Origin of the sequence: Staphylococcus sp. HMSC071G07 (assembly GCF_001811435.1) — a bacterium.
GTDB classification, from domain to species: domain Bacteria; phylum Bacillota; class Bacilli; order Staphylococcales; family Staphylococcaceae; genus Staphylococcus; species Staphylococcus pettenkoferi.
On sequence record NZ_KV804768.1, the window covers coordinates 274724 to 318586 of the forward strand.

The following is a 43863-nucleotide window of genomic DNA, read 5'->3' on the forward strand; positions in this document are numbered from 1 at the left end:
AAATCATAGATTTCTGTCCATTATCTTATTATTGTAAAAAGAATGAACCTTTTACTGTCTGCCCTATCTTTACAATTTCGCGGTAGCTGTCTGACTTCATAATGGCTTTCGCTTTTATGAAGCCTAGTCAGCCTCGCGGGGGCAGGACAACGAAATTATTCTAATTTCTGTCCTGCTCCCCCAAAAAAGCACTACCACAACTCAAATGTGATAGTGCTTTGCGCATTAAATCATTCTTCTTTAATTGCTTTCTTGGACTGTTTAATCCAAACCGGCAAGCGTTCTTTAATTGTTTGAAACCCATACTTCTCGGTTTCTTTAATATCATCTAATACTGAACGTTTTTCTTTTTTACGCTCATAATTTTTAAAATATTTATTGTCCTTTAACGACAAGTTGAGCTTACCCTCTTCGTCGATAGAAATAATCTTCGCTCTCACAACTTGTCCAGGTGATAAAAATTTCTTCAAGTTATGCACATAATCGTCCATCACTTCGGATATGTGAATTAAACCTTCAGTATTATCAGGGGTTTCAACAAATGCGCCATACGGTTGAATTCCAGTCACACGAACTTTAATATGTTGACCTGCTTTATAGTATGCGTTCAACGTAATAACCCCTTATTCGATTTAGTACCATTTTTATAATAGCACAAAACCATATCAAGAAACTAATATTAGACTAAAAATATTGTGATTTTTTCAGAAATTTAAATACGTTTCCTTTTAATTCAAAATAATCGGGTAGCAGTCTCACTCTAAATTGAATTACACGCATAGAAAAAGCGCAGAAACACGCAACCGCTTCTGCACTTTTACAACTATTCAATTATTACGTCAAACGCTCTACAACTGAACGATTTACGCTTCTGTCACATCAATATGTTCAATCACTACGTCGTAAAGTGGCTTATCTTGCGGCCCTACTTTCGTCTGTGCGATGTCTTCTAATGTAGATTCACCTTCAATGATTTGACCAAATACTGTGTGTCGTTGATCTAGCCATGGTGTACCGCCGTTGTCACCGTATGCTTTCACGATAGGTTGAGGCCAGCCACCATCAGCTAATTGACTCAACATGGATTCAGGCACTTCTTTCGCTTGAACGATAAAGAATTGTGAGCCATTCGTATTTGGACCTGCGTTCGCCATTGAAAGTGCACCATATAAGTTGAACGCTTTGTCAGAGAACTCATCTTCAAACGGTCCACCGTAGATACTTTCACCACCCATGCCTGATGCAGTCGGGTCGCCACCTTGTACCATGAAGTCTTCAATCACGCGGTGGAAAGTAATCCCATCATAGTAACCATTTTTCGCGTGAGTTACAAAGTTCTCCACTGTCTTAGGTGCAATATTTGGGAAAAGTTTAAAGGTCATATCACCTTTATTCGTCTGCATAACAACTTTAATTTCGCCTTCATGAATTTCTTTATTTAATTGAGGATACTCAGTCATTTTAATTCTCCATTTCATGTTAAGATAATAACTGTATTTTATCATAAAACGAAAGGGAGTCGCATATGAAGTTATATCGCTTTGCACATAAAACGGGCGTGTACGGTGTCAGTGTCGTAGAAGAGAACGACAATCAAGTGCTCGTCCAAGTCGAACAAGTCATCAAACATCCGAAACAAGGAGACTTGCATAATCCGAAAGAAACGGAAGGTGTGTTCTTCCATGAACGTAAAGCGTTAAGTCACTTTGAAAAGCGCTACACTAGTCCTTCACAACTTAAACCATTCGACGAAGAACCGCTTCCTTACGAAGCGTCGTTACAACGAGCGATTACAGCTTTGGAAGATAAACTGAAAGCACGTGATACTGAGCACGCGCGCTTATCATTAGAGAAATTAGATAATTTAAAGGAAGATTATGCGATTCAATATAAGTGTGAATTTAAATAGCTTAGTGCACATGATGTGACGATATAATTCAATTATGTAATGAATTGAATGTTGATTTAGAGCCTGGTTTTTCTTAATTCAGGCATTATAGTATAATATATCTATAACACTTCATCGTCAGATTACTGTTGGCATTTATATTGCTTTACCATGAAGATTTCAAACTATTCATGAGTTTTAAACGCGTAATTTGATATGACAGAGATATTGAAGGAGGGAATAGAATGAGTTGGTTACATATAGCAGTCTTACTACCTTTGATATTTGCTGTTATCATACCAATCATTTACCGGTTTCATAAACGACTCCATCTCGGTTGGTTCGTCTTGCCAATACCGGTCGTCTTATTTATTTATTTCTTAACGTATATTTCGCGCACATCTTCAGGAGATAATGTGTTAGCACATTTAAACTGGATGCCGCGCTTCGGTATGAACTACGACTTGCATGTGGATGGGTTAGGACTGTTATTTAGTTTACTCATTACAGGAATCGGAAGCCTTGTTGTGCTTTACTCTATCGGCTATTTAGATAAAAGTGAACAACTCGGCAACTTCTATTGTTACTTGCTCTTGTTTATGGGAGCCATGCTCGGTGTAGTTCTCTCCGATAATGTGATTATTCTTTATCTATTCTGGGAGTTAACTTCATTCTCCAGTTTCTTACTGATTTCATTTTGGAGAACGAAGCAGAAATCGATTTATGGTGCTCAAAAATCATTAATCATTACTGTATTAGGTGGACTTGCCCTACTTGGTGGGCTCATCTTGATCTCGCTAGCAGGTAATACGACAAGTATACATAGTTTAGTGGAAAAAGCAGATGATATTCAGCAAAGTCCATTCTTTGTTCTAGCAATGGTACTCATCATCATCGGAGCAATCACGAAATCAGCGCAAGTACCATTCTATATTTGGTTACCTGATGCTATGGAAGCACCTACACCCGTTAGTGCTTACTTGCACTCCGCTACGATGGTTAAAGCAGGGCTCTATCTCATCGCACGAATGACACCGATCTTTGCAATATCTGAAGGGTGGATTTGGACCGTATCACTCATCGGATTAATTACATTGTTCTGGGCATCACTCAATGCCACAAAGCAACGTGATTTGAAAGGTATTCTCGCATTTTCAACCGTCTCTCAACTCGGTATGATCATGGCGATGCTCGGTATCGGTGCGGTAAGTTATCATTTCAACGGTTCAGATAGTACGTTGTACGTTGCGGCATACACAGCAGCTGTCTTCCACCTCATTAACCATGCGACATTTAAAGGTGCATTGTTCATGATTACAGGTGCTATCGATCACAGCACAGGTACACGTGATGTGAAGAAACTCGGCGGTCTCATGACAATTATGCCGATTTCATTTACTTTAACGATTATCACAGGTTTAAGTATGGCAGGTATTCCGCCGTTTAATGGTTTCTTATCTAAAGAAAGCTTTATTGAAAGCATGCTCCATGTGACACAAGCAAATATCTTTAGTCTCAATACTTTAGGCATACTCTTACCTATCATTGCGATCGTTGGTAGTATCTTTACGTTCGTTTACGCGGTACGTTTTATCGGCCAAATCTTCTTAGGCAAACATAAACCGGAAGCGTTACCTAAGAAAGCACATGAAGCATCACCATTGATGTTAATCTCGCCAATCATCTTGGCAGTGCTGGTCATCGTCTTCGGTTTCGCACCTAACTTGTTGACGTCATCATTGATTGAACCCGCTGCGAACGCAATTACACATTCAAGTGGTATTACTGCAGAATTCAAGTTCTTCCACGGCTTTACACCGGCGTTCTTCTCAACGCTTGTAATTTACATCGTAGGTATTCTGCTCATCTTGACATTTGCTTATTGGGTTAAAATACTACAAGCCCAACCTAAAGCATTGACGTTTAACCAATGGTACGACAGTTTAGGTAAATACATTCCGAACTACTCAGCTAACTTTACGAACAGCTATGTGACTGGCTATACGCGTACGAACCTCTTATGGATCTTAGGTTCACTCATAGTTATTGCAGCAGTGACGCTTTTCGTATCGCCATTTACACTGAACTTTAAAGATGTCAGTGCCGTACGTCCGTATGAGCTCGTCATCGTGGTCATTATCTTAACAGCGTCTACGATGATACTCTTTGCGCGTTCACGCTTGTTCAGTATCATCATGGCGAGTGCGGTGGGTTACTCAGTCGCGATATTCTTTATCTTCTTTAACGCGCCTGACTTAGCATTAACACAATTCGTAGTAGAAACGATTTCTACAGCCTTGTTCTTGCTCTGTTTCTACCACCTACCGAACTTAAACCGTCACAATGAGTCACGGACGTTCAAGTCAACCAATGCAATCATCTCAATTCTGACTGGTGCTGTAGTGACTATCCTGGGCTTGATTGCTTATGGTAACCGTCACTTTGACTCTATCGGTGCTTTCTACAAAGCACACGTTCACGATCTTGCTCATGGTAAAAATATCGTTAACGTCATCTTAGTCGACTTCCGTGGTACCGATACATTATTCGAATCTTCAGTGCTCGGTATTGCTGGGCTCGGTGTTTATACGATGATTAAGCTGAAGGCGAAACATCAACGTCAAACGAAAGGAGGTCATGAGAATGAATAAACAATCTCATAAACCTAAGAAGAATATTATCTTTCAATATTCTGCCATTCTCATCTTCTTCCTTATCGTGATGTTTGGGATTTCCCTCTTCCTCGCTGGTCACTATACTCCAGGAGGCGGCTTCGTTGGGGGTCTCATCCTATCGAGTGCGCTGGTGATTATCGCTGTCGCTTTCGATGTGAAGACGATGCGCAAGATTTATCCTTGGGATTTCAAGATTCTCATCGGTATCGGGTTGTGTTTCTGTGCTGCCACACCTATGGCAAGTTGGTTGTTCAATAAAAACTTCTTCACACACAAGCCTTTCGACATTCCATTAGGCGTATTAGAACCCATGGGCCTACACACTGCGACATTCTTTGACCTCGGCGTCATGTTAGCAGTCGTTGGAACAGTCATGACGATTATCTTAACGATTGGGGAGAATGAGTGATGGAAATATTAATGATCTTTGTTTGTGGCATCCTTACAGCCATGAGCGTGTACTTGATTCTATCTAAGAGCATCATACGCATCATTATCGGCACAACGTTACAAACACATACCGCAAACTTATTCTTAATTACCATGGGTGGTTTGAAAAAAGGTGGCGTGCCTATTTACGAACATGGTGCGAAAGCATACGTGGATCCGATTCCACAAGCACTCATCTTAACCGCTATCGTTATTTCGTTCGCCGTGACTGCATTCTTCCTAGTTCTAGCGTTTCGTAGCTATAAAGAACTCGGAACAGACAATCTTGAATCAATGAAAGGAGTGTACGATGATGATCACGAGTAACTTACTCGTCAGTTTACTAATCATACCGATATTCACCGCACTCCTACTCATATTTATTGGTAAACGACCCGTTGTCAAACGCTATGTCGCTTTTATTGGGACATTCATTACATTAATCTTTGCGATTATTAACTTTATCAATGTGTGGCGAAACGGTCCGATTAAGCTCGAGTTAGGTTCTTGGAAAGCACCCTACAGTATCGTATTCGTTCAAGACTTGTTCAGTGCCCTACTCGTCATTACAAGTTTAATCGTGACATTGCTTATCATTCTATATTCTTACAAATCTGTAGGGATTGAACGTGAAACATACTATTACTACTTCTCAATTATGTTTATGATCACAGGTGTCATTGGAGCCTTTATTACAGGCGATATCTTTAACTTATTCGTCTTCTTTGAAGTGTTCCTCATCGCATCTTACATCCTACTCGTCATTGGAGGTACCAAAGTTCAACTCAGCGAGACGATTAAATACGTCTTAATCAACGTCACAAGTTCAGCGTTCTTCGTCATCGCAGTTGGTATTCTTTACTCTGTAGTAGGAACGCTCAACCTGGCAGATATTAGTGAAAAGTTAAATCACCTATCCGCACAACAAAGCGGCTTGTTAAATATAGTCTACATCATGTTCATTTTCGTCTTTGCAACAAAAGCCGGAGCCTTCCCAATGTATGTTTGGTTACCTGGTGCTTATTATGCTCCACCTGTCGCAATCATTGCGTTCTTCGGTGCGTTGTTAACGAAAGTAGGTGTCTACGCAATCGCTCGAACAAGTAGTTTATTCTTCAACGATAATTCAAGCTTTGCGTACTACCTCATTCTATTCTTAGCATTATTGACGATTATCTTCGGTTGTGTCGGCGCAGTGAGCTTTTATGATACGAAGAAGATTATTCTCTACAACATCATGATTGCAGTCGGCGTCATTCTCGTTGGTGTAGCTATGATGAACCAATCCGGTATGATGGGAGCCATTTACTATACGATTCACGACATGCTTGTGAAAGCTTCCCTCTTCTTCCTGATTGGTATTATGGCTAAGATTACTAAGACACATGACTTGAAACGTTACGGTGGATTGATCAAACACTATCCCGTGCTAGGTTGGACATTCTTTATCGCTGCGTTAAGTCTCGCTGGTATTCCACCGCTCAGTGGTTTCTACGGTAAATATTACATCGTTCAAGCGACTTTCGAAAAAGGCTTCTACGTGAGCGGTATCGTCGTGTTACTTTCAAGTCTCGTCGTACTTTATTCAGTGATTCGCATTTTCCTAAAAGGATTCTTTGGTGAATCACACGGTTACGAGTACAATCCGAAATTAAGTTATAGAGGCTTATTAACGGTAGCCATTGTTGCCGTCGTTTGCACAGTCGTATTTGCGTTATCGGCTGATGTGCTCTATCCAGTGGTTAAAGAAGCGGCCTCATCATTCTATGATCCAAGCGTCTATATCGATAGTGTATTGGGGGATAAGTAATTATGGCAGTACAAGTGGTTATTAATTTATTACTCTCGTTATTCTGGTTGTTAGTCACAGGTAGTTACACAGTCAACAACTTCCTCCTAGGATTTATACTCGGTTTGTTACTCGTTTATCTATTACGCAGTGTCTTGCCTGGTCGTTTCTATATCATCACATTATATAAAGTGATTAAGCTCATATGGGTCTTTCTCATTGAGCTGATCAAAGCCAATATCGATGTGATACGCATCGTCTTGCAGCCGTCATTGAAGAACGAACCTGCATTTTTCACATATAACACGGATTTAAAAACAGATTGGCAAGTCGTGCTATTATCCAATCTCATCACATTGACACCAGGTACAATCGTGGTAGGTTTAAGTGATGATCGCACGAAAATTTATATTCACGCCATTGATTTTGGTGAGAAAGAAGAGGAAATTGAGGGAATTAAATCCTCACTTGAGAAAGTCGTTAGAGAGGTGGGTGAACGATGAGTTACAAAGTTATTATTATTATCGCATTAGTGATCGTCGTCTTGTCCATGCTCGCGATGCTCATTCGCGTCATCTTGGGCCCCTCTCTCGCTGACCGCGTCGTTGCAATTGACGCAGTAGGTCTACAACTCATGGCCGTCGTCGCATTATTTAGTATGTTAATCGGCGTTCAATACATGGTTGTCGTCATCCTACTCATAGGTATACTCGCGTTCTTAGGTACGGCTGTCTTTGCGAAATATATGGATAAAGGTAAGGTGATTGAGCATGATCAAGACGATACTCATTAGTGTTGCTTTAATCTTAGTCGTTCTTGGCGCGATTATTAGTGCCCTAGCCGCATTAGGTATCGTGCGACTCGATGACGTATACTCACGCGCTCATGCTGCAGGTAAAGCAGCGACATTAGGAGCCATGCTTATGCTTACTGGCGTGTTTATCTTCTTTATTGGAAAAGAAGGATCCGTCAACATGCAGTTGATTATCGGTATCCTATTTATCTTGATTACTGGCCCTTTATCAAGCCACTTGATTATCCAATCGGCTTATAAATTGAAGACACCGTACACAGATCGTACGAAACGTGACGAGATACGCAAAGGTATTGAAGGTCACGAAGATTAATAGTTGAAGCTCGTAGATGGATTGAGTCCGTCTGCGAGCTTTTTGTATTGTGATGGATTGTAGATCTTAGCCTTGCCTCACCATCCCCTTTTTAAATTGTGTAAAGTCTCAATTGCGCATTGACCCTATCTCCCCCATCTTTAGATATGCTGTTTCAATTTGTCCTTTTAAAAAATATGTGGTATATTTTACAAATCAAAATAATTACGATTTACAAAACAGGAGGTCTTCCTATGAAACAGTGGACGATTATCGGCGGCGGAATACAGGCGGTGACCATTGCGATTAAGTTACGTGAACTGGGACTAAGTGCTAAAGATTTAAGACTCATCGATCCTCATGACAATTTATGTGCGCAATTTCGTAAATTTACTGAGCGTTTAGAAATGCCTTTCTTACGCTCACCATGTGTTCACCACGTTCATCCTGACCCTTTCCACCTCAATCGCTATGCGAAAGAACACCAGTATACAGAATCTCATTATGGACGGTATCAGCGCCCTCAGCGTGCGATGTTCTTAGATCATACACACGACCTGATTCATAAATACGGATTGAACGAGAGTCATTTCAAAGGTGCCGTACAACACCTTGCACCTATGAAGAATGGATGGCAGCTTACACTAGAAGATCACCGGGTACTTGAATGCCACTTCGTCATCATCGCAAGCGGGAGTACGAATCAACCCTATATTCCGAAAGACTACCTCAATCAACCTGATGTTAACCACGTATTCGACCTCGATGACATCGATGCTGAATCTACTTCGCACATCATTGGTAGTGGTGTGAGTGCAACCCACCTTACACTGCGCTTGTTAAACGAAGCATCTCGGTCACCAATCCATCTGTGGCTAAACAAGCCCATCTCTGTGAATGATTTCGATGCAGATCCAGGTTGGCTTGGCCCTAAATACATGTCACGTTTCAAAAAGCTATCATTGAACGAACGTCACAGAGTAAATCAACGCGAACGTCATCGTGGGTCAATGCCACGTGAACTTTTTTTGAAGTTGAAGAAAGCAGAAAGCAAAGATCGATTACATATTCACATCAATGAACACTTAAGATTAGAAGACCATCACATTGTTACTCCGAATGGGAGATTACTCTATGATCACATTCTCTTAGCTACAGGATTCGAGAAGGCAGTACTCAACGCACCCTTTCTCCAACATCTCGTAATTGAGTATGGCGCGCCTGTTGCACAATGTGGTTTGCCACATACTTCAACTGACCTTGAGTGGCTGCCTGGCCTTTTCGTCAGCGGCGCGTTAGCGGATTTAGAGTTAGGTCCTTTCGCTCGCAATATTATGGGAGGACGCGAGGCTGCACAGCGTATTGGTCAAGCGTATCAACGCTATGTCGCTTTATCGTCGTAGCAATTATTTTGTATAAGGATGAGTAAAGCGGATGTGGTTTTCTAACCGTACATTAGAGATAAACGGAGTACTTTCTTTTTATTCAAATATCATTTTTTCACAACAAAGTTAATCAATACCACTAATTTAATTTAACTAAAGGACTCGTTTTTGATAATATAATGACATGCATATAGAAACTACACAAAGAGGAGCCTACAATGAAAAAATTATCGTTACTTATAATGGTATTTTTCTTATGTCATTTGAGTATTAATTTCAACTCTGTATCGGCAAAAACGCCTGTCGATGAGTCGAAAGAAGAACATGTACAACTCGATGAGACGTTTAATCCTAAAGGTATGGTTGTGACAACAGAGGATGGACAAATACTTTATGACTATAATAAAGATAAAAAAGTGGAGCCTGCCTCTACTACCAAATTAATGACCATGTTAGTGGTTTATGATGACATCAAAGATAAAAAAGTGAATTTGAACGATAAAGTCAATATCACTTCTAGATATCAAAAGATGTCTGAACTACCCAATCTCACTACTTTTCCACTCAAAAAAGGACAAACCTACACGGTGGAACAACTATTGAAACAGGCAGCTTTAAACTCAAGTAACGCAGCAACCTTAGTGTTAGCTGAACACATCGATGAGGATGTCTCTCAATTTACAGATAGAATGAATGCTAAAGCCAAAGCTCTGGGCATGAATCACACACATTTTACTAACCCTAGTGGTGCGGATAATCATTTAATTCAACCCTATGAGCCTAAAGGTTATAAAAATGAAAGTACATCTCATACTACTGCACATGACATGGCGTTACTCACAAATCATCTGTTGCGCGAACATCCGGAAGTATTGAATATCACAAAGTTAAAAGATGATACGCAATATCATCAGAAACTACATAATACGAATCTGTCTCTCCCCCATCAATCCCAACAAATGAAGGGTGTTGACGGACTGAAGACAGGTACAAGTAAAGAAGGATATAACTTAGTCTTGACGACGAAGCGTGATCATCTTCGTGTGAATGCCAATATCTTCAATGTGCAACCTTATCCGAGTGACCAATCAGAGCACGCGCGTCACAGAATCGCAAATGCCATTACACAAGAAGCTTTCCACAAGTATGCGTATCGCAAAGTCATCTCTAAAGGTGAGCATACTATTGATGGTAAGAAGTACGATGTAAAAAAAGATTTATACGATGTTGTACCTAAAGATAAAAGTAAATATCATTTGAAAGTATCCAAAGATCAACATGTATATGTGAAATACGACCGTCAATTTATCGGAAAAGAACATATTCCGAGCGTGAAAGTTGAGGAATCATCTCATTTTTTTAGCGGGAGCTTCAGAGTGATACTGGGGATTCTAGCTTGTATTCTAGTTGGAATAATCGCTTTGATAGCTGTAAAAGTGTATAAAAAATTATAATGAGTGTTCGTATTTGCTAAGTGATATTCGTTATTGAAAAAGCGCCATTCTATCTTGAATTCGATAGAATGGCGCTTGTTATATACGATTGATATTTGTTATTTTTTGCGTTGTTTAATCGCAATCGTTCCTCTCATCACACTGATTAAACGATCCGTATCATCTTTGATATCAATATTCCACACTTGCGTCGTTTTACCTTCATGAACGATAGTCGCTTCTGCATATACGACACCTTCCGTAGTAGAACTAATGTGATTTGCATTCATTTCTAAACCAAGCGGAATGTAACGTTCTGTATCCACAATATGCGCTGCACCGATTGAACATGCTGTTTCTCCTAAAGCAAGGTTCGCCCCTCCGTGTAAGTAGCCAAAGGGTTGTTTCACCTTGTCTGTCACAGGCATGGATACGATGATATGCCCGTGAGATTCTTTCTCTATCTTCATCCCTAAAGTTTCTAACATATTCGTCATCTTCAACGCCTCTTTTCTTAAAATTTATAGTACCATTGCTGCAATTGTACCAAAGATGATTAAAGGTACGTTATAGAATACAAAGTTAGGTATACATGTATCTCGAATGTGATCGTGCTGACCATCTACATCAAGCCCAGCTGTCGGTCCGAGTGTTGAGTCACTCGCAGGCGAACCAGAATCACCGAGCGCACTCGCTGTACCGATAACAGCAATCAACGCCATCGTACTCAAGCCTAATGACTCACCTAAAGGAATAAATAACGTTGCGATGATAGGAATCGTCGCGAAAGATGATCCAATACCTAATGTAACGACGAGTCCGATGATATACATCACAATAATACTCAATAATTTATTATCCCCAGCTATCGTACTTAAACTATGTACGAGTGACGAAATATCACCCGTTTTATTCATCACACCTGCAAAGCCGTTCGCACTGAGAATGACGACGCCAATATAGGCCATGATTTGAATCCCATCGACGAACTTTTTATCCAACTCAGACCATTTATAAGCACGTGAGATAAAGAAGATGAGTACCCCGGCTAAAGCGCCGAAGATCATTGAATCTGTGAAGGTTTGTACGAGAAAAGTCGCGAGAATCGCTACGATCGTCACACCTAGCACATACGGCTTGATCTCGATGTCATCTATTTCATCTAGATCTTTCTTCTGGATATATTTACGTGGTTTACGGTAATAGAATAAGCCGAGGATTAAACCTACGATATAACCTAGAGACGGGATAATCATCGCTTTCCAGACTAAGTTAATATCGATGGGGTGACCTGCTTTCGCAAACCCTTTCGTAATAATTTGGTGGAATATTTGACCGAAACCATACGGCAACAGAATATAAGGAAAACATAAACCGAAACCGATAATTAAAGCAATTTGACGTCGATCCATATTCAGTTCGTTAAACAAACTGATGAGTGGCGGAACCACGATAGGAATGAATGCAATATGGACGGGAATCAAGTTCTGACTCATGATACTGAGTGCTAAGAGCACCACTGTAATAATTAACTTGACTGTAACACGCGAGAATTTACTATTCTCTGCGCGTATCCCTTTAATAATCTTATTGACGAGATAGTCAGTAATACCGCTATATGAAATCAGAGCGGCAAATCCTCCGAGCAAGGCATAGCTCAAAGCGACCTCTGCACCATCGACAATATTTTTACCAAACACTGTGACGATGTCCTCAATTGACATACCCGCAACGAGTCCACCGACTAATGCACTGATAAATAAACTAATTACAACGTTCAACCTGCATAAACACAGGACAATCATTAGAATAACTGCAACAACTACAGCATTAACCATATTGACATTCACTCCCTTTAATACATTATCGAACTAAAGCGTTATAGGTGTAATACTATCAATTCGCTTCTCGTATGTCAACATTATTTCAGAATATTTGCGAGAATGCGTGGTGATATACAGTTTGCCTTATCCGTACGGGCACACTAAAAAGCCCGCTTCATCGACATCGCGTTCAGATATAACGTCGACCATGATGAGCGAGCTTTCAGCCTTAAAATTAAACTACAATACGGGTTAATCATTCTACAACGACTATCTAGAAGCCCTTTTACGAGCACAAACCAACAACACTTAACCTTGTTGACGTAACCAATTCACAATCGTTGTCACAAGGAAACCTGTGGGACCAGCTGGACCGTTATAGTTCTTAGTGCTACGTGTGGCTGGCCCTGCAATATCGAAATGCATATGTGGCGTATTGCCTGCGAAATGTGAAATAAAGCTAGCCGCGAATAGCGCTTTACCGTGACCATTCGTATGATTGACGAGATCGGCTACAGCTGAACGACGTATCTTGTCCTTCTCAGCCTGAGTGATTGGCAATTCGAATGTAGGATCGCCGTCCTCTAAAGCGATTGCCAGAATTTCTTCTAGCGGTGCTGTACTCTGATTACGTAGGGCTGCTGCTTTGTCGTCCCCAAGTGCTGCCACTGCTGCACCTGTCAATGTTGCGAAATCGAGAATATAGCGCGGTTGGAACTGATTAGCGTAAAAGACTGCATCACCTAAGACGAGTCGCCCTTCTGCGTCACTGTTTAACACTTCGACAGTTTCGCCACTAAGCGCAGTAAAGACATCATCTGGTTTCATCGCTTGCTCACTAATCATATTCTCTGCGAGTGCGGCAACACCCACTAGATTGATAGGCAATTGTAGACGCTCAGCAATAGAAATCATCGCAACGACATTGGCTGATCCACACATATCAAATTTCATCGTCTGCATACCTAACTTCGATTTGATAGAGTAACCACCTGAGTCGTACGTGACACCTTTCCCAACGAGCGCGATAGGATCTTGATCTTGTGCGCCACCTTGATACGTCATCGTAACGAGATGTGGCGGGTTAACTGAACCTTTGCCGACCGCGTGAATGAGTCCGAAACCTTCTTGTTGCAGTTGTGATCCATCTTTGACGTCGACCTCCACACTTTTATCTGTAAAATGCTGGCTAATCTGTTCTGCGTAATAAGCAGGCGTCAATATATTTGGCGGCATATTACTGAAATCGCGAGCAACATTGATACCTTCCCCGATGATTTGACCTGTTTCAAGTTCGTTCGCAATATCTTGCTGTTCAGTATGGATGTTTAGCGTTAAATTGTATAGCGCCGATTTGTCCGATTTGTAATTATCAAAGCGATACGTCGCACGTTCACTTTGGAGACCGATGAGTTCCACGATGGAACGTGACTCGTAATATTTATTATCGAATGATTCTAGTAGCAGGGACGCTTGAGTAATACGTTCAGATTGTAAATACTGAAATAGATTACCGAATGCTTTCAAGTAATCTTGTGTTGTTAAATCTTTGAGATTACTGAGTCCAACTGTGATGAGACGATGAGGTTGACCATTAAATTGATAGAATGTTGAACCAATTTGGCCTGCAGTCGTTCCTACAATTTGTTGGTGCTTGAGCTCATCTAAATCAGACTTTATATCTTGCCCGTTGACTGCTATTTCATCTAATTGATTGAGATGTGCAGGTAAACCTACGATAAGAACTTGTTCCGCTTTGTCCTGTGTTGAGACGAATTGTGCTTCCATCTTGTACACTCCCCTTTAAACCTTTCTTGATAAAAATAAGGAGCCCATCATTATGACAGGCCCCTCTTGCGATTAAGCTTTGATTTATTAGAATTTACCTTTTTTGAATGCTAAGCCTACGCCACCTAATTTGAATACTGCACGTGTATCGATGACTTTCTTCATAAATGCAGCTTTTTTACCTTTAATGTCTCTGCCGTAAACGACACCTACACCGTCATGTGAACCAAGTGAGCAAACTGTACCACGGTCTACATAGTTGAATGGTACTGTTGGTTCACCGTGTAAGATGTTGTAAATGCTTTGAGCAACGTTTTCACCTTGTTGCATAGCGATTTGAGCTGTAGTTGGTAATGGACGTTCTTCACCTTCTGGGATAAATGCAGAGCAGTCACCGATAACGAAGATTTCGTCATGATCTTTGATTGTTAAGTCTTGGTTGTTTACGATACGACCACGTTTAACGCCTTCGAATGCGTCGTCCATGATGTGGTTACCGCGAACACCTGCTGCCCATACAACAGTGTTAGCTTCTAATTGTTCTTTCTTACCGTCAACTTCAACTACAAAACCTTTTTCGTTAGCAGCAACGATAGGTGTCGCAATCTTGAATTCAACGCCTTTGTCTTCTAAGAAGCTTACTGCGTGGTTCACTAATTCATCAGAGAATTGTGGAAGCATCTTAGGTGCAGCTTCAACACAAGTGATGTGAACACGGCTTTGTTCTACGCCGTATTTGTTACATAATTCAGGAATACGTTCAGTTAATTCACCTAAGAATTCGATACCAGTGAATCCTGCACCACCAACTAAGATAGCGATGTCTTTATCATCTTTCTCTTTAGAAGAAGCATAGTTAGCAAATTTATCTTCGATGTGACGAGATAATTTACGTGAAGTTAAGATATTCTCAATTTGGAAAGCATGTTCTTTCATGCCATCGATACCAAATGTTTCGCTTTCGAAACCTAAACCAACGACTAAGATGTCGTAGTCGAATACGCCAGCGTCAGTTTCAACTTTTTGCGCATTGCGATCGATTTTCTTAACTTCTGCTTTGACGAAGTTAACTTTGTCTTTGTCTAATACACTTTCAACTGGGTAAAGTGCATCTTCGTAGCTTAAAGTACCTGCTGAAGCTTCATGTAACCAAGTTGCTTCATAGTGGTAATCATTTTTGTTGATTAATGTAATTTCTGCGTCTTCTTTAGAGAGTTGCTTTTGTAATTTAGTTACAGTTTGTAAGCCTGCGTAACCAGCACCTAAAACTAATACTTTTTTACGAGATTGAGCCATTTTATTCACCTAAGCTTTCATAATTATTTTTTATTTATACGTCTTTTTAAATGACAGCATGAAGACGTTATACGTTAACTGTGACAAAGCAATTTACTGAGTTGCTATGCTACATAACACCTTTCATCTTACATCAAACTACGATGCCTTTGTCACAATTTATTAATCATCACACTGTATTTTACCCGAGTTTTCACAAACAATTCATAAAAAAGACATTTTTCATCCATATATAATCTTATAGTTTTTATAGTATCATTTCAAGCACTTATCGGGGATGTGTGCGAAATTTCACAAGATCAGTGATAAAATGAACCGATATACATGAAAAGGCTTTCTTCTTACACCTTAACACATATATCGGTCCTCTACTATTTAGCACTCTTCAGGTGTGCCTGAAACTTTCGCAGTCTTGAATGAACTGCCGCAACCACATGAAGCGATGGCATTCGGATTGTCAATTTGGAATCCGCCACCCATCAAGGATTGTTTGAAATCAATAGTTGTGCCTTCAAGCACAGGTTTATCGTAATTATCAACGAGTACTTTCAAACCGTAGAATTCAAGTACTTCGTCATTCTCTCCAGGTTCCTCTTCTGCGGACATGCCGTATGTTAAGCCAGTGCAGCCACCGCCATCAACTTTGATTTTAAGGTAGCCATCTGGCATATCATTTTGTTGGAGCATGTCTTTGACTTCGTAGGCTGCTGATTTTGTCAATGTCACTGTACTCATATTTTCTCCTCCTTTGGCTGTTGTATAATAACCATCTCCATTGTCGACAAAGTACATCTCATTGCTCATTTACGTGTAGTAAAATCGCTGCTTCGATGTACTTGTCTCCTCGTAGATGACTGTTATACAATAGCCTTTAAATATTTCTTTTAAATTCTTTAATAATAATTCTTTGTTCATTTACGTGATAGTAAAATCGCTGCTTCAATAAAGTTAACTCCTCGCTCCTTATTGTTTCTTGTAGTTTATTTATTTTCATTAAATACTTAGTTACAAGACCTTCATTACTCACTTACGAGGTAATAAAATCGCGACTTCCTTGCACTTCACGTAGATGATGATTTAGTAAGCACTACACTTTGCAACTAGCTAATGACTGTTATTACACTTAAATCAATCTAAAGTACATTCGTATATGATTTATCTATATAAGAAGCATTAGAACATTGCCCAAGCTTCTTGTTGTTCTTCTATATGCTTGTAGATGTTTGAAAGTAATTCATCTGGCGTGTTCCCTTCGACAACTTCGCCATCGACTAAGGCATATAATCCACTCGAACAAATACCACAGTTTTGAAGGCAGCCATACTCTAGAACATCTACTTCAGGATCTTCTTCTAACTTGTTATAAACATAGTCTCCGCCTTTGGCCATGTTTGATACACAAAATTCTACAAGTGGAAACATATTTCACCTTCTTTATAGATTCAGTTCTTTTATTATAACAAACACACCCCTGGATTGCCCACAAGCTGATTTCTACTAAAAAATTTTTCAACAATTTCCTAAAAAGTGCTAAAGCCCTTTCACAATAGTTAAGAAAGCGATTGCAAAATTAAGTCATTGCCTATAAAGTTATTTGTAGTAGCACATTAAAAAGCATATAATAAACTATGTATGATTTCATATCGTTCCAACATGGTAAGAGCAAGCAAAGGGTCTCTTATCAACTACATATAACGCTTAGTACATCATGGATAGTGTGGGGCTACATTAAAGTCATTGTGCCGCTTCAACGACATATTTCCTAGAACGACCTGTCTCGTTTCACAACACTTATACTGTCGAACTGAGATAGCGTCTAGTGTGGAAGCAAATAGCGATAGACTTTGAACATGATGTATCTACAACAATCTAATTTCTTATTAAAGGGGTATTGAACATGAAAAATCTTGTACTACTCGGTGGTGGCTATGGGAATATGCGTATCATGTCGCATATCTTACCTAATGCCCTACCTAAGGACTATTCACTGACACTCGTTGACCGCATGCCGTATCATAGTCTGAAACCAGAGTTCTACGAGTTAGCAGCAGGTACGAAATCGGATAAGGATATTCGAATGAACTTCCCAGATTCTCCACGAATCAACACAGTTTATGGAGAAATCACGGAAATCGATTTAGACGATCAAATCGTTTCAGTCGGCAATACTAAGATTGACTATGACGAACTCGTTATTGGCTTGGGTTGTGAAGACAAATATCACAATGTACCCGGTGCAGAAGAGCATACATTTAGTATTCAAACGTTGTCTAAATCTAGAGAGACGTTCCACCACATCAGTGAGTTACCAAACGGCGCTAAAGTTGGTATCGTAGGTGCTGGCTTGAGCGGTATTGAACTCGCGAGTGAACTTCGTGAAAGTCGCAGTGATTTAGATATTTATCTCTACGATCGCGGTGAGCGTATCTTACCACGTTTCCCAGAGAAACTTAGTCGTTACATAGAGAAATGGTTCAAGAAGAATGATGTAACAGTCGTTCCAAATTCTAATATTAACCGTGTAGAAGATGGTCGTATTTTCAACAATGATATCCCTGAAGATGTGGATCTCGTCGTTTGGACAGCGGGTATTCAACCGGTGGACATCGTTCGTAACTTACCTGTTGATATTAGTAAAAGTGGTCGTGTTATTCTGAACCAATACCATCAGATTCCAACTTATAAAAATGTTTACGTCGTTGGTGATTGTGCGGAATTACCACATGCGCCAAGTGCACAGCTTGCTGAAGCACAAGGCGATCAAATCGCTGATGTCATGAAATTACAATGGCAAGGCAAACTATTACCTGAGAAGATGTCTGAGATTAAGATCCAAGGTTTCTTAGGTTCATTAGGCGAAAAACAAGGCTTCGCTTATATCATGGATCGCACTGTTACGGGTCGTCTCGCGTCTATTTTAAAATCAGGTGTGCTCTGGCTTTACAAATATCATAATGGTTAATGAATATAAAAGCGGTCTAGGATTTGCCCTAGGCCGCTTTAACTATCCAAATATTTATTTTAAAAGTGATAGTTACACATTAAACTACGAGAGGCATAACATTGAAAATGAAACACCCTCATATTTTACTTAGAGTTCCTAACACGCTTAACCTATGAAGTACTTAATCTTCTTGTGCTGCCTCTGGAAAGCGCGCTTTCATAAAACGCTTAATGTCTTTCAATTGAATATAACCATCCGCAACATATTCATCATTCATCGTCACTAGCGGATAGAATAATTCCTCATCTTGAATTTGCTCAATATAGTGCTGATCATGATCAGATAGATTCTCTGTATCGCGCTCAATATCAATATACGTAAATTCAAATTGAATATCAGGATATTTACGTTGTAATAATGGTTGTAACCAATCATACGTATTTTTAGAAGTTGGCGCATTTACACAGCTTGCACATACAACATCTGCGCCGTAAACAACTACACTAACTTTATTCATAAGCCTCTCCCTTTGTTTTCGATGATAGATTTTTTCGTCCATATCTATTATAATAAAGTAATAACGAGAAGATGAAATAATATACTTGAAAGGAGGCATTTCGCATGCCTACAGAAAACGCAACGATGTTCGATCAAGTCGCAGAAGTGATTGAGAAGTTACGTCCTTTCTTATTACGTGATGGCGGGGATTGTTCACTCGTCGATGTAGAAGATGGTATTGTCAAATTGCAATTACACGGTGCTTGCGGGACATGCCCAAGTTCAACAATTACGCTTAAAGCAGGTATTGAACGTGCTTTACACGAAGAAGTACCGGGCGTCGTTGAAGTAGAACAAGTATTTTAATATAAAGAGATGAAACCGGCACGTTACGCTACACGTGTCGGTTTCTTTGTGTTCTACCTTAACTTTTAACCTCAGTCACCGCACGGCCCTCAGTTAAGACACCTCGGATGTTATCGACACACAACTGGATCATGTCATTGCGCGTCTGTTCAGATGCGCTACCGATATGAGGTAAGACGACAGCTTGAGGCAGTTCAAGGATAGGATGATCCATGTTAATAGGCTCTTGGCGTAATACATCCAAACCACAGCCTCCAATTTCTCCATCTTTCAACGCTTTCACAAGCGCTTCTTCATCCACGATCGCGCCACGTCCAATATTGATAAAGACAGCGTCATTTTTCATTTTACTAAAAGCAGTGGCATCAAATTGATCTCGCGTCGCATCGGTCAGAGGTGCCGTACACACGACGAAATCTGATTCCTGTAATAACGTATCGAAATCGACGTATTGCGCATTCAACTCCGTTTCAGCATCTTTGTGACGAGAGCGATTATGATACAAGACAGTCGTGTTGAAACCTTGCAAACGTCGTGCGAACGCTTTACCTATAGCGCCCATACCAAAGATACCTACTGTCGATCCATGTAAGTCTTTGCCAGCTAATAGATATGGCCCCCAACTTTGCCATTCGCCATTTTGTACGTAGTGCTCAGCTTCTACCACACGTCTTGCTACAGTAAGTAATAACGTCAGACCAAGTTCAGCCGTCGTTTCAGTTAAAACGTCTGGTGTGTTCGTGATTGTCACACCATACTGACGTGCTAAATCTAAATCAATGTTGTCGTACCCTACTGCCATATTCGCGATGACTTGCAAGTGTGGCGCCGCTTCAAATACTTCCTGATCGATACGTTCACTTAAAGTTATGAAACATGCTGTGGCATCATTCAACTCTTGTAAAAAGCGCTCACGTGGCATAGGCTCATAACTTTCTTCCCACATGACTACTTCGCCTAATTGCTCAAGTTGACGGATAAATTGATTTGGAATTTGACGTGATACTACAATCTTAGTCAACTTAATCCACTCCTTCGAGTTCAGCAATCACTTCATTTAAATCAGCGAACGTATAAGTCGGTGGAATATCTTTCTCAGCAAGTTCTTCTTTCGTCGTCACGCCTGTTTGAACGTGAATCGTGTCAATATCAATATTGATACCAGATAGGATATCCGTATCGTATAAATCGCCAATCATTGCCACGTTCTTTTTATCTAAAGCAAGAATATCTAACGCTTTGTTCATAATTATGGGCTCAGGTTTACCGATGAAGATTGGGTCTACGCCTGTAGAGACAGAAACCACACTCGTGATCGCTCCGTTACCTGGCATGAAGCCACGTTCTTTCGGAATTGAGACATCTTTATTGGTTGAGATAAACTTCGCCCCATTTCTAACCGCTAACGTCGCTGTAGCTAACTTGTCATACGTCACTGCTTCGTCTAGTCCAATCACGACGTAATCGACGAACTCGTCATCTTTCAACTTTAATCCATGTTCAGTCAATGCAGTGCGAAGGCCACTTCCACCCAGCATATAGACTGTGGCACCTGGATCTTTGTCCGCGATAAATTCTGCAGTTGCAAGCGCAGAAGTCACCACTTCGTTACTGTTCGCCTCTACGCCCATCGTATGGAGTTTATCTGCTACTTGTTCAGGTTCTTTCGTAGAGTTGTTGGTCACGAATAGATGTGGAATCTCATGTTCATTGAGATAATGAATAAATTCTGCTGCACCATCAATTTTTTGGTTACCTTGGTACATCGTTCCATCTAAATCGATTAAATAACCTTGATATTGCTTCATCTTCTGTTCACTCCTTTATTTTCCAAAAGCAGTAATAGGTACATTCTCATTCTCTAAAAACTGTAGAACTTCTTTAACGAAAGTTTGATATACAGGTACTGCACGATCGAATAGTGGCACTAATGCTTCTGTATCAAGTTCATCGTAGCGGTGCACGAATTGCTTACGGTTAGCCACTGTTTCATTAACCACCTGTTGCGTATCTTTAGAAATGACACCTTCAAGCTCTAATATATCGATTACATCTTGATAATTTCCGGGATCTCGCAAGATAAAGCCGTCAATAATCATATTTCCGATATCCACTGCAGATTCAATTAACATTTGCGCTATACGTTCAAAGGCATAGCGATTCGCTTTATTCTCCGGATAATCTTCAGTAAGTTGTTGTAAATAATTTAATTTATCCTCAAGTTTCTGTTTATTTACAAAGTACATGGTATTCACCTCTTAAATAGTTTCGTAGTTTGAATCTACTACTTTATCTTCACACTTACATTCATGATACCATAATTTTGAACCCGCATTCATACACGCCAATTGTGAGTAATGATTTCTTATCAACAAGGCTTATAGCACGTGTTACAATAGATACCAAGTTCGCCATCTCTATTGATGGTCATGATTGTAAAATGAATGGATGTAAACACTTTTTACGAAAGTGAGGACGAAATAATGATAGATATGTATTTATATGATGATAACGAGCCCGCACAAGTCCAGTTTGTCGGCTTTGTGGGAGAAGAAAGTCGCTATGATTTAATGTTAATTCAAACTGACCGTCATTACGGTAAGACGATTGTGTTAAATATGCAGAATAATCGCTATGGACTCATCGGTTCGGATGATTTAGAAGAAGAAGGCTACGTCGCTTATGCATTAGGCGTCAATGAAGCAGAAGGCGAAGAAATTCAAAGTTATTTGAATGAAGTGATTCAGTAATTTTTTGTTATTCATGCAACATTTTTTAATTATATTTTTCTTAAAAACGGGGCAATGAAATTCATTTGATTCCATTGCCCCGCTTTTTTATGGGCTGAAAGATTTAAATGATATTTACAACCACCCTATCACTTCTCAGTATCTTGAATGGTAGGCTTAATCTTAACGTCTTTCAACTTATCATCCCATGCATCTACATCTTGTTCATGCGTCTCTTCTTGCTCTAACAAGCGTTTCAACTCCTGACGCGGAATACGTCGTAACACAAAGTAAGGACATCCGAAGTTACAATACTCCAACAAATAATCCTGAATTGTAGAGAAACGTTTACTCATATCTACTTTCTTATTGGCATCTTTATAGAAGCCTTTCAATCTCAGTTGTTCGTAACCGATATCCCCTACCACATAATCATATTTATCCAGAATTTCAGAATATCTTTTCGCAAATTGCTCCTCATTGAAAGCTTCACGATAATCTTCAATTAGTTCAAAGTATTTATCATCAATCTTAATCATAAACTTTGCTCAATCCTTTATGTATTTCCAGTTTCTCTTAAGTCCTTAAAGTTATAAAAAGAGGTAGAGACCTCACTGTGCTACTCGTAAATACTCATCGCTCACGAGTTTAAAGAACTCAATTCCATGTGGATGTGACGCAAGTAATTTAGAATGCCGTCTCGATCTCACATCAGTTCTCAACACGATTGTCTCAACCTCTTCCTCTTTATTATAATGATTGTCTATTTATCTCAAATAGTAATAAATCATTAATCATCTATATATAAACTGGTTGTAGTCATTATATGATACGCATTTAATTCTATGTCCTACACTTGATTTCTGTACGACTTATTGATTTGTTTCAGCACTTAGTTGTTCTTCACCCATACGTTGTTTTTCTTTAGCTGCTTCGTTAACTTGTTCGTCAGCGTGGTAAGAACTACGTACTAATGGACCTGCTTGGCAGTGTTTGAAGCCTTTTTCAAGAGCAACCTTTCTCAACTTACCAAACTCTAAAGGTGTGTAATATTTTTCAACTTTCAAGTGTTTACGTGAAGGTTGTAAGTATTGACCAATAGTTAAGATGTCTACATCATTGGCACGTAAGTCATCCATAGTTTCGTAGATTTCTTCGTATGTTTCACCTAAGCCAAGCATGAAACTAGATTTAGTAGGGATGTCTGGTTGTAATTCTTTAGAACGTCTTAAGAATTCTAACGTTCTGTCGTATGTCGCACGTGCACGAACTCTTGGAGTTAAGCGACGTACTGTTTCGATGTTGTGGTTAAGAATATCAGGTCTAGAAGCCATTAATGTTTCAAGTGCTTCGTAGTCCCCACCCATATCTGATGGAAGAATTTCAATCGTTGTATATGGATTACGCGCTCTTACTTTACGTACTGTTTCTGCATAAACGTTAGAACCTTGGTCGCGTAAGTCGTCACGAGCAACCGCTGTGATAACCACGTGTTTCAAGTTCATTAATTCAACAGATTCTGCCACACGTTCAGGCTCGTTTAAGTCTAACTCGTTAGGTAAACCTGTCTTAACCGCACAGAAACGACACGCACGTGTACATACCGCACCGAGAATCATAAATGTTGCTGTACGACGTGCACCCCAACATTCATGAATATTAGGACATTTCGCTTCTTCACACACTGTGTGTAAGTTTTTTTCGCGCATCATTTTTTTCAAACCAGTGTAGTTCTCGTTCGTGTTAAGTTTAATCTTTAACCAATCCGGCTTACGTAGGATTTCCTCATTTTTTGTAGCCATAGCAACGAACACCCTCCTGTATAGTTCTCCTATCTATTATAACGAAAATAAGTATAAATGAAAACGCATTAGCGACCTTGACTTTAACAATTTCTCGCTGTCGTTCAAATCTTATTCACTTTTACACTGCTCAGTCAAAGCCGCTCAAACCTCATATTACTCAACGTCTTCAGCTACTTCTGTCAATTTCATCTTAAAAATGTCTCGCAGAAATTCTGGCATAATATACTCAATCGCCTCGCCTTTCAACATCGGGAAGTAACGACCGAAAGTGTACATATCAACCGTGCCCAACGTATACGCTTCTTCATCATAAACCTCACGCTCTCCAATGAAATAACGTCTCTCCGATTCGATAAAGCCGATATTGTAGAGCACGTAGCCACCAAAGATATCTCCACGGAAACCGAGTCCTTGCGCATGTTCATTAAGATATTCTTGTTTCTGACTCTTATCAATAATGGCTTTCAATATGTCACCTTTCAAACGCACGCGAACTGCGTTAATAGGATGTGGAAGCATCTGATGAATGTCATATTCTGTCACTCGATCCTTATTAATGTCAGTGACAATTAATCCTGCGTTGATAATACTACCTTCTGTATGAGTGAATTCTTGCAGACTTTCCGCAAGCATATAAGCGGTCTTAGAAATACGATTTGTCGTACGTGGTAAATACATCGGACGGTCGAGTACGGATGTATCCATCAACTGTTGCCCTTCTTGAATGAAGTTCGTTTCGACTTCTGGCAAGGTATCGAGCGGATGCAAGATCGCACTTTTACCCACTACTTGACGTTGCTCAATATCAAGCGTCACTTCACCTAGGAAATGACCATACTTACCAGCAGCAGTCATTAATACACCATTCTGCTCTTCGCCTTGCTCAAAATAATGATGCGTATGACTGCCAAGAATTAAATCAATCTCAGGTAACTCTTGGCATAATTGCTCATCGAAGAAGATACCAACGTGACTCATCACGATTAAGATATCATACTGGCCTTCATGCGCATGAATTTCATCTTTAATCGCTTCAAGCGGATCTGTAACTACCCAGTCTAACGCACGATAGAATGGCGTGAATGGGGCCGTCGCTGCAACGAAGAGGATATCGACATCTTCCACAGTTTGGATATGCGAAGATACCATGTTACGAGGCAAATTCCCTTCTTCGTCAAACACGTTTGCACACGTCACAGGGAAATTCGCATCATCATATAGATGATTCAAGGCCTCATGAGAAATCGTCATGCCTTCATTGTTCCCTATCGTAGCAAGATCACATTGCGCATTATTCAGTAACTCCACGTTCTTCAAACCTGCCGTTGCTTCTGTTACAGGCAAGGAGAGATCGACGTGATCTCCTATATCTAAATAGAGAGAGGGATGCGTAAGCTGAGGCCGATGTTCTTTCATATAAGCATCAATACGCGCATACTCGTGAAGATGACTGTGAATATCATTCGTATGATAAATCGTTAGCTTCATCTCTCATTCCCTCCTTTTTATAAAAATGATTTGATAATTAAATAAACACCCATAATCAGTAATACCGTTCTAAGCAAGAGCACGACCGTATCAGATTTAATGGTACGGTTAATTCTCACACCTATTTGAGCCCCAATGATACTTGAAATGATCAAGACAAGTGAGTATCCCCAAGCGACATGGCCTTGTACCATGTGGCCTAGTGAGCTCATCAAGCTTGAGAAGAAGATCATTAACATACTCGTACCGACTGCCACGTGTGGTGGAAAACGGAAGACGATGAGCATTAACGGTGTCATCAAAGCGCCGCCACCAATACCAAATAAGCCAGTGAGAATTCCGATAAATAGCGTTGCTACAAAGGTGAAAAGGGGTGGCACGTTGTAATGATACGTTACACCTTCGTTATCCGTATACGAACGGCGATACTTCTCTTTATTAAACAATTGAATCGGCTTAATTTTATTTCTGATAATCAACAATACAGCAACTAATATTAGAAATATGCCGAAGTATAAATCGAATGAATTTAAAGTTAAGAAACAGCTTAATACTGAACCAATGAGCGACCCTGGTAAGAGTCCAAATAGAAAGATTGAACCATTTTTAAAATCAACTTGTTTCGATTTCATATAGCCAAAGGTCGATGACAAGCCTGTCACAATGAGTATGACAGAAGACGTCCCTATCGCAATCTGGGGTGTGATGCCATGCAGTAAGTCATGTTCTACCCCTAAATAGATTAAGGTTGGCACTATAATCAAACCACCACCGATACCGACTAACGAACCGAGTATCGCTGATAGAGCACCAATTAATATCAAACAAATAATCGTTAGCATCTAAATCGCTCCTCAGAAAAGTTTTAATTGTTGTGGTGCTAACCCTTCATATTCAATGCCGAGTATCTCTTGATAAGTCTGAGCATTCTGAGCAGCATGTCCACCCGAATTGTTGTTAAATACGACATAGACTTTAGATGTCTTCTGTTCTAAGATCTTCACTTTCTGTGCCAAATCTTCAAGCTCTTCCTGACTATAGTTATATAAATAACGCACGTCACGCCATGTTTGATCACTCATATCTTGTTTCGTCCAACCACTCGTATTACGGCCATGATAGCGTACGAGCGCGACATCACTCGTCACCCGATTGACGAGAGGCACGCTTGCTTGACCGACTTGTGGCTCGTCACAAACTGAATGGATGATGTGATTCTGAGTAAGAAACGACAACGTCTCTTCTTTAAATTGCGGGGTAAACCACGATTGATGACGAAACTCCACACACATCGGATAGTCTTTCAATTGTTCTCTGACATAGCGAATATATTGGATATTGCGCGCATTACAGTCAAACCATGGTGGAAATTGAACGAGTACCATTGCCAACTTCTGATGTTGCTGCAAAGGTTGAAGCATCTTCTTGAAATCATCAAATAACGCCTGTCTCGACTCTGCAAACTCTTGATAATCTGCATGTAGTGTCAGCGCTTGATGGCTTTTCACCACAAACTTAAACCGCTCAGGCGTTTCTTTAATCCATTTATTAATATTTCTTTCAGGTTGTATCGCGTAATATGTAGCATCTAATTCCACTACAGGAAAATGACTGGCATAAGTCTTTAATTTGTCCGTGGAACGTTGCACATCTTCATATAATGAATCATGATCGCCCCAACCTGTAAGTCCAATTTCAATCATAAACTATCACCACATTCATGATACCACATCTCGTATACCCCATTCATTGAATTCATTCGCTTTTACAAATTCTTAAAAGGTGGATTAAAGTAAATAAATAAGACCCTGAGTCTGCGTAGAAATACGCTCCATGCTTCTCAGGGTCCTCAATAATTAATATATTCTACTATGACTGAAGTAGTGTTTCCGCTTCTTGCACAATTTGACGAATTAACTCAGCTGCAGAAATGGTACGTGCTAAACGTGGAGATTGACCACTCCACAGATGCGTATACTCTGCATCGTCCTCTCGCGCAGCTGTCTTACGAATCGCAGTCGTCAATTGATTCTGAATTGGATATTCGGGTATTTCCCCTTGATAATCAGCGAAGTGAGAAATAAAGCGATTGCGAATACCTCGCGCAAACTTACCACTATAGACATTCGTAATCGTAGGTTGTGTTTCGTCGCTGTCGAGTATCGCTTGCTTTTTAAGTGCTGAAGCACCACTCTCTTCAGTAGTTAAAAAGCCGTACCGAATTGTGTCGCCTCTGCACCAAGAGCTAAACTTGCCACAAGACCGCGACCGTCCATCATACCACCCGCAGCAATTACGGGTACGTTGACTGCATCTGCGACTTGCGGAACTAATGACATCGTTCCAATTAGCGGAGGTTGGTCTGCTTCATCTACAGTAAACGAACCGCGGTGGCCACCTGCTTCACTTCCTTGCGCTACGATCGCATCCATACCTGCGCTTTCTAACGCTACCGCTTCTTCTACCGTCGTTGCAGTCCCTACTAGCGTCGCACCTGATTCTTTCAAACGTTGAATCGTGGACTGTGACGGAATACCGAACGTGAAAGCCACCACAGGCACCTGTTTCTCAATTATTAACTCAATTGCGCCATTGAAATTGCGTTCTTCTGCATCCATATCCACTTCAGGTTCACTCACTTGGTAACGTTCACGTAACGGTGCCAAATGTTCTTGCATCTCTTCAACTTCATCAGGATCATAAATCGCATCTGATGGCACAAATAAATTCACTGCGAACGGCAAATCCGTCAGTTCTTGAATTTCGATAATCTCTTGATTAAGCTGTTCCGGCGTCATATAACCTGCACCGATTATACCTAAACCACCACTATTGCTCACAGTGGCGACAAGCTCAGGTGTGGTACTCCCTGCCATACCGGCTTGAATAATCGGATATTTAATTCCACATCGTTCCGTGATACGTGTTTGAAGTTTCATCATTACGCCCTCTTTCTATTTCTTTTTTCTTTGATACGACTTAACGTTACGCTCTAATTTACGTTGTTCCTCTTCATCCATTTCATCTTCAATTTCCATACCGAGCATATCTTCTATTAAATCTTCATGTGACAAGATGGCTTCAGTTCCACCGTATTCATCGAGAACGATTGCTAGATGCTTGCGCGTGATTGTCATTTTACGCAAAGCCCATTCAGCTCGGTTATGTTCATTCACAAATAGGGGTTGAGATGTATAGTCTAGCAACTGCTTATCTAAATTACGGCTCCAAGCGAGCAAATACTTCGAGTGAAAGATGCCGACAATATTGTCGATATCGCCATCATACACCGGATAGCGTGTATAAGGATGTGAAATGACCGTGTCGTAAACTTCTTCGTAACTCGCCTCTTTGGAAAAAGCTGTCACATTAATTCGCGGTGTCGTATTGATATCCGTGATCTTTAGTTTGCCAAAGTCCATCACACCTTGAATACGATTTCTTTCCATCTCGTTAAAAGCACCTTCACTACCTGCAATGGTCACCATCTGACGAATTTCTTCCTTAGAATAATGTTGAGACGTTGTTTCGCCTCTTGAAAGCAAGCGATTGATACCATCTGTTAACGCGTTCAAGATCTTCGTTATGGGTTTAAAAATAATGACAAAAAACTGAATTGGTGTGAAGACCAAGCGCGCAATGCGATCAGGATATGTCGCCGCGACAGACTTCGGAATTACTTCAGAAATGATGATAATCGCTACCGTCGTCACTGCTGTCGCAATACCTACATTGAGGCCAAGTCGCACAGCAAGAATCGTTACCAAAGTAGGAAGTATGATATTCGCGATATTATTTCCGATGAGAATCGTCGTTATAAATTCACTCGGCTTATTCAGCAGATTGACGAGTTTCTGAGCTTTAGAGTCACCCTCATTAGCAGCCGTCTGAATCTTCATGCGATTCGCTGCCGTTAATGCCGTTTCACTCCCCGAGAAGAAGAACGAGGCAAATAACAAGATGATAATCGATATAACCATAGATCTACAACCCCTTTATGTATGTCTAATTTGTTGAATCATCTTACGTTAATACTATAGGATAAATCATCTTCAAGTAAAATACCTTGAACTGCAAGGTAGCCATATTTTTAGTTTACCCTTTTACAAATAACGCTAGTCTCAAAAACCGAATGCTTAATGATACGCTTCGTTAAAATATGAGGTAATTTATAATAAATTTACTATTTCATTCATGAATAAGGTGCGATATCGTAACTTATGTCAGTGTGAATTGTGTGATGCATTGTGATAGTGGAGTCATTACATATACATACAAGTGATTTTACTGAAAATCCATATCTTATAATATTAAAAGTGCATGCGAACACATCTCGTCTTAGCATAATTCTGCAAGCATTGCACAGCACATCGAAGATTCTACAGGAGGTTATATTATGAAGAAGTTACAGTTACTCGGTTCAACATTACTTTGCTCAACTCTATTACTCACAGGTTGTCAAAGTCACGAAGACAAAGTGAAGGAGGAGAAGAAACAAGAGGCGAAGAAGAAAGCTGATAAGAAGAAACAACAAAAAATCGAAAAAGACTATCGTGAGCATGCTAAAACATTCTTTGAAGACATGTATAAAGGTGCGCATGCAAGTAATATTAAAATCGATGATCCTGATGGTGATAACAAGGACTTTAGACGTCGAGATAAAGAACTAAAGAAAGCTTACAAGAAATATAAAGATGGCATGGATAAATATCCAATTAAAGATACTGAAAATAAACAAATAGATCAATTTATTAAAGATGTTTATCAAGTTGATAAAGCGAACCATGATTATGAAAGTAAACTGCGTGACATTAAAGGATTAGATCCAAAAATCATTAGAAAGTTAATGTTACAAGAATACTACTATTATGATTTTACAATGTTAATCCTCGGAAAGAAATACGAGTCTCTTGATTTTGAAGACTTATTTGATAAAAAGACATCAGGTTATATAAGCACAATTATTACCGATGGCAATAATAATCCACAGAATACAATGGCCAACTTTATCGGACGTCAAGGTGAAGGCAAAGAGGCAACTAAAGATCAATTGAAACAACTACCAAAAATGAGTTTAGATCGTTATAGTAAAGTTGTTACTGATAAATCTGATGAGACAAAGTCTGCAGATAGAATAAACAAAGCGATTGATGAGGTAAATAAACATTTAGATAAAGATTCTAAAATAGCTCACGTTAAAGACAGTGTCAATTCACATCTTTATACCGCAATTGGTGCTGAAGATGAAATGTTTGAGTATCAAGATGAATATAAAGAAAAATTAAAGCAAGCAGAAGCGCAGGGTAAATAATCTTTCCGACTCCCTACGATAATAACAATGGCTTAAAAATAAAACGAAAACAAAATGATTTCAAACGAGGTAAATATCATGTACAAAAATTTCAAACTGATAGCTATTTTGATGCTTACAACTTTAATCATTCTTACCGGCTGCGAATTACCTATTAAAAAGAAATCTGATTATCCAACAACTGCGAAAAGGTTTATAAGTCACTTGGCTGTAAACAATCAAGACGTTCCCTCCTCTTATAAAGAGGTAATAGCTATTGATAAAAAGCATCAGAAAGATCTTGAAAAATACTATAAAGAGTATAAAAACAACATTGATAAAAATGATTTAAAGAATAAAGACTATAAAAAACTTGATCATATCCTTACCGAAATCTATGAAGTCAATCACGATTTCATGAAAAATATAAATCAAATTGGTAATGTTAAAAACATAGATGAATCTACTTACACGAAACATTTAGAACAATACTTATATTTAGGTGAAATGCTGACTGGTAATGTTGCTATCGAATTAGATGAATTTAATTTAGATTATGATGAAGTTTTAGGTAAAAAGCACGCATCTATGTTAGAAGATTTACTTACAAATGAAGAAATGCCAACAACTCAACTTAGATTTTTTGCTTATAAGCAAGGACACGGAAACGTCGTACCTAAAAACCAACGTTCTAATATATCTAAAATCGATTTAAATAAATATCAAGACTACACTACGAAAAGGCATAATAAAAAACTTTCTAAACAAAACATTAATGAAGTAATTGATTCGATTAATAATAAACTAGATGATGACCTTCAATTCAAACATGTTGATGATGCTATGCCTGCATGTATAGTAAGTACTTTATCAGAAGAACTCAAAGCCTTAAATAAGTATGCCTAAGTACACACCCTATTATCTTAGCGAAAATATTTTTTAATGCTACTAAAAGATGAACAAAAAGTTATAAAGACGAAGCGCAACTCAAAGTTATCACTAGCTTAGAGTTGCGCTTTTTAAACTTATCTTTAAGTTGTTTACAAATCTTCTCAGTCGTTACTTGCGAGCATCTTTCCTTTAAACTTTCCACTGCTCTCGATGACCTATCACTCTGGTTGATCAGAAATATTAATCTTATCTTTCATTTCATCTAAATCTTTCGCTTTATGATATTTATGCACGATACGCTTCGTATTAAATTTAATTCCGCCCTTATGCATATCTTCAAATTTAAATGGACTTTGACTACCAAATATGATGATTTCTTTCTGACTAACTGCGATATATGAGCGATAAGGTCCCTTATTAGGCTGCACGACATACACTTTCATACCATCTGGCGTATGCTCGATATTAGCTTTGTGCAGTTGCAACTCAGAAATTGATTTATATTTATCTTTACCCTTCAATCCTTGATATTGTAACTCATATTTACCTCGTTTCAACTCTTTCGCTGTTATCATATAACGATCGACATTGCGCGCATGAAGCGTCATTGCAACGAGCGCTTTATCATCATAATCCGCTTGATGATTTTCACTTTTACCATGAGATGTCGCATGGTCGTCCCGAGATGTATGATCTGACTTCGACTGTGACGTATGCTCATCTGTCTTCTTAGTGTGAGAAGACGTGTCAGACTCCTTCTCAGTTGACTGTTCAAATCCACAACCTGACAATATCGTCGCCGAAATCAGCCCACAACATACGAGTGTTCTCGCTTTCATCTTCCCATCCCCTTTACTTTAAATTTCTTCGCCATCTTCGTTAAATTTCGTTACATTGCCATCTTCATCAATAATATACGAACCACGCAAGTTCCCTGCTTTATCCGTATATGAGAAGCCCCAATTACCACTATCGGTCTTTTCAGGCTCTTTGAAAATGTATTTATCGGTATTCAAAGCATGTCCTTCGTACTCCTCTACTTTATCTATCACATTACTACGCGTCACTTTAGTTGAATAGTCTGACGAATCATCAGAACTATCATCTTTAGGTTTTGTCGTATGCGCATAACCATCATTACCATTCAGATTAGTGAACAACGCTGCATATTTATCAATTTGCGATTGCGATGGATGCTTCAGTTTATACACATCACCGTTATTTAGAATACGTTGCGATTCCTTTCTACTATAATCATCGTCCATCCAACGTCGATCCTGGAAGTGACTCGGTACATCATACACAGTTATCGTTCCATCATTGTTATTCGTATAATGAATGACTCCTCGTGCCCGTGGAGTTGCCACGATGAGTTGCATACCATCTGGGTAAGATGCACTATCGACATCATCCAATGGATTCATCTTGTTACCTGAAACGTCGCTATGCATGAACTCGTCTACATCAGACGGCCCAAATACTGTCAGCCATACTTTAGCATAATACTCGGCCGATTGTGTATTCTCTTGATGCGCACTAGAACTTGAGTTACTGCCGTCTTTCTTCTTCGCAAAGCGATGCACGTTCTTTTTCTCATGATGTTTCTCGTTGTGATGACTCTCGCGCTTCTCGCTGTTAGTTGACTTCGAACCGTGTTGCTCTTTACTATCTGAACTGTCATCATTTCCACAAGCCGCGAGCAGTAGTGATGTGACGAGGAGTCCAGACACAATAAATTTTTTATTCATCTACTCATCTCTTTTCAGTAAAAGTATTATATATTCGTGGCTCAATCAAAGTATGATCCTTTGCGGTTATTATACTATATTTTCAGTAAAATGAAGGCGTTTTATTAAAGTTTCTTGAGTATGTACAAAAGCCACGTTGTAAGTTTGGCAACGCGGCTGGTTAAAAAATCTACTTAAGTAATGATTCACTAAATTCAGACCATGCTAATGAGATTTGCTCAAATTTATGAGGATAAAGTACTTTTAAATTATCTAAACTCGAATCAGTAAATAGACTATTAGAGTTTATAGTGTAGGGTTTATGCGTCCTTACAAAACAATAATCTCGCGTGATATATCGCAGAGTAGGACACTCTATTTTACCTATACTAATATCAAATTTGTAATCGATATTCTTTTTATTTGAAACTGAAGATATTGGAAGAACGGTCAAATCTGTGTGAAAGTAATTTCTCTCTATAGCAATAATCAATATAGGACGTACTTTAAATCTTACTGATTGCGTCTTAATATCATAATAATGCATTCTAGATTTAACAACTGTATTCACTAACTTATTCGGTTGATAATTGAAAACCAAATTTCATCGTCTCCCAATCTACGTCTTCAAACTCATCGACATACATGTCATATAGATGATCATACATACGATTTGGATCAATGTCTGGATCATTAACTATGACTGGTATTGCTCCATCAGCAATATCATAACTTTTTAAATAATAATCTGATTTTATAGTACGGCTTAAATCAATTAAATATTCTACAGAATACATGCCATAAGTTTGAACTGTATGATCGATAATTTCTTTTGCAGAACTATCTTGACACGTACCTATTTGAGAGCCATCCTTTTCGAAGAATGAAGCTAATATTGGAATCTCCGGTTCTTTATCCCCTTTTACTAAAGAAGGGGAATACAAAGGCTTATCCGTAATTTGATAACATATAAATTCTGCTAAGAACGCAAATATTTGTAACTTAGTAGCATCGTTGCCGAACTTAACGTTATAAGTATTTTCATAAGACTTGATAAGATACTTTGCAACTGCAAAAATATTTTCCATAGTCATCATCCTTTCTTGTTGTAATGTATCGTTGATGCAACTGTTTCATAACATCCTATCTTATTCATATCAATCTCAAATTCACTTGAAGCTTCATTTTCTACGTTTCGCCTAAACTATACTTTTCTATATCTTACACGCAGAGCGTAACCCTTGTCTATATAATTTATACGAAAACTTTAAATTGCTATCTATTGTTAAAAAATGTGGAAATTTATTTCTTATTTTTAAACTTTGCAATCAAGGTTCCAATACCTACTAGTATGAGAAAAGTGATAACCCAACTGACTATAGTAATAATAACAATTTCTTTCCTTTCCTCTGGAACTATTAGAATAAAATTCATTTCATGACTTATCAAATAATTATCAATAATCACTTCAAACTATTTAAAAAAACCAAGTAAGCGATAATTGCTCACTTGGTTAATCAAATACTCTTTTAATCTAGATTTATATTTCGTTTCCTTTCTCATCATATTTAGTAACATCACCATTTCCATCTACTTTATATGACCCACGTAAAGTGCCAGCTTTATCAGTATAAGAGAAGCCCCAACTACCATCTTCTGTTTTCTCAGGTTCTTTATAAGTGTATTTATCTGTATTGAGCTTATGTCCTTCATAATCTTCTACTTTATCAATTACATTATCACGGGTTACTTTACTTTCTCCCTTACTGCTTGATGAAGATGTTTGTGAACTAGAATCACCCTCACCATCTTCGTCAAATTGTTTAGCTAAAGCCTTTACATCTGGATCAGATGAGTTAACTAATTTATATACTTTACCATTATTTAAAATGCGTTCCGATTCACTTTTACTATAATCATCCTCCATCCAACGTTTATCTTGGAAATGACTAGGAACGGAGTACACGGTAATAGTGCCATCGTTGTTATTTGTGTAATACACTTGTCCTGCCGCAGTTACATCAGCAGATAAAAATTGCATACCATCAGGAAACTTAGCAGTAGCATTTTTATTATATGGATTTAAAGGCTCTTCAGAAACGTCTTTATGAGAAAGTCCTGATACATTTGAATTCTTAATAACACTCATCCAAACTTGCGCATAAAATTCAGGGGTTTGAGTATTATTAGTATCTTCAGTTTGTTGTTGATTATTATCGGCTATATTAATCTTTTTCGCTACTTTATCTATATTTTTATTTTCATTATATTTTGCCTCTAAATTTTTTATATGTAGTACTTTACCTTGTTGTTTAGCTTCATCGTAAGTAACCTTACTTTGTGAACCAAAAAGAATAATTTCTTTGTCACTCACACCAATAAGCGAAACACTATCGGGCTTAGATGGGTTAGTTTTATAAAACGTAACGTTGTCAGGAGTATTAGTAACTGAACTAGAATCTTTTGTTAAAGTGAGATTAGAAACAGACTTCGTGTTATTATTGTTACCAATTTGAGGAGCGTCATACTCTCCATCTAACAATTCTTTCGCTGTAATTGAATACTTATCTGCTCCTGGTTCAAACAACGCCATTGCAATATGTTGTTTTTTATCAAATTTCTGTTCTTGATGTTTTGAACTATGAGATTTTGAATTGTCGTCCTTAGATTTTGAGGAGTGATTTTTAGATTTTGAACTATCATCCTTATGAGATTTCTTACCTTCTGTGTTATGTGATGTTTCCTTTTTATCATTATGATGTTTAGAATCATCGTCGCCCTGGTTACATGCACCTAGTAGCAAAGTACTTCCTAATAATGCACTTACTAAATATCTCTTTTTCATAAAAGCGTCTCCTTTACCGTAAAGTATAGCTTAATGATTAAATTATACTTAATTAGCAAGACACTATTTGTCCAATTGACTGCCAATTCTGTTGTCCTTTCATTCATTGAACGATTCCCTTTTCTACCTCAAAACAACAAAAACCCTGATGCCTCGATGGCACCAGGGTTATGAAATAATATCATTCGAGATGAATCCACTAATAAAAGCCACATATATCAATGGTTTAGATTAACCAATTGAACCTTCCATTTCGAATTTGATAAGACGGTTCATTTCAACCGCATATTCCATTGGAAGTTCTTTAGTGAATGGTTCGATGAAGCCCATTACGATCATTTCAGTAGCTTCTTCTTCTGAAATACCACGGCTCATCAAGTAGAATAATTGTTCTTCTGATACTTTAGATACTTTCGCTTCGTGTTCTAATGAGATGTTATCGTTGAACACTTCGTTGTAAGGGATAGTATCTGAAGTAGATTCGTTATCTAGGATTAATGTGTCACATTCGATGTTTGAACGTGCACCTTTCGCTTTACGTCCGAAGTGAACGATACCGCGATAGATAACTTTACCACCATTTTTAGAAATAGATTTAGAAACGATAGTTGAAGACGTATCTGGTGCTTTGTGAATCATCTTCGCACCTGCGTCTTGTACTTGTCCTTTACCTGCAAAGGCGATAGACAATGTACTACCTTTGGCACCACGGCCGTTAAGCACACAGTTTGGATATTTCATTGTTAACTTAGAACCTAAGTTACCGTCTACCCATTCCATGTTACCGTTCTCGTGAACCATTGTACGTTTAGTTACTAAGTTATAAACGTTGTTAGCCCAGTTTTGGATTGTAGTATAACGTACGTGCGCATCTTTGTGTACGATGATTTCAACTACTGCTGAGTGAAGTGAGCTTGTAGTGTAAACTGGAGCTGTACAACCTTCAACGTAGTTTACTGAAGCGCCTTCGTCAGCAATAATCAATGTACGTTCGAATTGACCCATGTTCTCAGAGTTAATACGGAAGTACGCTTGTAATGGTGTATCTAATTTTACGTTTTTAGGAACGTAAATGAATGAGCCACCTGACCATACTGCTGAGTTTAATGCTGCGAATTTGTTGTCAGCAGCTGGTACTACTGATGCGAAGTATTCTTTAAATAAATCTTCGTGTTCTTTAAGCGCAGTATCTGTATCTTTGAAGATGATACCTTTCTCTTCTAATTCTTTCTCCATGTTGTGGTAAACAACTTCTGATTCATATTGTGCAGATACACCTGCTAAATATTTCTGCTCTGCTTCAGGGATACCTAATTTATCAAATGTACGTTTGATTTCTGCTGGTACCTCGTCCCATGAACGTTGTGTGCGTTCTGATGGTTTAACGTAGTACGTGATGTCATCGAAATCAAGTTCTGATAAATCGCCACCCCATTGTGGCATTGGCATCTTGTAGAACTGTTTCAATGCTTTAAGTCGGAAATTAAGCATCCATTCAGGTTCTTCTTTCATATTTGAAATTTCTTTAACGACATTTTCAGTTAGACCACGTTCTGATCTAAAGATAGAAACGTCTTTCTCATGGAAACCATATTGGTATTCGCCAACATCAGGTGCTTTCTTAGCCATGATAATCACTCCTTCTATATTGTATCCGCGACATTTACCTTGCGAGATCTATATCGAGATGCGATGCATCTATACTTTAATCTTGTTGTTACTTCCTAGTGTGAATGGAATATTACACATTGTCAACGGCTGTAGCCCGCTGAATTTATTCTGTCTTACCTTCTTTTTCTACTGTTCCCTTTTCAAGTGCTTTCCATGCAAGCGTGGCACATTTGATTCGTGCTGGAAACTGAGAAACACCTTGTAATGCCTCGATGTCTCCCATCTCTTCAGTGATTTCGTAATCTTCACCGAGCATCATTTTAGTAAACTCTTGACTCATACGCATTGCATCTGCGAGAGATTGACCTTTGACAGCCTCAGTCATCATTGAAGCACTAGACATTGAGATTGAGCAACCCTCGCCATCAAATTTAGCATCTTTAATCACGCCATCTTCAATATCGAATGTGAGATGGATGCGATCCCCACAAGTTGGGTTATTCATATCTACAGTCATAGAGCCATCTTCTACAGTCCCTTTGTTACGCGGGTTCTTGTAGTGATCCATGATAACTGAACGATATAACTGATCTAAATTGTTAAAATTCATATGAGAAAAACTCCTTCGTTTGCTTCAATGCGTGCACAAGTTGATCGACATCTTCTTTCGTATTATAAACGTAGAAGCTTGCACGTGCAGTTGAAGATTGACCTAACCATTTCATCAACGGTTGAGCACAATGGTGTCCGGCACGTACTGCCACACCTTCAGTATCTACTGCTGTAGCTACGTCATGAGGGTGGATGTCTGTAAAGTTAAAAGTAATCACGCCTGCGCGTCGTTCTTTCGGAGGTCCATAGATTTCAAGACCTTCAATCGCATTCATTTGATCGTATGCATACTCTGTTAATTCTTTCTCATGTGCTTGAATAGCGTCAAAGCCAAGATTTTCAAGATAACGAACAGCTTCAGCTAAGCCAATTGCTTCAGCAATAAGTGGTGTACCTGCTTCAAATTTCGTTGGTAAATCCGCCCATGATGCATCGTATTTACTTACGAAGTCAATCATGTCGCCACCATATTCGATCGGTTCCATATCGAGTAACAAGTCTCTTTTACCATATAAGACACCGATACCTGTAGGTCCGAGCATCTTGTGACCACTGAAGCTGAAGAAATCAACATCTAAATTTTGGACGTCGATGTCCATATGAGGCGTAGATTGCGCACCATCAACGCTAATCACTGCATCATGTGCATGTGCAATTTCAGCGATGGCTTTCACGTCGTTAATCGTACCTAACACGTTTGAAACATGTGTGATTGCTACGATCTTCGTACGATCAGTAATCGTATCTTCGACATCCTCAATCTTAACTTCACCTTCTGGCGTCATCGGAATGAATTTCAACTGTGCATTCTTACGCTTAGCGAGCTCTTGCCAAGGAACGATATTCGCATGGTGTTCCATTTCAGTGACTACGATTTCGTCACCTTCCTCGACATTCGCATCACCATAGCTACGAGCCACTAAGTTAATTGCTGCTGTCGTACCACGTGTGAAGACAATTTCTTCGAAATATTGTGCATGAATAAAACGTCTTACCGTTTCACGCGCATTCTCGTAGCCGTCTGTCGCAAGTGCGCCTAAAGTATGCACACCACGATGCACATTGGAGTTATAACGTTGGTAGTAATCAGAAATGACATCGATGACTTGTGATGGCGTTTGACTTGTCGCACTTGTATCTAAATATGCTAAACGTTTGCCGTTCACTTGTTGATTTAATATCGGAAAGTCTTTAATAATTTCGTTCACATTTAATGTTTCGGCCATTCTATTCACAGACCTTTCTTCATAGAATCATTCATTGAACTAACACTCACATCACCGAATCTAAGAGTGAACTTCAAAGTGAGAACTCAGCGACACGTTCTGGCGAATGCCATCTTATCTCACAGTCGCTCAGTTTCACTCAGTTCAACGTTTACTTATTGACTTTAAGTTCAATTACTTCACGAAGTTGACGTTTAACGTCTTCAATTGGTAATTCACGTACAACTGGGTCTAAGAAACCATGAATAACGAGACGTTCTGCTTCGTGACGTGAAATACCACGACTCATCAAGTAGTACAATTGTTCAGGGTCTACACGACCTACTGACGCTGCGTGACCTGCTTCTACATCATCTTCGTCGATGAGTAAGATTGGGTTCGCGTCACCACGTGCTTTTTCAGAAAGCATTAAGACACGAGATTCTTGGTTCGCGATAGATTTCGTACCACCATGTTTGATGTGGCCTACGCCGTTGAATACAGTAGATGCATTCTCGCGCATAACACCGTGTTTTAAAATGTAACCGTCTGTTTCTTGACCGTATTGAACAATCTTAGACGTTAAATTCACTTTCTGACTACCTGTACCGACAACTACTGATTTCAATTCACTAGTTGAACGGTCACCGATTAAGTTTGTAGTGTTATCGATGATTTGACTACCATTGTTCATTAAACCAAGTGCCCAGTTAATTGACGCATCTGCATCAGCATGACCACGACGGATGATATGACTTGTGAAGCCTTCATCTAAGTAGTCTACTGAACCGTAAGTGATATTTGAATTAGCGCCAGCAATCACTTCAGAAATAATGTTGACTTGGTTGTCATTACCTTCTGAGTTAGATAAATAGTTCTCAACGTAAGTCACTTCAGCGCTTTCTTCTGTAGCGATGATGACATGGTTGAAGAAGCTTGCTTTTTCATCATCGTGAAGTACCACGTATTGAATAGGATGTTCTACTACTACGTTTTTAGGTACATAAACGAATAATCCGCCATTGATTAAAGCTGTGTGTAAAGCAGTGAGACGGTGTTCATCGACATTTACTGCTTCAGTCATTAAATACTTTTTAACTAAATCAGGATGGTTAACGAGCGCTTCTGCTAAACCTTCCACAATTACGCCATCGTTCTTAGCTGATTCTGAAAGACGTGTGAATGCTGTTGAGTTATTGTGCTGAATCACAAGGTTCTCAGAGCGATCTACGTCGATAATACGTTTGATAGAATCAGGAAACTCTTCTAAAGTTTCGTAAGCGCCACCTGTTGTTTCAAGTTGTTGGAAAGAGTCAAAGTCCCATCTCTTAATCTTAGTCTTGTCTGGTCTTGGCATTTCTAAAGTTTCTGTTAATTTCAACGCCTCTTTACGTAAATCTGTAAGCCATGAAGGTTCATTATGGGCTTGTGAATATTCAACAAGTTGCGCTTCAGAAATGTTTAAAGTTTCAGTCGTCATACTATATTTCCTCCCATTTGATGATATTCAGTTTGTCATCTCTCTTAAACAATAGACTTAAATTGAGTCTTATTCTGCAGCACCAAACTCTTCTTTAACCCATTCGTAACCTTCGTCTTCAAGACGTTTAGCAAGTTCAGGTCCACCAGTCTTCACAATCTTACCGCCATACATTACGTGTACTTGGTCTGGTGTAATGTAGTTTAATAGACGTTGATAGTGAGTGATGATAAGTGAACCAAATTCGTCACCGCGCATTTCGTTGATACCTTTAGATACAACTTTCAATGCGTCGATATCTAAACCTGAGTCGATTTCGTCAAGGATAGCGAACTTAGGTTGTAACATCATAAGTTGAAGAATTTCGTTACGTTTCTTCTCACCGCCAGAGAAACCTTCGTTAAGGTAACGTTGCGCCATGTTAGGATCGATATCTAAGAATTCCATTTCTTTATCTAATTTCTTGATGAATTGCATCAAGTTGATTTCGTCGCCTTCTTCACGTTTCGCATTGATTGCTGATCTCATGAAGTCTGCGTTAGTCACACCAGTAATTTCTGATGGATATTGCATAGCTAAGAATAAACCAGCTTTCGCACGTTCATCTACATCAAGTTCTAATACGTTCACGCCATCTAATAATACTTCACCTTGAGTCACTTCGTATGTTGGGTGACCCATAATTGCTGAAGAAAGCGTAGATTTACCTGTACCGTTAGGTCCCATTACCGCATGAATTTCGCCAGCATTAATTGTTAAATTGACACCTTTTAAAATCTCTTTATCCTCAATAGACACATGTAGGTCTTTAATTTCTAATGTTGATGGCATACATATTCCCTCCGTAATATATAATCTGATTTCTTGACTAGTTTATAATAATTTTAATCTGTCGTCAAAATACTAAGCCTCTGTTTCACCCATTTATTATAACGCAGTTCCAAAGCAATATAAACCATTCGGCGCCTTAATTTAAAATTATTATTAAAAAGATAGGATTTTAAAATAGAAGTGGCGAAAAGTTGACAACTGATAAAACTATTGTTGGTGTTCTCAATAGCGTAGAGGGAGAGGAGGATCGATGTGTTTAAGAAATTCCTTTTACCATGCTTTCTAATTCATAAAGCTTTCTATACAAAAAACGCAGAGTCTTAAATCTGAAATTGCTAATAGCTTTCAGATTATTAATACTCTACGTTTAATTTAACTTAATAAGCTTTCTATAAATTCATCTTTAAGTTCATACACTACCGGATTGCTTTTTAACTTATTTAAGTGTTGTTCAAAATTGTTAATTACTCTATTTACTTTCAACCTCGAAATTCGAGTAAACTCACTTAACTCTTTAAGTGTAATTCTCGTTAGCGGGCTTCCAAATACTTTATCTTGTAAAAGTATATATAGCACTCGAGCTTCAGTTTTATTTGAAACCCGATCAGCTAATTTTCGATCAAGTATACTAAGTAAACTTATATTTTCTTGGAATTTCTCTTTAATTTGCTCTTGTCCTTCAACTAAAAGATCTAACATATCGTTGATAAATTGCGTGAGTTCTCCCATATTGTAGAAATTAGACGTGTTTTCGAAAGCTTTATAATATTTATTTTTATAACGGTTAACTATTGAAGAAAAAGTTAAAGCGGTAAATGGATCAGAATGATTGTTCAATAGATGGGCAACGAGATATCTTCCTACCCGACCGTTACCATCATAAAATGGATGGAGATATTCAAACATATAATGGCTAGCCATGATCTTTAATATTTCAGGAGCGTCGAAGTTATTAATAAATGACAATATACGCGTTAGATATTCATAAATTTCTGGTTCTTTATATTCATTACGATGTGTCCATTTTCCCTTACCTTGATTAAACACACCTATACCTTTATTTCTAAACATATGACCATCAGGCATATCATCTTCCTTTATTTCATCAGAAACTAAATTATCGAATATATTTCTAATATCGCTAACATGTGTTAACTCCAATTGTTGTTCTTGCATTGATAAATATTGGTTAACTAAACTTTTAAATCTATTGCGTTTACCGTTAAGTGCATCAGCGATTTCATTCTTCGTACTTTCTACGTTCTCAATTTCGTTAGTACTTTGTAGTTCTTCAATTAATAGTTGTTTAATAAAAGCTTTATTAGCGAAATCTGATGTATCCATGGCAAGTTTACTTATATTTTTAGATAGCCCATAAAATTGATTTAGTTTATCTGACAATAAACGGTTAACGTTGAAGAATAAAGGATAGTTCACATGAGAAAGCTGTTTACCATCTTGAATAGGCTGTATTTCAACATGAGTAATATACGTTGAATAACTATGTAATCGCATTTGGTACTTATTTTTCATGTTTTCTTTTCCGCACATATGAAATATTGTCTTTAAAGTCTTGTACTTCAAGTTTTATTTCCCCTCCTTTTCTAGTAAACTTTTAAATTATCGTAATTAATTATAATATAAAAATACAGATTAAATCAGAGTATCTTAATATTGTCACTTTTTCCATATTTTTGATACATCTCTTCTGATATTTATATTGCAATACTATCTACTCATATTTTATGATACCTAATATTTTTGCGAAATGAGGTATTGTTAATGTCAAAAAGAAAAATTTTCCTATACATATCATTAGTTGTTATTTTCTCCCTTTTAATAACAGGCTATGTTATACATAAAAATAAAAGAGATAAATATATTGAAACCCAAAAAGCCAGAATAGATTTATATTTTAAATATAATCTA

At 38.6% G+C, this 43863-nt stretch carries 43 protein-coding genes and 1 pseudogene; 15 read left to right on the forward strand and 29 right to left on the reverse strand.

The window, feature by feature from the left end:
- Window positions 1-230: 230 nt before the first annotated feature.
- The gene (gene ygs, locus HMPREF2802_RS05555; RefSeq protein WP_002472261.1) at window positions 231-611 is read right to left on the reverse strand and encodes a S1 domain-containing post-transcriptional regulator Ygs; all 381 of its coding nucleotides are present in this window, start codon (window positions 609-611) and stop codon (window positions 231-233) included.
- 252 nt (window positions 612-863) lie between these two features.
- Complete coding sequence (locus HMPREF2802_RS05560; protein WP_002472198.1) at window positions 864-1460, reverse strand: peptidylprolyl isomerase; 597 nt, start codon at window positions 1458-1460, stop codon at window positions 864-866.
- A 65-nt stretch (window positions 1461-1525) separates the two neighbouring features.
- On the opposite strand from HMPREF2802_RS05560, the gene HMPREF2802_RS05565 reads away from it, so the two are divergent.
- The 10 genes from HMPREF2802_RS05565 to pbp4 all read left to right on the forward strand — a co-directional run bounded on the left by HMPREF2802_RS05565 (window position 1526) and on the right by pbp4 (window position 10726).
- Entirely contained in the window at window positions 1526-1909 is a 384-nt protein-coding gene (locus HMPREF2802_RS05565) for a kinase-associated lipoprotein B (protein WP_049412064.1), read from the forward strand.
- A gap of 224 nt (window positions 1910-2133) precedes the next feature.
- Window positions 2134-4539 (forward strand): Na+/H+ antiporter subunit A, encoded by a 2406-nt coding sequence (locus HMPREF2802_RS05570; protein WP_070503036.1) that lies wholly within the window; start codon window positions 2134-2136, stop codon window positions 4537-4539.
- Window positions 4532-4972 carry a Na(+)/H(+) antiporter subunit B gene (locus HMPREF2802_RS05575; protein ID WP_070503037.1) on the forward strand — a complete coding sequence of 147 codons (441 nt, stop codon included), beginning with the start codon at window positions 4532-4534 and terminating at the stop codon, window positions 4970-4972. Before HMPREF2802_RS05570 ends, HMPREF2802_RS05575 begins: the two co-directional genes overlap by 8 nt.
- On the forward strand, window positions 4972-5319 hold the full coding sequence (gene mnhC1 / locus HMPREF2802_RS05580; RefSeq protein WP_002472192.1) for a Na+/H+ antiporter Mnh1 subunit C: 348 nt from the start codon (window positions 4972-4974) through the stop codon (window positions 5317-5319). Before HMPREF2802_RS05575 ends, mnhC1 begins: the two co-directional genes overlap by 1 nt.
- The gene (locus HMPREF2802_RS05585; RefSeq protein ID WP_070503038.1) at window positions 5306-6802 is read left to right on the forward strand and encodes a Na+/H+ antiporter subunit D; all 1497 of its coding nucleotides are present in this window, start codon (window positions 5306-5308) and stop codon (window positions 6800-6802) included. The genes mnhC1 and HMPREF2802_RS05585 overlap by 14 nt, the downstream gene beginning before the upstream one ends.
- Before the next feature lie 2 nt (window positions 6803-6804).
- Window positions 6805-7284 (forward strand): Na+/H+ antiporter subunit E, encoded by a 480-nt coding sequence (locus HMPREF2802_RS05590; protein ID WP_002472207.1) that lies wholly within the window; start codon window positions 6805-6807, stop codon window positions 7282-7284.
- Window positions 7281-7574 (forward strand): Na+/H+ antiporter Mnh1 subunit F, encoded by a 294-nt coding sequence (mnhF1, locus tag HMPREF2802_RS05595; protein ID WP_002472263.1) that lies wholly within the window; start codon window positions 7281-7283, stop codon window positions 7572-7574. The genes HMPREF2802_RS05590 and mnhF1 overlap by 4 nt, the downstream gene beginning before the upstream one ends.
- Window positions 7552-7908 carry a Na+/H+ antiporter subunit G1 gene (locus tag HMPREF2802_RS05600; RefSeq protein ID WP_002472212.1) on the forward strand — a complete coding sequence of 119 codons (357 nt, stop codon included), beginning with the start codon at window positions 7552-7554 and terminating at the stop codon, window positions 7906-7908. The genes mnhF1 and HMPREF2802_RS05600 overlap by 23 nt, the downstream gene beginning before the upstream one ends.
- Before the next feature lie 233 nt (window positions 7909-8141).
- Entirely contained in the window at window positions 8142-9290 is a 1149-nt protein-coding gene (locus HMPREF2802_RS05605) for an FAD/NAD(P)-binding protein (RefSeq protein WP_070503039.1), read from the forward strand.
- Window positions 9291-9490: 200 nt separating this feature from the next.
- Complete coding sequence (pbp4, locus tag HMPREF2802_RS05610; protein WP_070503040.1) at window positions 9491-10726, forward strand: penicillin-binding protein PBP4; 1236 nt, start codon at window positions 9491-9493, stop codon at window positions 10724-10726.
- A gap of 98 nt (window positions 10727-10824) precedes the next feature.
- On the opposite strand, the gene HMPREF2802_RS05615 is transcribed toward pbp4, so the two are convergent.
- The 6 genes from HMPREF2802_RS05615 to HMPREF2802_RS05640 all read right to left on the reverse strand — a co-directional run bounded on the left by HMPREF2802_RS05615 (window position 10825) and on the right by HMPREF2802_RS05640 (window position 17034).
- On the reverse strand, window positions 10825-11202 hold the full coding sequence (locus tag HMPREF2802_RS05615) for a PaaI family thioesterase (protein ID WP_070503041.1): 378 nt from the start codon (window positions 11200-11202) through the stop codon (window positions 10825-10827).
- Between the two features lie 24 nt (window positions 11203-11226).
- Window positions 11227-12543 carry a Na+/H+ antiporter family protein gene (locus tag HMPREF2802_RS05620; RefSeq protein ID WP_070503042.1) on the reverse strand — a complete coding sequence of 439 codons (1317 nt, stop codon included), beginning with the start codon at window positions 12541-12543 and terminating at the stop codon, window positions 11227-11229.
- A gap of 294 nt (window positions 12544-12837) precedes the next feature.
- Window positions 12838-14316: a M17 family metallopeptidase gene (locus HMPREF2802_RS05625; RefSeq protein WP_070503043.1), complete on the reverse strand. Its 1479-nt coding sequence runs from the start codon at window positions 14314-14316 to the stop codon at window positions 12838-12840.
- 87 nt (window positions 14317-14403) lie between these two features.
- Window positions 14404-15612 carry an NAD(P)/FAD-dependent oxidoreductase gene (locus tag HMPREF2802_RS05630; protein WP_070503044.1) on the reverse strand — a complete coding sequence of 403 codons (1209 nt, stop codon included), beginning with the start codon at window positions 15610-15612 and terminating at the stop codon, window positions 14404-14406.
- A 375-nt stretch (window positions 15613-15987) separates the two neighbouring features.
- The gene (locus HMPREF2802_RS05635) at window positions 15988-16347 is read right to left on the reverse strand and encodes a HesB/IscA family protein (protein WP_002472257.1); all 360 of its coding nucleotides are present in this window, start codon (window positions 16345-16347) and stop codon (window positions 15988-15990) included.
- Between the two features lie 438 nt (window positions 16348-16785).
- A complete protein-coding gene (locus HMPREF2802_RS05640; protein ID WP_002472271.1) occupies window positions 16786-17034 on the reverse strand; it encodes a YuzB family protein in 249 nt (82 codons plus the stop codon).
- 475 nt (window positions 17035-17509) lie between these two features.
- Here HMPREF2802_RS05640 and HMPREF2802_RS05645 point away from each other — a divergent pair, with 475 nt between their 5' ends.
- Window positions 17510-18574: an NAD(P)/FAD-dependent oxidoreductase gene (locus tag HMPREF2802_RS05645; protein WP_070503045.1), complete on the forward strand. Its 1065-nt coding sequence runs from the start codon at window positions 17510-17512 to the stop codon at window positions 18572-18574.
- Window positions 18575-18737: 163 nt separating this feature from the next.
- On the opposite strand, the gene HMPREF2802_RS05650 is transcribed toward HMPREF2802_RS05645, so the two are convergent.
- Window positions 18738-19073: a YuzD family protein gene (locus tag HMPREF2802_RS05650; RefSeq protein ID WP_002472228.1), complete on the reverse strand. Its 336-nt coding sequence runs from the start codon at window positions 19071-19073 to the stop codon at window positions 18738-18740.
- A 104-nt stretch (window positions 19074-19177) separates the two neighbouring features.
- Here HMPREF2802_RS05650 and HMPREF2802_RS05655 point away from each other — a divergent pair, with 104 nt between their 5' ends.
- Window positions 19178-19420 (forward strand): NifU family protein, encoded by a 243-nt coding sequence (locus HMPREF2802_RS05655; protein ID WP_002472275.1) that lies wholly within the window; start codon window positions 19178-19180, stop codon window positions 19418-19420.
- A gap of 58 nt (window positions 19421-19478) precedes the next feature.
- On the opposite strand, the gene HMPREF2802_RS05660 is transcribed toward HMPREF2802_RS05655, so the two are convergent.
- From HMPREF2802_RS05660 to HMPREF2802_RS05670, 3 genes are read right to left on the reverse strand one after another with little or no spacing between them, the layout of a single operon-like run.
- Window positions 19479-20441: a 2-hydroxyacid dehydrogenase gene (locus HMPREF2802_RS05660; protein WP_070503046.1), complete on the reverse strand. Its 963-nt coding sequence runs from the start codon at window positions 20439-20441 to the stop codon at window positions 19479-19481.
- Between the two features lies 1 nt (window position 20442).
- The gene (locus tag HMPREF2802_RS05665; protein ID WP_070503047.1) at window positions 20443-21228 is read right to left on the reverse strand and encodes a TIGR01457 family HAD-type hydrolase; all 786 of its coding nucleotides are present in this window, start codon (window positions 21226-21228) and stop codon (window positions 20443-20445) included.
- A gap of 15 nt (window positions 21229-21243) precedes the next feature.
- Complete coding sequence (locus tag HMPREF2802_RS05670) at window positions 21244-21666, reverse strand: DUF86 domain-containing protein (protein WP_002472273.1); 423 nt, start codon at window positions 21664-21666, stop codon at window positions 21244-21246.
- Between the two features lie 237 nt (window positions 21667-21903).
- Here HMPREF2802_RS05670 and HMPREF2802_RS05675 point away from each other — a divergent pair, with 237 nt between their 5' ends.
- Window positions 21904-22170: a DUF3055 domain-containing protein gene (locus HMPREF2802_RS05675; protein ID WP_002472197.1), complete on the forward strand. Its 267-nt coding sequence runs from the start codon at window positions 21904-21906 to the stop codon at window positions 22168-22170.
- 128 nt (window positions 22171-22298) lie between these two features.
- Here HMPREF2802_RS05675 and HMPREF2802_RS05680 read toward each other — a convergent pair whose 3' ends face one another.
- The 7 genes and pseudogenes from HMPREF2802_RS05680 to HMPREF2802_RS05710 all read right to left on the reverse strand — a co-directional run bounded on the left by HMPREF2802_RS05680 (window position 22299) and on the right by HMPREF2802_RS05710 (window position 29422).
- Window positions 22299-22688: a YutD family protein gene (locus tag HMPREF2802_RS05680; RefSeq protein WP_070503048.1), complete on the reverse strand. Its 390-nt coding sequence runs from the start codon at window positions 22686-22688 to the stop codon at window positions 22299-22301.
- 333 nt (window positions 22689-23021) lie between these two features.
- A complete protein-coding gene (gene lipA / locus HMPREF2802_RS05685) occupies window positions 23022-23951 on the reverse strand; it encodes a lipoyl synthase (RefSeq protein ID WP_002472238.1) in 930 nt (309 codons plus the stop codon).
- A gap of 156 nt (window positions 23952-24107) precedes the next feature.
- Window positions 24108-25442 carry a bifunctional metallophosphatase/5'-nucleotidase gene (locus tag HMPREF2802_RS05690; protein WP_070503049.1) on the reverse strand — a complete coding sequence of 445 codons (1335 nt, stop codon included), beginning with the start codon at window positions 25440-25442 and terminating at the stop codon, window positions 24108-24110.
- 17 nt (window positions 25443-25459) lie between these two features.
- Window positions 25460-26284 (reverse strand): sulfite exporter TauE/SafE family protein, encoded by an 825-nt coding sequence (locus HMPREF2802_RS05695; RefSeq protein WP_070503050.1) that lies wholly within the window; start codon window positions 26282-26284, stop codon window positions 25460-25462.
- Between the two features lie 12 nt (window positions 26285-26296).
- Window positions 26297-27145, reverse strand: coding sequence for a DUF72 domain-containing protein (locus HMPREF2802_RS05700; protein WP_070503051.1), 849 nt, complete (start codon window positions 27143-27145; stop codon window positions 26297-26299).
- A gap of 166 nt (window positions 27146-27311) precedes the next feature.
- Window positions 27312-28381, reverse strand: a pseudogene (locus HMPREF2802_RS05705) (NAD(P)H-dependent flavin oxidoreductase).
- 15 nt (window positions 28382-28396) lie between these two features.
- Window positions 28397-29422: a hemolysin family protein gene (locus HMPREF2802_RS05710; protein WP_070503052.1), complete on the reverse strand. Its 1026-nt coding sequence runs from the start codon at window positions 29420-29422 to the stop codon at window positions 28397-28399.
- A 416-nt stretch (window positions 29423-29838) separates the two neighbouring features.
- Here HMPREF2802_RS05710 and HMPREF2802_RS05715 point away from each other — a divergent pair, with 416 nt between their 5' ends.
- Both HMPREF2802_RS05715 and HMPREF2802_RS05720 read left to right on the forward strand, forming a co-directional pair.
- A complete protein-coding gene (locus tag HMPREF2802_RS05715; protein WP_070503053.1) occupies window positions 29839-30753 on the forward strand; it encodes a hypothetical protein in 915 nt (304 codons plus the stop codon).
- A gap of 78 nt (window positions 30754-30831) precedes the next feature.
- Window positions 30832-31638, forward strand: a complete 807-nt coding sequence (locus HMPREF2802_RS05720) for a hypothetical protein (protein ID WP_070503054.1) — start codon at window positions 30832-30834, stop codon at window positions 31636-31638.
- A gap of 203 nt (window positions 31639-31841) precedes the next feature.
- Here the strand turns inward: HMPREF2802_RS05720 and HMPREF2802_RS05725 are convergent, their stop codons facing one another.
- The 10 genes from HMPREF2802_RS05725 to HMPREF2802_RS05775 all read right to left on the reverse strand — a co-directional run bounded on the left by HMPREF2802_RS05725 (window position 31842) and on the right by HMPREF2802_RS05775 (window position 43518).
- Window positions 31842-32462 carry a hypothetical protein gene (locus tag HMPREF2802_RS05725; protein WP_070503055.1) on the reverse strand — a complete coding sequence of 207 codons (621 nt, stop codon included), beginning with the start codon at window positions 32460-32462 and terminating at the stop codon, window positions 31842-31844.
- Window positions 32463-32480: 18 nt separating this feature from the next.
- On the reverse strand, window positions 32481-33371 hold the full coding sequence (locus tag HMPREF2802_RS05730) for a hypothetical protein (protein ID WP_070503056.1): 891 nt from the start codon (window positions 33369-33371) through the stop codon (window positions 32481-32483).
- 554 nt (window positions 33372-33925) lie between these two features.
- Complete coding sequence (locus tag HMPREF2802_RS05740; protein ID WP_070503058.1) at window positions 33926-34438, reverse strand: hypothetical protein; 513 nt, start codon at window positions 34436-34438, stop codon at window positions 33926-33928.
- A gap of 452 nt (window positions 34439-34890) precedes the next feature.
- On the reverse strand, window positions 34891-36195 hold the full coding sequence (locus HMPREF2802_RS05745; protein ID WP_070503059.1) for a hypothetical protein: 1305 nt from the start codon (window positions 36193-36195) through the stop codon (window positions 34891-34893).
- A 231-nt stretch (window positions 36196-36426) separates the two neighbouring features.
- A complete protein-coding gene (sufB, locus tag HMPREF2802_RS05750; RefSeq protein ID WP_002471464.1) occupies window positions 36427-37824 on the reverse strand; it encodes a Fe-S cluster assembly protein SufB in 1398 nt (465 codons plus the stop codon).
- A gap of 145 nt (window positions 37825-37969) precedes the next feature.
- The gene (gene sufU, locus HMPREF2802_RS05755) at window positions 37970-38416 is read right to left on the reverse strand and encodes a Fe-S cluster assembly sulfur transfer protein SufU (RefSeq protein WP_002471460.1); all 447 of its coding nucleotides are present in this window, start codon (window positions 38414-38416) and stop codon (window positions 37970-37972) included.
- Window positions 38406-39644: a cysteine desulfurase gene (locus HMPREF2802_RS05760; RefSeq protein ID WP_070503060.1), complete on the reverse strand. Its 1239-nt coding sequence runs from the start codon at window positions 39642-39644 to the stop codon at window positions 38406-38408. The genes sufU and HMPREF2802_RS05760 overlap by 11 nt, the downstream gene beginning before the upstream one ends.
- A 151-nt stretch (window positions 39645-39795) precedes the next feature.
- Complete coding sequence (gene sufD / locus HMPREF2802_RS05765) at window positions 39796-41103, reverse strand: Fe-S cluster assembly protein SufD (RefSeq protein ID WP_002471461.1); 1308 nt, start codon at window positions 41101-41103, stop codon at window positions 39796-39798.
- Between the two features lie 69 nt (window positions 41104-41172).
- The gene (gene sufC / locus HMPREF2802_RS05770) at window positions 41173-41934 is read right to left on the reverse strand and encodes a Fe-S cluster assembly ATPase SufC (protein ID WP_002471459.1); all 762 of its coding nucleotides are present in this window, start codon (window positions 41932-41934) and stop codon (window positions 41173-41175) included.
- Between the two features lie 372 nt (window positions 41935-42306).
- Window positions 42307-43518 carry a Fic family protein gene (locus HMPREF2802_RS05775; RefSeq protein WP_070503061.1) on the reverse strand — a complete coding sequence of 404 codons (1212 nt, stop codon included), beginning with the start codon at window positions 43516-43518 and terminating at the stop codon, window positions 42307-42309.
- Window positions 43519-43863: the final 345 nt, after the last annotated feature.

What these genes read in the sequence shown, in the direction of transcription:
- HMPREF2802_RS05560 (WP_002472198.1), bottom strand. Translation starts at nt 1,460, where the DNA reads ATGACTGAGTATCCTCAATTAAATAAAGAAATTCATGAAGGCGAAATT.
- HMPREF2802_RS05565 (WP_049412064.1), top strand. Translation starts at nt 1,526, where the DNA reads ATGAAGTTATATCGCTTTGCACATAAAACGGGCGTGTACGGTGTCAGT.
- HMPREF2802_RS05570 (WP_070503036.1), top strand. Translation starts at nt 2,134, where the DNA reads ATGAGTTGGTTACATATAGCAGTCTTACTACCTTTGATATTTGCTGTT.
- HMPREF2802_RS05575 (WP_070503037.1), top strand. Translation starts at nt 4,532, where the DNA reads ATGAATAAACAATCTCATAAACCTAAGAAGAATATTATCTTTCAATAT.
- mnhC1 (WP_002472192.1), top strand. Translation starts at nt 4,972, where the DNA reads ATGGAAATATTAATGATCTTTGTTTGTGGCATCCTTACAGCCATGAGC.
- HMPREF2802_RS05585 (WP_070503038.1), top strand. Translation starts at nt 5,306, where the DNA reads ATGATCACGAGTAACTTACTCGTCAGTTTACTAATCATACCGATATTC.
- HMPREF2802_RS05590 (WP_002472207.1), top strand. Translation starts at nt 6,805, where the DNA reads ATGGCAGTACAAGTGGTTATTAATTTATTACTCTCGTTATTCTGGTTG.
- mnhF1 (WP_002472263.1), top strand. Translation starts at nt 7,281, where the DNA reads ATGAGTTACAAAGTTATTATTATTATCGCATTAGTGATCGTCGTCTTG.
- HMPREF2802_RS05600 (WP_002472212.1), top strand. Translation starts at nt 7,552, where the DNA reads ATGATCAAGACGATACTCATTAGTGTTGCTTTAATCTTAGTCGTTCTT.
- HMPREF2802_RS05605 (WP_070503039.1), top strand. Translation starts at nt 8,142, where the DNA reads ATGAAACAGTGGACGATTATCGGCGGCGGAATACAGGCGGTGACCATT.
- pbp4 (WP_070503040.1), top strand. Translation starts at nt 9,491, where the DNA reads ATGAAAAAATTATCGTTACTTATAATGGTATTTTTCTTATGTCATTTG.
- HMPREF2802_RS05615 (WP_070503041.1), bottom strand. Translation starts at nt 11,202, where the DNA reads ATGACGAATATGTTAGAAACTTTAGGGATGAAGATAGAGAAAGAATCT.
- HMPREF2802_RS05620 (WP_070503042.1), bottom strand. Translation starts at nt 12,543, where the DNA reads ATGGTTAATGCTGTAGTTGTTGCAGTTATTCTAATGATTGTCCTGTGT.
- HMPREF2802_RS05625 (WP_070503043.1), bottom strand. Translation starts at nt 14,316, where the DNA reads ATGGAAGCACAATTCGTCTCAACACAGGACAAAGCGGAACAAGTTCTT.
- HMPREF2802_RS05630 (WP_070503044.1), bottom strand. Translation starts at nt 15,612, where the DNA reads ATGGCTCAATCTCGTAAAAAAGTATTAGTTTTAGGTGCTGGTTACGCA.
- HMPREF2802_RS05635 (WP_002472257.1), bottom strand. Translation starts at nt 16,347, where the DNA reads ATGAGTACAGTGACATTGACAAAATCAGCAGCCTACGAAGTCAAAGAC.
- HMPREF2802_RS05640 (WP_002472271.1), bottom strand. Translation starts at nt 17,034, where the DNA reads ATGTTTCCACTTGTAGAATTTTGTGTATCAAACATGGCCAAAGGCGGA.
- HMPREF2802_RS05645 (WP_070503045.1), top strand. Translation starts at nt 17,510, where the DNA reads ATGAAAAATCTTGTACTACTCGGTGGTGGCTATGGGAATATGCGTATC.
- HMPREF2802_RS05650 (WP_002472228.1), bottom strand. Translation starts at nt 19,073, where the DNA reads ATGAATAAAGTTAGTGTAGTTGTTTACGGCGCAGATGTTGTATGTGCA.
- HMPREF2802_RS05655 (WP_002472275.1), top strand. Translation starts at nt 19,178, where the DNA reads ATGCCTACAGAAAACGCAACGATGTTCGATCAAGTCGCAGAAGTGATT.
- HMPREF2802_RS05665 (WP_070503047.1), bottom strand. Translation starts at nt 21,228, where the DNA reads ATGAAGCAATATCAAGGTTATTTAATCGATTTAGATGGAACGATGTAC.
- HMPREF2802_RS05670 (WP_002472273.1), bottom strand. Translation starts at nt 21,666, where the DNA reads ATGTACTTTGTAAATAAACAGAAACTTGAGGATAAATTAAATTATTTA.
- HMPREF2802_RS05675 (WP_002472197.1), top strand. Translation starts at nt 21,904, where the DNA reads ATGATAGATATGTATTTATATGATGATAACGAGCCCGCACAAGTCCAG.
- HMPREF2802_RS05680 (WP_070503048.1), bottom strand. Translation starts at nt 22,688, where the DNA reads ATGATTAAGATTGATGATAAATACTTTGAACTAATTGAAGATTATCGT.
- lipA (WP_002472238.1), bottom strand. Translation starts at nt 23,951, where the DNA reads ATGGCTACAAAAAATGAGGAAATCCTACGTAAGCCGGATTGGTTAAAG.
- HMPREF2802_RS05690 (WP_070503049.1), bottom strand. Translation starts at nt 25,442, where the DNA reads ATGAAGCTAACGATTTATCATACGAATGATATTCACAGTCATCTTCAC.
- HMPREF2802_RS05695 (WP_070503050.1), bottom strand. Translation starts at nt 26,284, where the DNA reads ATGCTAACGATTATTTGTTTGATATTAATTGGTGCTCTATCAGCGATA.
- HMPREF2802_RS05700 (WP_070503051.1), bottom strand. Translation starts at nt 27,145, where the DNA reads ATGATTGAAATTGGACTTACAGGTTGGGGCGATCATGATTCATTATAT.
- HMPREF2802_RS05710 (WP_070503052.1), bottom strand. Translation starts at nt 29,422, where the DNA reads ATGGTTATATCGATTATCATCTTGTTATTTGCCTCGTTCTTCTTCTCG.
- HMPREF2802_RS05715 (WP_070503053.1), top strand. Translation starts at nt 29,839, where the DNA reads ATGAAGAAGTTACAGTTACTCGGTTCAACATTACTTTGCTCAACTCTA.
- HMPREF2802_RS05720 (WP_070503054.1), top strand. Translation starts at nt 30,832, where the DNA reads ATGTACAAAAATTTCAAACTGATAGCTATTTTGATGCTTACAACTTTA.
- HMPREF2802_RS05725 (WP_070503055.1), bottom strand. Translation starts at nt 32,462, where the DNA reads ATGAAAGCGAGAACACTCGTATGTTGTGGGCTGATTTCGGCGACGATA.
- HMPREF2802_RS05730 (WP_070503056.1), bottom strand. Translation starts at nt 33,371, where the DNA reads ATGAATAAAAAATTTATTGTGTCTGGACTCCTCGTCACATCACTACTG.
- HMPREF2802_RS05740 (WP_070503058.1), bottom strand. Translation starts at nt 34,438, where the DNA reads ATGGAAAATATTTTTGCAGTTGCAAAGTATCTTATCAAGTCTTATGAA.
- HMPREF2802_RS05745 (WP_070503059.1), bottom strand. Translation starts at nt 36,195, where the DNA reads ATGAAAAAGAGATATTTAGTAAGTGCATTATTAGGAAGTACTTTGCTA.
- sufB (WP_002471464.1), bottom strand. Translation starts at nt 37,824, where the DNA reads ATGGCTAAGAAAGCACCTGATGTTGGCGAATACCAATATGGTTTCCAT.
- sufU (WP_002471460.1), bottom strand. Translation starts at nt 38,416, where the DNA reads ATGAATTTTAACAATTTAGATCAGTTATATCGTTCAGTTATCATGGAT.
- HMPREF2802_RS05760 (WP_070503060.1), bottom strand. Translation starts at nt 39,644, where the DNA reads ATGGCCGAAACATTAAATGTGAACGAAATTATTAAAGACTTTCCGATA.
- sufD (WP_002471461.1), bottom strand. Translation starts at nt 41,103, where the DNA reads ATGACGACTGAAACTTTAAACATTTCTGAAGCGCAACTTGTTGAATAT.
- sufC (WP_002471459.1), bottom strand. Translation starts at nt 41,934, where the DNA reads ATGCCATCAACATTAGAAATTAAAGACCTACATGTGTCTATTGAGGAT.